The organism is Bradyrhizobium sp. 215_C5_N1_1, from assembly GCF_052075935.1.
Classification (GTDB): Bacteria; Pseudomonadota; Alphaproteobacteria; order Rhizobiales; family Xanthobacteraceae; genus Bradyrhizobium; species Bradyrhizobium barranii.
This window is the reverse complement of record NZ_CP197228.1, coordinates 7018998-7074141: the sequence shown is the minus strand read 5'-3', so window position 1 is coordinate 7074141 and position 55144 is coordinate 7018998. Positions and strand designations below refer to the sequence as shown.

The following is a 55144-nucleotide window of genomic DNA, read 5'->3' as shown; positions in this document are numbered from 1 at the left end:
TGAAGGGCTTTGTCGCAGACTGGGGCACGGACGGTCCTATCAAGATTGAGGTTCCTGATACACTGCCGGAAGCCGGAGCGGAACAGTGGAACCAGCGCAAATGCACCGCGTTGACCTCCCAATCGAGGAGGACTCCATGGCTGAGACATTCAATCCCGCGCCGCACGACAAGCACGCTGATGATCTTGGCAAGGCGCTGGCCGCCGATCGCCATACCAGGCTTGAAGCCGGGCTGGAGGACAGTTTCCCTGCGTCCGATCCGGTCAGCGCTGCGCAGCCGACACCGTCGAAGGCCGATGCGGACGCCGACAGTCCCTCGCTCTGGGACAAGGTTAAGTCGATCTTCAGCTAAGGCCGACGTTCAGCGAGCGCCGGGGCGCTCGGTTTCCGATAGGGTCGCTAACGCATTGTTAGCGATCCAGCGACGCTCCAGTCCGTAGGAGTACGGGAAAACCCGCATAACGCTGCGAATGTCCTCAAGCGTTTCAGGGTTCAATAACAGAAGCGGTGGAAGTTCCGGCGATCGGAGATTTCTGCCGCATGACCGTCGCCTCACAAAGAGCCGGATGGAGCCGCCTGCCGTTGCGCGCGGCGGCGTTCGTCGTGCTCACTTGTGCGACCATCCTCGGCGTCAGCGGCTGGCGTGAATGGGCCGCGCGCGATGCCGTGCTCAAGGGCGCCGAGACCGAGATGGCGAATGTTGCGCGCTCGCTGACGCAGCATGCGGAGGACAGCCTCGACCTGCTGGATTCCGGCGTCGTCGGCGTCGTCAGCCGGCTGGAGATGGACGGCGCCGAACCCGCCACGATCGCCAAGCTCAGGAACCTCTTGGAGGCGCGCAAGAAGGCGATCGCGCGCATTCACAGCCTCGCCATTATCGACGACCAGGGCAACTGGCTGACCTCGCCGGGCACGATCGGCTCGACGCTCAGCGACGACGCTTTCTTCCGTCATCACCAGCTGTCCTCGAAACGGGAGCCTCATGTCGGCCATCCGGTGCGGAGCCAGCTCGATGGCGAATGGGTCGTCACCCTGTCGCGCCGCTTCAACAAGCAGGACGGCAGCTTCGGCGGCGTCGTGCTTGCGACCATCAGCGCGAACTATCTCGCGCATTTCTACGAGCAGTTCGAGCTCGGCCGCAACAGCTCCGTGGCGCTCGTGCATGGCGACGGCATGATCATCGCGCGCAATCCAAGCAACGACAGGTTCGTCGGCCGCAGCGTCGCCGACACCCCGCTATTCCGCGACGCGAGCCTGCAGCAGCCGGGCGGCGCATACCATTTCAGGTCGCCGCTGGACGGCGCCGAGCGCGTCAGCTTCTTCAAGCGCTCTGGCCGTTATCCGCTCGTCCTGCTTGCCATGGTCGACAAGGCCGAGCTGCTGGCGCCCTGGCGAGCCGCGGCGATCTCTCGCATGCTCTACGTGCTCGCGCTGGTCGTGCTGATCGCGGTCATCGGCGCGGTGCTGGTGCGGCAGTTGCAGCGGGGCCAGCGCATGGCCGCGGCCCTGGTCGAGAAAGAGGCGCATTTCCGCCTGCTCGCGGAAGGCTCCAGCGACATGGTGACCCGCATCGGGCTCGACGAGCGGCTGCGCTATGTCTCGCCCTCGTCGGTTCGCGTCGTCGGCTGGCGGCCCAATCAGCTGATCGGAACGCCGGCGCTCGCCGGCATCCATGCGGATGATCGGCCGCAGGTCCAGGCGCTCGTCGATGCCATGAAGCGTGGCGAAAAGGACGAGGCGCGCGTCACCTATCGCAACGCGCACCGGCAAAACTCGGAAGTCTGGCTCGAATCGACCATGCGGGTGACGCGCAAGGAAAACGGCAGCGTCGACGGGGTGGTCGCGATCTCGCGCGACATCACCGAGCAGAAGAAGCTGGAGACCAGGCTCGAGACGCTCGCGATCGAGGACAGCCTCACCGGGCTCGCCAACCGCCGCCGCTTCGACGAACGGTTGAAGGAGGAATGGGCGCGCGCCTATCGCGACCGCTCCAGCCTCGCTTTGCTGATGATCGACGTCGATCACTTCAAGGCCTACAACGACGAATACGGCCACCCCGCAGGCGATGCCTGTCTGCGCGTGGTGGCGAAGGTCATCGCGGCCGAGATGCAGCGCGCCGGAGATCTGGCTGCGCGCTACGGCGGTGAGGAATTCGCCATGCTGCTGCCGAACACCGATGCCGCCGGCTGCGCGCGGATCGGCGAGCGGATCCGCCGGGCGATCCGCGAGGCGGGCCTCGTCCACAGCACCAATCACGCGTCGGGCTGCGTCACCGCTTCGCTCGGCGGCGCGGCCTGCCGGCCCGCGCTGGAACGCACCGCCGGCGTGGGCTCGCTCGTCGAGGCAGCCGATCAGGCGCTCTATGCGGCGAAGCAGGGTGGGCGCGACCGCCTGATGATGTCGGTCGAGGTGGCGAGCCTGCTGCCGAAAGCGTCAGGGCTGTAGCTCATCATCCTCAATAATGCGGCGGGGGCTCGTTGGCGGGGCCCGGCGCATTCGTCTCGGCTTCCTGAAGTCGCTCGCCGAGCTCTGCGATCTTCCGCGTCAGCGCGTCGATCTGCTTCCACTGCGCGGTGATCGTCTGGTTGAGTGTCTCGATCGTATCGTCCTGATAGGCGATGCGCGTCTCCAGCGTGTCGATGCGTTCGCCCAGCGTCTTGATGTCACTCGTCACGGTCGTGCCCCAATTCCTGTTCGCGTAGGCCCCGTTCGCGCAAGCCATGACCGAGTGCGACGCGCTCGTCGAATACAAAACATTCGCCGCGCCAGCGGCTCTGCGCCTCCGGCACCTCTTCGAGATATTTGAGGATACCGCCCTTGAGGTGATAGACCTCGGCAAAGCCGCGCGCGAGCAGATGCGCGCTCGCCTTCTCGCAGCGGATGCCGCCGGTGCAGAACATCGCGATCCTGCGGTGCTTTGCCGGATCGAGCTGCTCGGCGGCAAAATCCTTGAACTGGCCAAAGCTCTTGATCTCGGGATCGACCGCACCCTCGAACGTGCCCATCGCCACCTCGAAGGCATTGCGGGTGTCGAGCACCAGCGTGTCGGGTGCTGCGATCAGCGCGTTCCATTCGGCGGCCTCGACGTACGTGCCGACCTGGCGCGTTGGATCGGCGGCCTCGTCGCCGAGCGTGACGATCTCCTTCTTCAGCCGCACCTTGAGCCGGCCGAACGGCATCGCCTCGGCGGTCGAGAATTTCAGCTCGAGATTGTTCAGCCGGCCGCCGAACAGGGCGCCGTGCGCGAGCTCGTGGACGAAGGCGTCGATCGCCTCGGGCGCACCCGCAATCGTGCCGTTGATACCTTCCTGGGCGAGCAGCACGCTGCCCTTGAGCGCGAGGCCCGCGCAGAACGCGCGCAACGGCTCGCGTAGCTCGCGGTAATCGGGCAGGGCGGCGAATTGGTAAAAGGCGGCGACCTTGTGGATCATGGCGGCTCGTTTAGCAGGCGGCCGCCGCCCAGAAAACCCGCATGGCCCCGGACGGCAAAAGGTCTATACGCCCAGCGGATGGCAGCTATTTCGCTGGTATGCCAGCATTGCCCCGGCGGGCTGGAATGTGTCATGTAGGCCCGGTTTTTCCGAGACGGCGCGCCCTCCGCGTCGACCGCCCAAGAGAGCCCCCCAAGAGAGCCCTGAGAGAGCAAAACTTCGATGAGAAACTTCCATTTCCCCGGCAGGTCCACGGTCCACGCCACCAACGCGATGGTCGCGACCTCGCATCCGCAGGCCTCCCTGGCCGCGATCGAGGTGCTGCGCGAGGGCGGTACGGCGGTGGACGCGGCGGTGGCGGGTTCGGCGCTGCTCGGCGTGATCGAGCCGCAATCGACCGGCATCGGCGGCGACTGCTTTGCGCTGATCCAGCCGCGCGGCGAGGGCAAGATCATCGCCTATAACGGCTCCGGCCGGGCCCCGAAGGCGGCGAACGCCGACTGGTATCTCGAGCGCAAGATCAATTCCGTGCCGCTGACCTCGGCGCATGCGGTCTCGATCCCCGGCGTGATCGACGCCTTCGCGACCGTGCTGCGCGATCACGGCAAGTTCGGCTTCGACCGCCTGCTCCAGCCCGCGATCAAGGCGGCGGAAGAGGGTTACGTCGTCGCCCCGCGCATCGCCTTCGACTGGAAGAACCAGTTCGAGAAGCTGAAGGGTGGCACCAACACGGTGCGTTACCTGTTGCCGGGTGGCAAGCCGCCGGTCGCCGGCGACATCATCCGCCAGGCCGAACTCGGCAAGACGCTGCGCGCGATCGCCAAGGACGGCCGCGACGCCTTCTACAAGGGCGCGATCGCGGAGGATATGGTCGAGACCCTGCGCGGGATCGGCGGCCTGCACACGCTCGACGATTTCGCCGCCCACACCACCGAGACGACGACGCCGATCGGCACCAACTACAAGGGTTACGACGTCTGGCAGTGCCCGCCGAACGGCCCGGGCGTCACCGCGCTCTTGATGCTCAACATCCTGTCGCGGTTCGACCTGACCAAGTACGCGCCGCTCAGCATCGAGCGCTTCCATCTCGAAGCCGAAGCCGCGCGCATCGCCTACATGAACCGCGAGATGCATGTCGCCGACCCTGAGCATATGAAGATCGACGTCGCCGAAATGCTCGCGAAGGGCTTTGCCGACGAGTACATCAGCAAGATCCGCATGGACGGCATGCTCGACCTGCCGAACGTCGCGCCGCCGATGAATCCCTCGACCATCTACATCACGGTCGTGGACAAGAACCGCAACGTCTGCTCGTTCATCAATTCGATCGCGCATTCCTTCGGCTCGGCGATCGTCTCGAACAAGACCGGCGTGCTGTTCCAGAACCGCGCCGGTGGGTTCCGCATCCAGCCCGGCCATCCCAATTGCATCGCCGGCGGCAAGCGTCCGCTTCACACGATCATGCCGAGCCTGCTCACCAAGGGCGGCCGCTCCGTGATGCCGTTCGCGGTGATGGGCGGACAATATCAGCCGGTCGGCCAGACTCACGTGGTGACCAACATCCTCGACTATGGCTGCGACGTGCAGGAGGCGATCGACATGCCGCGCGGTCTGCACTACGAGGGCCAGTACCAGCTGGAGGACAGCGTGCCTGCCGATATCGTCGAAGGCCTGAAGAAGCTCGGCCACAAGACCACCAGCGTGGTCGGCCCGCTCGGCGGCGCGCAGGCGATCTGGATCGACTGGGACAAGGGCACGCTCACCGGCGGTTCCGATCCGCGCAAGGACGGCTGCGCACTGGGCTATTAAGGGCCGAGGGCTGGAAACGATTGCTTCGTTGCGCTAGACACCTTCCGCCTCAAACGGAAGGTCTCTTATGCAGCGTTTCCAGCGCGCACTCTTCGCCATCATGTCGGCACTTGCGATCACCGTGATCGGCAGCGTGTCGACATTCGTTTCCACCACGGCCTCGGCCCAGACCGCAGGAAAACCCATGACCACAGCTTCAGGCTTGCAGACCATTGATAACGTTGTCGGCACCGGTGCCTCGCCGAAACCCGGCCAGATCTGCGTGATGCATTACACCGGCTGGCTCTACGAGAACGGCCAGAAGGGCAAGAAATTCGACTCGTCGGTCGACCGCAACGAGCCGTTCGAGTTTCCGATCGGCAAGGGCCGTGTCATCGCCGGCTGGGACGAGGGCGTTGCCACGATGAAGGTCGGCGGCAAGCGCACGCTGATCATCCCGCCGCAGCTCGGCTATGGCGCGCGCGGCGCCGGCGGCGTGATCCCGCCGAACGCGACTTTGATGTTCGACGTGGAATTGCTCGCGGTGAAGTGAACCTACGTCGTCATGCCCGGGCTTGTCCCGGGCATCCACGTTCTTTCCTTCGTGCAGCCAAGACGTGGATGGCCGGGACAAGCCCGGCCATGACGGATAGAGATCAGCGCAAAACAAAAAGACCGGCCTCGCGGCCGGTCTCTTCGCTTTCAGATTGACGCGCGTCACTCCGCCGCGCGCTTTGCCGCAGCCGCGGCGCGATCGATTGCTTCCTTCGCGGCGTCCTTGGCGTCGCCCATGGCCTGCTGGCCCTTGCCCTTCACTTCCTGGACCACGCCTTCGCCCTTCAGGCGATCGGAACCGGTGGCTTCACCGATGCCCTGCTTGGCCTTGCCGATGGCCTCGTTGGCGGTGCCCTTGATCTTGTCGCTCGTGCTACCCATGAAACTCTCCTTCCAGTTGGCTCGCGAAAACAACGCCTGCCGACTACGAGAGTTCCGATTTTGGGTATGGCTTGATAGGCCCGCTTTGGTTAGCTTGCCGCGCACGGAACCAACAGAAAGCAAGTCCCATGACCGGCCATGACCACACGCATTCCCACCATGACCACGATCATGACGATCGCTGGAAACATGACGGTGTGCGCGTCATTCCCGGCAATCAGCTCGATACCAATGTGCCGTCGACGGCCGGCATGGACCGCGCGGCCGCGATCAATTTCGCGCGCGTCGGCGCGCAGAAATTGTGGGCGGGCACGGTCAGCATCAAGCCGGACGCCAAGACCGGTGCGCATCACCACGGCCATCTCGAAAGCGTCATCTACGTGGTGAAGGGCAAGGCGCGGATGCGCTGGGGCGAGAGCCTGCAATTCACCGCGGAGGCCGGCCCCGGCGATTTCATTTTCGTCCCGCCTTACGTGCCGCATCAGGAGATCAACGCCAGCCGGGACGAGGTGCTGGAATGCGTGCTGGTGCGCAGCGACGGCGAGGCGGTCGCGATCAACCTCGACATCGAGCCGGTCGAGAAGCCCGAGACCGTGCTGTGGATCGACCCCGTGCACCGGGATCCCAACGAGAAGAAGTAAGGGCCTGAAAGCCTGCTGGTTCTGTGCGACAGAACCACGCAGGCACGGCCTTCAAAAAATATTCGGAAGCCGTGTCGGATGGCCGTCGGGCCATCCGTCCTTGGGCAGAACCCCGCCCAAGGAGCCTCCGATGCCCAAAATGATCTTCGTCAATCTGCCGGTGACCGACCTCAAGCGCGCGACGGCCTTTTACGAGGCGGTCGGTGCGGTCAGGAACCCGCAATTCAGCGACGAGACGGCGAGCTGCATGGTCTTCTCCGAGACCATCTTCGCCATGCTCCTGACCCACGACAAATTCCGCAAGTTCACGCCGAAGCCGATCGCGGATGCCAAGACCTCCAACCAGGTGCTGCTCTGCCTCTCGGCCGACAGCCGCGTCGAGGTCGATGACGTCGTCGGCAAGGCCGAGGCCGCGGGCGGTGTGGCCGATCCCAGCCCGAAGGACGAATACAGCTTCATGTACGGCCGCAGCTTCGAGGATCCGGATGGTCATATGTGGGGCGTGAACTGGATGGACATGGCGGCCTTCGCCGCGCAGTCCGACATGGCGAACGCCTGACCGAAGCCAACGAATATCGACCATCCCAAGAGGAGCATTCACGATGTCCAAGCTCGTGCCCTGCATGTGGTTCAACGGCGATGCCGAGGAAGCCGCGAAGTTCTACGTGTCGCTCGTTCCGAACTCGGAAATCACGCACGTCCAGCGCAACGTTTCGGACGGCCCGTCCGGCAAGACAGGCTCGGTGCTCGTCGTCGAGTTCACGGTGGCCGGGCAGCCCCTGGTCGCGCTCAACGGCGGCATGAAGGTGGAATATACCCACGCAATCTCGCTGATGATCCATTGCGACGATCAAGCTCAGGTCGACAGCGTCTGGAGCGCGTTCCTTGCTCATGGCGGCAAGGAGCAGCAGTGCGGCTGGATCAGCGATCGCTGGGGCGTATCCTGGCAGGTGGTGCCGAAGGTGATGTTCGAATTCCTGTCGAGCCCAGACAAGGCTGCGGCTGCGCGCGCGATGCAAGCCATGATGAAGATGGTCAAGCTCGATGTGGAAGTGCTGCGTCGCGCGTTCGAGGGCAAGTCGGCAGCGTGACGTCAACACAGGTGCTGTAGGGTGGGCAAAGGCGCAAAGCGCCGTGCCCACCATTCATCGACGATTGAGAGAGTTGGTGGGCACGCTCCGCTTTGCCCACCCTACGAAACCTTGCCTAGAGGCCTCAGTAATTAATCCGCAGCCCCACGCCGCCATGGATGGTGTTCCCCACCGGCTGCGGGCCCAGCGTGCCGTTGGCGAACAGGTCGACGATCCAGCCCTTCTGCACGCGGAAGCCGAGGCGGCCGCCATATTCGAACCAGCCCTGGTTGCCCATGGTCGGCACCACCAGGCCGTCGCCGGTCACGGTGGCGACGATGCCGCCATGGCTGGCGAAGGACTGCACCCAGCCGCCATTGATGTTGGTCTCGATGTTGCTGCCGAAGAGGTGCGTCCACTGGCCGCCGATCTTGACCAGGCTGGTGCGGTCGGTGCCGGTCGCAATGGAGGCGTCGAACGGATTGAACGCCACGGCGCTGTCCGAATAGCCGGAGACGCGCTGCCAGAGCTGCCAGACTTCGATCGAGGCCGCGAATTCGTCGCGCGGGGACACGCGGCTCATCCAGCCGGCACGGCCATAGACGGCGTAATTCGACGCGTTGGTCGAGCCCGTGACGCTCACCGGCCCGAGGCTGGTGTTGTAGTTGCGGGTGTAGCGCGCCTTCTCCCACGGCGTCAGGATGGTGCCGACGTCGAAGAACGGGCGCGACGAGCCCCAGTCGGTGAAGTCATAGCGCAGAGCGAACGCTCCGATCGGCGCGCTGGTGATATTGTAGCCGCCCTCGCTGTATTGCGTGTAGGCGATGCCGGCGAGCAGAGACAGGTTGTTGGTCAGCTCCTTGCGGCCGTGAATGCCGGCCGAGAACGAGCCGGCGGAGCCGAATGCGCTGATGCAGTCGCTGCAATTGACCTGCTCGTTGACGCCGAGCAGCACCGTGCCGAGCACCCGGTTGGTGATCATCTGGTTGAAGCGCTGGTTGGCGAGGCCGCCGATCGAATTGCCGCTGGAGTCCGCGCCGGTCGGGCCCGAAGGTGGAGGCGGTGGATACGGGCTCGGCGAGGACGACGGATAGGGGCTCGGCGAAGGCGAGGGGGTCGGTGTGGGTGTCGGCGACGGCGACGGCGACGGTGAATAGGTCGGTGACGGTGAGGGCGTCGGCCCACCGCATCCGGACTCGCAAGTCGCCTGCGCTGCCGCCGGTCGCGCATTGAACGCGAAGAACGCAAACGCAGCGGTTGCGGTCAGCGCGGCGGCGAGGACGAGGCGTCTGACGTCGAGTTTCGCCATCATCACCGCCCGCACAGCATGCCGTCGTCGTGGACGGCAGGCGTGATGGTCGGCGAGGCGTCCGCATACTGGTTGACCGAGCACAGCCCGGCGCTTGCGGCGCAATTGGCGGCAAAGGTCCAGGGCGGCGTGTTGGTCTTGGTGATGCTGACCTTGCCGCCGGCCGAGGTGATGATTGCAGTGTCGCCGGGCTGGGTGAGCTGCACGCACTGGGAGTTCGTCGTGCAGACGCTGGCGGCTCCGTCCTGGAGCACGACGACGGAGCGGCCGCGCTGGGAGAGGATGTCGAGCGTGGTGCCGCGCACGCCGATGGTCGCGAGCGGGGTGGTGATCTTGTAAGCGGTCTTCTCCGAATGGCCGGTGACGAAACGGAATGCGCCTGTGGTCATGCGGATCGCGACGTCGCGATAGCTGTGCTCGTCGTTGAAGACGGTGCGGTCGAGCTTCAGCGTGGCGCTCGGGCCAAGCGAGAGGTTGGTGCTGTCGGCCATGACGAAGCGCGCGGCGCTGTCGGCGCCGGTGCGCACGGTCTCGTCGCGCAGCATGCTGTCGCCGACACTGATCGGCGTCGTGGTCGTGGCCACGCGCACCACGTCGTTCTGGATCACGACGGCTTCGCCGACGCGCGTCTGCGCCTGCGCGCAGTGCGCCGCGCACAACGCGGCCGACAACAGAGTGGGGAAAAGCCAGAAACGCAAATTCATTTCGCAACCGATCGATATGTCCCTGATCGTACCGGATCGTGCGCGCTTCTGATGTGGCGAAATTATCACAAGCGGTGCTGGACGTGCGTTATGCTTAGTGACAGTTGCGGCAGAATGCGTTCAATGAAAAGTGCCGTCTTTGTTTTTCTCCGCGGTGAAGCAGATTTGCCACGCAAAATAGCCCCACAGCAGCCGTTCGAATTGCCCGCGGTTCCGAAGGTGTCGCAGAGCGCAGTGATCGCTGTCGCGATTTTCCTGGTCGCGCATCTCGCGCTGCTGATCGGCCTGACGGCGCCGGAGAAGTTCGTCTTCGACGAGGTGCATTACGTGCCGGCGGCACGGCAGATGCTGGCACGCACGATGTCGCAACCGATGCTCAATCCGATGCATCCGCCGCTGGCCAAGGAGCTGATCGCGGCATCGATCGCCGCCTTCGGCGACAATGCGCTGGGCTGGCGCTATCCGTCGACCTTGTTCGGCGCGCTGGCGATCGTCGCGATCTATCTGTGCGGGCTCGCGCTGTTCTCCGCGCAAGGGCCCGCGATCGCCGCCGCGGCGATCGCGGGCTTCAACCAGATGCTTTACGTGCAGGCGCGCATCGCCATGCTCGACATTTACGCGCTCGGGTTCGGCCTGCTCGCGATTGCCGCCTTCATGCACGGCTTTCGAAGAGAGCGCCCGCATGCGTTGTTCGCGCTCGCGGGCGCCTTGTTTGGCCTCGCGGCGGCTTGCAAATGGAGCGGCCTGTTTCCGCTCGGCATCTGCATCGTGATGGTTGCGGTGATCCGGCTGATGCAGGGCTGGCGCACGCTGTTCGCCGGCGCGACGCCGAGCGACTGGTATCGGCCCGATCTCTGGCCCGATCTTCGCGTGCAGCATGTCGCGCTCTGTTTTGCCGTGCTGCCGGCGCTGACATATCTTGCCGCTTTCGTGCCGCTCTACGGAGCGTCGCTGCCGGATCTGATCGAGGCGCAGCGCCGGATATTCGCCGACAACACTACGACCGCGATCGCCGGCCATACCTATATGAGCGCGTGGCCATCCTGGCCGCTGCTCGCGCGCCCGGTGTGGTTCCTGTTCGACAAGACCTCGGAGAACAATGTCTCCGCGATCGTCTTCCTCGGCAATCCGCTGGTCGCGTGGCCGGCGCTGCTCGCGCTCGCCGTCGTGCTGCGCGACTTTATCGTCGCGCGGCGCTGGGACGCGTTCCTGATCGCGGCGTTCTATTTCGGCTCGTGGCTCGCCTGGGCTTTGCTGCCGCGCACGCTCGGCTTCCTCTACTATTATCTGCCGGCCGCAACGGTGGCGTCGCTTGCGCTGGTCTATGTGCTGCGACGAGAGGGGCTGCCGCGCTGGCTGCTGTGGGCCTATGTCGGGGTCGCGGCGATCGGCTTTGCGGTGATGCTGCCGATCTCGGCGGCCTTCATCGGCACGTCCATGCAGACGTTCAACCGGTTGATGCTGTTCCAGAGCTGGATATGAAAGCGCCGCCTGTCACGATCGTGGCAGGCGGCGTGTTTCACGCGGCGATGACTTGAATTTCACTTGGACAATTTTACTTGGACGCCGTCGTCTTGGCTTCCATGTTCACGACCTGGACGCGGCGGTTGATCGGGTCGGCGCCGTTGGCGGTGTCCTTCAGCTTGGTCTTGCCATAGCCGACGGTGACGAGATCTGTGCCGTTGAGACCATAGTTCTGCACCAGGTACTTCTTGATGGTGTCGGCGCGCCGTTCGGAGAGCCCTTGATTGTACTCCTCGCCGCCGATCGCATCGGTGTGGCCGGCGACCACGAAGGTCGAGCCCTTCAGCGACGGATCGGACAGCGCCTTGCCGAGCGCCTGCACCGACGGCACCGACGTCTTGGCGATGTCGGCCGAGTTGTAGTCGAACTGGATCTCCAGATCGATCTTCGGCTTGGTCGCGGCGAGCTCGGCGATCTGCTCGCGCTCGCCCGTCGAGAGCGACCGGGTCGAGCGGTTGCGCACCGTGTTCAGGAACGTCGATTCCTTGGCCTGCACCGCCGGATCGGCCTGCGGACCGACGGACAGGCCGCGGGTCGCCGGCTTGGGCTTCAGCGCATCCAGAATCTGGTTGGCGGAGACGTTATCGCCGGCGAAAGCCAGGCCCGCCGTCATCGACAGCGCGGCCGTGAGGGTAATCGCCTTCAGTCCAAAAAACTTATCAAAACGGGTCATTGTCGAATCCTCGCTGTTACGCCTGATGGCGATTTGATGTTGCGAGCGTAGGGAAGGTTCAACAGCCTCGATGTGATGCGGGTCACATTCCAGACGACCGAAATGACCCGTGCATCCTCGCGCCGGCGCCGATCGGAATCCATGGCATGTCGGGCCAGCGGCGGTGCCCTGCCACCGGGAAGAAGCGCCGTCTCATTCGGCATCGACAGCTGAACCGGCTGGACTCGCAGCCCGCGCAGGTACAATCTTTTGGCCATTGTTCGTCACCAGCCGTATTGCCCGCTGCGTCAGCAGCCCAAAAAGCGACCGTCGCAGCGACTCTCAGCTCGGTTCGAGCAGCAGAAATCCCCGAGTGATCCAGATCACAGTGCGTCGTTGTGAATTGGATCAGATTGCTCTCATCGGATCGGCTCAGGTCGAACCGAGAGCAGCGAGGAAGTTTGGATCAGGGGAGAATGATCATGCGCTTCTTGATCGCAGCAATTTCAATCGCAGTATTTCTCGTCAGCGGCAACGCGGCCTTCGCGGACAAGCGCGTCGCCTTCGTGGTCGGCAACGCCGCCTACAAGAACGTCCCGCAGCTTCCCAACCCCGCGATCGACTCCAAGGCGATGGCCAGGGTGCTGCGCAATGTCGGCTTCGACGTCGTCGAGGGCGCCAACCTCACCCGCGATGCCATGACCGCGAAGCTGCTGGAGTTCGGCAAGAAGAGCGAAGGCGCCGACGTCGCGGTGTTCTTCTATGCCGGCCACGGGATTGCCGTGAACGGCGTCAACTACCTGTTGCCGGTCGACGCCGACCTGAAATCCGAGATGGACGTCAAGCTGGGCGCGGCGATCAATGTCGACCTCACGCTCGATCAGACCATGTCGGACGCGAAGGTGAAGCTCGTGTTCCTGGACGCCTGCCGCGACAATCCGTTCGCGGCAAAGATCCGCTCGGCCAAGGCCACCCGCTCCGTCAACGTCCAGACCGGTCTTGCCGAGATGAAGTCGGGCGAGGGCACGCTGATTGCCTTTGCCACCGGCCCCGGCCAGACCGCGCTCGACGGCGAGGCCGGCACCAACAGCCCGTTCACCCGCGCGCTCGTCGCCAACATTGCCCAGCCCGGGATCGAGATCCAGCAGGCGATGACCAAGGTCCGTGCCCAGGTCAGTGACGAGACCAGCAAGGGGCAATTGCCCTGGGGGCACACCAACCTCACGGGCAACGTCTATCTCAATCCGGTTGGTGTGCCGGCCGCGGCCACGACCGATCCGTCGAACGCACCGGTGTCGGCCGCGAGCAAGCAAGGCTCCGACGTCGAGCTCGAGTTCTGGCGCTCGATCAGGGACTCCAACAAGGTCGAGGAACTCAACGCCTATCTCACCAGCTATCCCAACGGCACGTTCAAATCGATCGCACTCGCCCGCATCGCGGCGTTGCAGGATGGTCCATCCATCACCACCCGCAATCTCTCGGCCGGGATCGATCCCGCGACCTTTACGGAAGAAGCCAACCAGGTGTCTGAAGACCAGATCGGTCTGGACAAGAACCAGCGCCGCGACGTGCAGCGCCGCCTCACCGGGCTCGGCTTCGACGTCAAGGCGACGGGCAAGTTCGACGATGAGACCCGTTCCGTGATGAGGCGGTGGCAGGCTGCCCGTGGCTATCCTGCGACTGGTTATCTCAACAAGCTCCAGCACAAGGCCCTGCTGTCGGAGATTGTCTCGACCCGCGCGGCCTCCTCCGAGCAGGCAGACGACGAGCCCGCGCGTCGCCGGTCCTCCGGCGGTGGCGGCCGGCGCCATTACGGCGGTGGCGGTGCCGGTCCGCCAGGCGGCCCCGGCGGTCTGTTCGGCGGTATGATGGGCGGGTTGTTCGGCCGCCGCTGAGCCGGCAGGCAAGCAACAGGCGGCCCGGTTCGGGCCGCCAATTTGTTCCGGAAACCCTTGCTCACCGATCGTCGCAAAGCCGTCGCGTGATGGCCCGCGTGCGAACAAGAATTCGGCCAGTTGGGCGCCTAGCAGGACTCCGCGTCCAACAACCGCCGAGGAAGGGAGCCGAGTTCAGTCCAGTGCCCAGGCCGAGTGATTACCAGTTCTATCGTGGCGGGCCGCAGGATCGGACAGTCTTTCTGAGCTCAATGCCCATCTATGTCGGTGCGGCGATGATCGCGGTGGCGATCCTGCTGTCCACGCTGATCACCGGGCTGAGCAGCCGTTATGTCGGCCTCGACGGTCCGAACGACGAGAACATGTGGCTGGTCGACCGCCTCACCGGCAGCGTCTATCGCTGCCAGGCGGAGGGGCGTGGCAAAGCGTCCTGCGAGCCCGATGTCGCCACAGGCAGCGTCGGTGACCGGCCCAAGGTGCAAAAGAACGGCAATTGAGGCCTTGCACCCTCGCAGCGCAGCCATGGCCAACACCGATATCAGCAACGGCAAGATGAAGAGCGCTTGCACGCATTACATGAAGGCGCAGAAGGCCATGTCGATGAAGTGAGGCGCGCACGGTTCGGCCGCGCTGTCAGCAGTTGGCAGCGCGGCTTTTTCTTGAGAAAGCTTCTTTGGCGTCTCTCTTTTTCCTGGCGCGAATCCGGCTACATTGCCTCCTGCAATGTCACGCGCGCCCAAACCCTTTCCGATCCCCACGACACAGGCCCGGCAGATCTGGCTGCATGCCCAGCGGCTGGACGAGCGCGCGCCGTTCGGGGAGGGGGCGCGCGCGGTGGCGGATGCGATCGACCATCTCGGTTATGTGCAGATCGACACCATCAACGTCATCGAGCGCAGCCACCACCACATCCTGTTCAGCCGCATTCCGTCCTACCGGCGTGCCGATCTGCGCCAGGCCCAGAGCGTCGACAGGAGCGTGTTCGAATACTGGACCCATGCGCTGTCCTACGTGCCAGCGAACGATTTTCGCTTCTTCCTGCCGGCGATGCGCGAGCACCGGCGCGAGGGGCACAAATGGTACGCCTCGGTCAAGCCGGCCGATACGCGCAAGGTGATGCGGCTCCTGCGCGCCGGTCCGCTGACGATCCGCGACATCGAGGACGACGTGCTCACCGAGAAGGAGCATCTCTGGCAGAGCCGAAAACCCTCGAAGCGGGCTTTGCAGCTCGCCTTCTACACCGGCGTCGCGACCGTCAGCGCGCGCCAGGGTATGCTCAAGACCTACGAGCTGATGACGCGGCACTTCGGCTGGGACAAGCTGCCGAGGCCGGCGTCAGCGAGAGACATCACGGCCTATCTGCTCGACCGCGCGCTGCGGTCGCAGGGCGTGGTCAGCCTGGATTCGATCTGCCACCTCGATGCGCCGAGCAAGAAGGCGATCGCTCAGCTGGTCGCCTCGCGCGTGCGCCGCGGCGAGCTCGTGCCCGTTGCGATCGAGGGCGCCGGCAAGCAGGAGCATTGGGCCGCGCCCGCGGCGCTGGAGCCGGGTGAGGGCGCCGCGCCCGATCTCGTTCACATCCTCTCGCCGTTCGATCCCCTGATCATCCAGCGCAAGCGCACCAATCTGTTCTTCGGCTACAACCATCTGTTCGAAGCCTATGTGCCGAAGGCCAAGCGCAAGCTTGGCTATTTCGCGTTGCCCGTGCTGGTGGGCGACGAGATCGTCGCGGCGCTTGACCTCAAGACCGATAGGCAGGTGAAGAAGCTGTTGATGCAGAAATGGACCTGGGTCGGGCAGGGGAAGAAGACGGCGGGGCGCAAGGAGCTGAAGCGCGTGATCGAGGAGGAGCTCGATCGCTTTGAGCGGTTTCAATTGGCGGAGTGAAGCGCGCTCGCCACGGCTTCGGTCTCGTAGGGTGGGCAAAGCGACTTGTCCGCCGTAGCTCGAAGAGCGAAGGCGGAAGCGTGCCCACCATCGTGGTCCGCGAAGGAGAATGGTGGGCACGGCGCTAACGCGCCTTTGCCCACCCTACAAGACCATCGACCCAAACGCCAAACGCAATCCCCACCCCATACGCCACCAGATTCCACAGCGAGAAGATCCGTCCTAACAGCAGCGCGCCCGCGGTGGTGAGCCGAAACGCATCGAGCCAGGGCGCATGCACCAGCCGGGAGAACTCGACGACGATCGCGATCGCCACGGCGATGGCTGCAAGTCGGCTCCGTGACATCCCCGGCAGCAACACCCCGACCAGCAGAAACACCATCGTCGCCCATAGCAGCGAGCCGCCATACTTCACCACGAAGGCGGGAAGCCCGAGCGGAAAGCCGTACCAACGCAACGACAGCCCGCAGGCGATGACCGCAAGAGCAAGGCCGGCGCGGATCAGTGATGTCTGTAGCGGCGCAACAGGTTTATCCGGTTGCGCCCCGTGCATTGCTCGCTCCATTGACTCTTTGCCCGCGATGCTCAAAACCGCAACCAGCCCATAAGAGCAACAACCCCGGGGGGAAAGCCATGAGCCAGACCACGACCTATGCCGGTTCCGCCGGCTCAGCCAAGTCGGAAATCGAGACCTCGACGATCCGCGCCATCTCCTGGCGCCTGATTCCGTTCCTGGTGCTGGCCTACTTCTTCTCCTATCTCGACCGCGTCAATCTCGGCTTCGCCGCGCTGACCATGAACGCGGAGCTGAAGTTCACGCCGCTGATCTTCTCCTGGGGCGCGGGCATCTTCTTCATCGGCTATTTCATTTTCGAGGTGCCGAGCAATCTGGCGCTGGAGAAGTTCGGCGCGAGCCGCTGGATCGCCCGCATCATGGTGACCTGGGGCATCATCTCGGCGCTGATGGCGCTGGTCAGCGGGGTGACGAGCTTCTACGTGCTGCGCTTCCTGCTCGGCGTCGCCGAGGCCGGCTTCTTCCCCGGCATCATCCTCTATCTCACCTATTGGTACCCGGCCGAGTATCGCGCCCGCTTCCTCGCGGCCTTCGCCATCGCTGTCCCGGTCTCCACCGTGATCGGTGCGCCGGTCTCGGGCCTGCTGCTCGGGCTCGACGGTGCGATGGGGTTGAAGGGCTGGCAGTGGTTGTTCATCATCGAAGGCATCCCCTCGGTGTTGCTGGGCATCGTCACCTGGTTCTATCTCACCGACAGGCCGGAGAAGGCGGACTGGCTCTCGGCCGATCAGAAGGCCTGGCTCAAGTCCAGGCTCGATTCGGAAATCGCGGCCAAGCAGACGGTGAAGCATCTGTCGCTCGGCGAGGCGCTGTCGTCGCCGAAGGTGATCATGCTGAGCCTCGTCTATTTCGGCTTCGTCGGCGCGCTCTATGGCATGCAGTTCTGGCTGCCGCAGATCGTCAAGGCGTTCGGCCTCACCAACGCCCAGACCGGCTTTGTCACCGCGATCCCGTATCTGTTCGGCACCATCGCCATGATCCTGTGGGCGCGGCATTCCGATGCGACGCGCGAGCGCGTGATGCATGTCGGCGCGCCGCTGCTGCTCACCGCCGTCGCGCTTGCCGTCTCCTCCTATCTCACCGATCCCACCATGACGATGGTGGTGCTCACTGTGGCGGCGATCGGCGTGTTCTGCTGCTTCGGCGTGTTCTGGACCCTGCCGACCGCCTGGCTCTCCGGCACGGCGGCGGCCGGCGCCATCGCGCTGATCAACTCGATCGGCAATCTCGCCGGCTTCGGCGGGCCGTACCTGATCGGCTGGGTCAAGGAAGCCACCGGCCAGACCTCGACCGGCTTGCTGGTGCTGGCGGTCCTGCCCCTGATCGCCGGCATTTTGGTTTTTGTCGGTGGCCACGAGAGCAAGCACGAGTTCGCCGGGCAGGGGCGGTAGAGCAGCACTCACCGCTGCGTAGCCCGGATGGAGCGAAGCGAAATCCGGGGCGCTCCGAGCTACAGCCTGCAGGCCCCGGATTGCGCTCCGCTCCATCCGGGCTACGGGCTCTCGTAGGGTGGGCAAAGGCGCGATTCGCGCCGTGCCCACCATTTTCCTGATTCCGGCAGGCATCGTGGGCACGCTCCGCTTTGCCCACCCTACGATCGCACCCTCCCGGCAACCGCCATCCAAATCCTTACCACCCCTTAACGATCACGCTTTCCTGATGACTGACGATTATTGACTTTTATCAGTGATTAGTCGACATTCCTCTCATTGCAGTCGCGGGAGTGTCCTCCGATGTTCGTTCGGTCAGTTTTGTCCAGCTATTCCAAGCTCTTGGCGGGTGTGTCGCTGGCCCTCATGGCCGCTGCGCTGGCCGGGTGCAATGACACCGTCGCTGAAAAGGCCGAGCCGCCGCGGCCGGTTCTGGTGGCAACAGCTCATTATGATGCCGAAACGCCCGAGCGCAGCTTCGTCGGCACCGTCAGGCCCCGGATCGAGAGCGATCTCGGTTTCCGGGTTGCCGGCAAGGTTGCCAAGCGCTTGGTCGAGGTCGGCCAGACCGTCGAAATCGGCCAGCCGCTCGCGACCCTCGATGAGGTCGATCTGAAGCTCCAGGCCGAGCAGTCCGTCGCCGAGCAGACCGCCGCGACCGGCGTGCTGGCCCAGGCCGCCGCTGCCGAGCAGCGCGCCAAGGATCTGAAGGCCAAGGGTTGGACTACGGATGCGGCGATGGATTCGAGCCGCGCCGCCGCCGACGAGGCCCGCGCGCGTCTGGACCGGGCCGTGCGCTCAGTCGAGCTGACCAAGAATTCTCTTTCCTACGCGACGCTCAACGCCGACGCCCGTGGCGTCGTCACCGCAACGCTGATCGAGCCCGGCCAGGTGGTTGCCGCAGGCCAGACTTCGATCCGTGTCGCCCGCTTTGCCGAGAAGGAAGCGGTCGTCGCGATCCCTGAGACGCTGGTCGGACGTGCCAAGTCGGGCGCCGCCAGCGTCACTCTTTGGTCGGAGCCGGACAAGAAATATGCGGCCAAGCTGCGCGAGATCGCGCCGACGGCCGATCCGTCGACGCGCACCTATCTTGCAAAGTTCTCGCTGCCCGAGGCCGACGACAAGGTTTCGCTCGGCATGACCGCGACGCTGACGCTGTCGGATGCCGCGACCGAGCGCGTCGCGCGGCTGCCGCTGTCGGCGCTGTTCAACGAAGGCGGCAAGCCCTCCTTCTATGTCGTCGACGACAATGGCGCCGTCACGCTCAAGCCGGTCGTGGTGAAGTCCTACGAGAGCAACGACGTCATCATCACCAGCGGTGTCGAAGAGGGCGCCAAGATCGTGGCGCTCGGCGTGCAGAAGCTCGATCCGAGCCAGCGGGTGCGGATCGTCTCGTCGCTGTCTTTCTAGAGTTTACGAGTCACGTCGTGTGAGGTGAGTTTCGGCCCAAGCGCAAATGCCGGGGCTGAAGCGGCGAAGCGATCCAGAACCTGCCCAGCCCCCTGGATTGCTTCGCTGCCTCGCGACGACGGTTTGAACAGAGTGGCTGTGGTTTTTTTGCAATTGGACCATCTTTGGAGAGTGCGATGAAGCGCTTCAACCTTTCGGCCTGGGCCGTCAGCCATCCGACGCTGGTCCTGTTCCTGATGATCATACTCGGCGTCGCCGGCTTCTTCTCCTATCAGAAGCTCGGGCGAGCCGAGGATCCGTTCTTCACGGTGAAGGTGGTCAACGTCTCCGTGATCTGGCCGGGCGCGACCGCGCAGGAGATGCAGACGCAGGTCGCCGATCCCATCGAGAAGAAGATCCAGGAGCTGCCTTACTTCGAGAAGGTGCAGACCTATTCCAAGCCGGCCTTCACCGCGCTCCAGGTGACCTTCCGCGATTCCACGCCGCCGAAGGACGTGCCGTATCTGTTTTATCTGCTGCGCAAGAAGCTCGCCGACGTGCAGGGCCAGTTGCCGTCGGGCATTCTGGGACCCGTCGTCAACGACGAGTTCTCCGACGTCGATTCCATCCTCTACATGATGACCGGCGACGGCGCCGACTATGCCCAGCTCAAGAAGGTCTCGGAAGGCTTCCGCCAGCGCCTGTTGAAGGTGCCGGGTGTGACCAAGGTCGACGTCTACGGCAACCAGGACGAGCGCATCTTCGTCGAATTCTCGCACGCCAAGCTCGCCACTCTCGGCATCACGCCGCAGGCGCTGTTCGATTCGCTCGCCAAGCAGAACAACGTGACTCCGGCCGGCACGGTCGAGACCTCGTCGCAGCGCGTGCCGCTGCGCGTCACCGGCGCGCTCGATGGCGCCAAGGCCGTCGCCGAGACGCCGGTCGAGAGCAACGGCCGCGTGTTCCGTTTAGGCGATATCGCCACCGTCACCCACGGCTATGTCGACCCGCCGAGCTTCATCGTGCGCCAGGAAGGCAAGGCCGCGATCGGCATCGGTGTCGTCACCGCCAAGGGCGCCAACATCCTCGATCTCGGCAAGGAGGTCGAGAAGGCCACCGCCGAGTTCATGAAGGCGGTGCCGCAGGGCATCGACGTCAAGCTCATCGCCGACCAGCCCAAGGTGGTCGAGCACGCCGTCGGCGAGTTCGTGCACTCCTTCATGGAAGCCCTCGTCATCGTGCTGTTCGTCTCGTTCCTGGCACTCGGCTGGCGCACCGGCATCGTGGTCGCGCTGTCGGTGCCGCTGGTGCTCGGTATCGTCTTCGTCGTCATGAACATGATGTCGCTCGATCTGCACCGCATCACGCTCGGTGCGCTGATCATCGCGCTCGGCCTGCTGGTGGATGACGCCATCATCGCGGTCGAGATGATGGTGGTGAAGATGGAGCAGGGCTGGGACCGTTTTCGCGCGGCCTCCTTTGCCTGGGAATCCACTGCGTTTCCGATGCTCACGGGAACGCTGGTCACGGCCGCTGGCTTCCTCCCCATCGGCTTTGCCAATTCCGCGGTCGGCGAATATGCCGGCAGCATCTTCTGGATCGTGGCGATCGCGCTGGTCGCCTCCTGGTTCGTGGCGGTGATCTTCACGCCTTATATCGGCGTCATGCTGCTGCCCAACATCAAGGTGCACCACAATCACGATCCGCACGCGGTCTACGAGACCCGCATGTACCGCGGCCTGCGCGCCATCGTGCAATGGTGCGTCAACCACCGCATCACCGTGGTGGCCGCGACCGTCGGCGTCTTCATCGCCTCGATCGTCGGCTTCGGCCATGTCCAGCAGCAGTTCTTCCCGCTGTCGGAGCGGCCCGAGCTGTTCCTCCAGCTTCGCCTGCCCGAGGGCACCGCTTTCAACGTCACCGAGAAGGCGGTGAAGAAGGCCGAGACGCTGCTCAAGGACGACAAGGACATCGAGACCTATACGTCCTATGTCGGCCAGGGCTCGCCGCGCTTCTGGCTCGGCCTCAATCCGCAGCTTCCCAACGAGGCGTTTGCCGAGATCGTCATCGTCGCCAAGGGCGTCGAGGCGCGCGAGCGCATCAAGGCCAAGATCGAGAACGCGGCTGCGGAGGGCATGCTGACAGAGGCGCGCGTGCGCGTCGACCGCTTCAACTTCGGTCCGCCGGTCGGATTCCCCGTCCAGTTCCGCGTGATCGGCCCCGACGCCAACAAGGTGCGCGAGATCGCCTATCAGGTCCGCGACGTCATGCGGCAGAACAAGAGCGTCAAGGACGTCCAGCTCGACTGGAACGAGCAGTCGCCCTACCTCAAGCTCGTCGTCGACCAGGATCGTGCCCGCGCCATGGGCCTGACGCCGCAGGACGTCTCGCAGGCGCTGTCGATGCTGATCTCGGGTGCGCAGGTTACCACCATTCGCGACGGCATCGAGAAGGTGGCCGTGGTCGCTCGTGCGGTCCCGTCCGAACGACTCGATCTCGGCGGCGTCGGCGATCTGACCATCACCTCGAAGAACGGCGTCGCCGTGCCGCTCCAGCAGATCGCCAAGATCGAGTATGCCCATGAGGAGCCGATCATGTGGCGGCGTAACCGCGACATGGCGATCACCGTGCGCTCCGACGTCGTCGACGGCGTGCAGGCGCCCGACGTCACCAGCCAGATCACGCCGAAGCTGAAGGCGATCAAGGACAATCTCGAGCCGGCCTACCGTATCGAACCGGGTGGGGCGTTCGAGGAATCCGCCAAGGGCAACGCCTCGATCTTCATCCTCTTCCCGCTGATGGTCATGGTGATGCTGACGCTGCTGATGTTCCAGCTTCAGAGCTTCTCGCGCCTGATCCTGGTGTTCCTCACCGCGCCGCTCGGCATCGTCGGTGCCTCGTTCGGCCTCAACGTCGCCAATGCCCCGTTCGGCTTTGTGGCGCTGCTCGGCCTGATCGCACTCGCCGGCATGATCATGCGCAACACGGTCATCCTGGTCGACCAGATCGAGACCGACGTTTCCCACGGCCTGACCCGCCGCGAGGCGATCGTGGAGGCAACCGTCCGCCGCGCCCGGCCGGTGGTGCTGACGGCGCTCGCCGCGATCCTGGCCATGATCCCGCTGTCGCGCTCGGCCTTCTGGGGCCCGATGGCGATCACGATCATGGGAGGCCTGTTCGTCGCGACCTTCCTGACGCTGCTGTACCTGCCGGGCCTCTACGCCCTGTGGTTCAGGAAGAGCCTGGACGAGGCGGGCACCCCCGAGCAGCCTGCCGCGCCGCAGCATGGGAGCGATGACCAGCACGCAATTCCGCTTGCTGAAGCGGCTGAATAAATGAGAAGACTGCTGATGGACGAGTCCTGACACATGACACTGGTTGCGGAACATATCGAAGGCGACACCCGGGATCGTATCCTCGAGGTGGCCGAGCGGCTGTTTCGCCAGATCGGGTACCAGAAGACCACGGTCGGGGACATCGCCAAGGAGCTCAGGATGAGCCCCGCCAATGTCTATCGCTTCTTCGAATCGAAGAAGGCGATCCACCAGTCGGTGGCGCGGGCCTTGATGGGCGAGGTCGAGATCGAAGCGCAGCGGATCGTGGCGAGGCCTGGTCCGGTGCTCCCGCGCTTCCGCGAGCTGCTCACCACCATCCACCGCATGAACACCGAGCGCTATGTCGGTGATAACAAGCTGCATGAGATGGTCGAGATCGCGATGCAGGAGGACTGGGACGTCTGCGTCGCCCATATGGAGTGCATTGCCGGCGTCATCGGCCAGGTGATCGCGCAAGGTACCGCGTCCGGCGAGTTCGAGGCGCCGGACCTGCAACTGGCCTCGATGTGCGCCTGCACCGCGATGATGCGCTTCTTCCACCCCCAGATGATCGCCCAGTGCGCTACCAAGCCGGGCCCGACCATCGACCAGATGATCGATTTCGTCATCGCCGGTCTGTCGCCGCGCCACTGACGGGCGCTGGAATTTCCCCTATAAGCAGGCCGACGTAGCCTGGATCAGGGGAAGACCTCGCCGTGACCGACAAAGACCTCTATTTCTACGAGCCCTCCAAGGGCCACGGCCTCAAGCACGATCCCTTCAACGCCATCATCGCGCCGCGGCCGATCGGCTGGATCTCCTCCCGCGACACCAAGGGCCACGTCAACCTCGCGCCCTACAGCTTCTTCAACGCCTTTTGCTACGTGCCGCCGATCATCGGGTTTTCCTCCACCAACTGGAAGGACACGGTGTCGAACATGGAGCAGACCGGCGAGTTCGTCTGGAATCTGACGACCATGGATCTCGCCAAGCACATGAACGCGACCGCCGCGCATGTCGGCCCCGAGGTCGACGAGTTCAAGCTCGCAGGGCTGACCGCCGTCCCCGGCAAGCTCGTCAACGTGCCGCGCGTGGCCGAGAGCCCGGTTGCCTTCGAGTGCAAGGTGTCCGACATCGTCCGCCTCAAGGGCGCCGATGGCAAGGAGGCCGATGCCTGGCTGACGCTGGGCGAGGTCGTCGCCGTCCATATCGACAAGGCCATGATCAAGGACGGCGTCTACCAGACCGCCGCCGCCCGCCCCATCGTCCGCGCCGGCCGTCGCGGCGACTACTTCGAGATCAAGCCGGAAAACATGTTCGAGATGGTGCGGCCGGACTGATCTGATCCGGGTTAAGCCACTCTCTCCGCATCGTCATTCCGGGGCGCGCCGTTAGGCGCGAGCCCGGAATCCATACTCCCGATGGTGGTTATGGATTCCGGGCTCGACGCTTGCGCGTCGCCCCGGAATGACGACAGGGCATTCAGCCCGATTCCCCTCCCCGGAACTGCCCCCACGCCCCGGCCGTTATGGCCCCCGGGGCGGCCGCCCGGCCGCGTCAATTCGCGTCTTTTTGCTCGCGAAGTGTTCACTTACCCCGGCCACTTTCCGCTAAAATGCCGATAACCGCGCCGATGCATGAGGTCAGCCATGAGCTTCCGCCGCGACACCATCACAAAGCCGATCTTCTCCTGGGCGCGCGGCGTGCTGCCAGCGATGTCCGACACCGAGCGCGAGGCGCTGGAGGCCGGTGACGTCTGGTGGGATGCCGATCTCTTCACCGGCAACCCGGATTGGTCGAAGCTGCTGGAGGTGCCTCAGGCGACGCTCACCCCCGAGGAGCAGGCCTTCCTCAACGGCCCGGTCGACGCGCTCTGCGCCATGCTCGACGAGTGGAAGATCTTCTGGGAATGGCGCGACCTGCCGCAGGAGGTCTGGCATTTCGTCAAGCGCGAAAAATTCTTCGGCATGATCATTCCGAAGGAGTTTGGCGGCCTCGGCTTCTCGCCGTATGCGCATTCGGAAGTGGTGCGCAAGATCTCGACCCGCTCGATTGCGGCGGCCGTCACCGTGATGGTGCCGAACTCGCTCGGGCCCGGCGAGCTTCTGATGCGCTTCGGCACGAAAGAGCAGCAGGAGCGCTGGTTGCCGCGCCTCGCCGACGGCCGCGACATTCCGTGCTTCGGCCTGACTAGCCCCGAAGCCGGCTCCGACGCCGCCTCGATGGTCGACACCGGCATCATCTGCAAGGGCGATTTCGAGGGCCGCGAGGTCATTGGCCTAAGGCTCAACTGGCACAAGCGCTACATCACGCTCGGCCCGGTCGCGACGCTGCTCGGGCTCGCCTTCAAGGCCTACGATCCTGATCATCTCGTGGGCAGCCAGGAAGAGCTTGGCATCACTGTCGCGCTGATCCCGACCAATCTGCCCGGCGTCAAGATCGGCCATCGTCATCTGCCGTCGATGCAAGTGTTCCAGAATGGCCCGAACTGGGGCCGCGACGTCTTCATCCCGCTCGACTACGTCATCGGCGGCAAGGAGAGACTCGGGCAGGGCTGGAAGATGCTGATGACGGCGCTTGCCGCCGGCCGCGGCATCTCGCTGCCGTCGCTATCGGCGGCCGGTGCCGCCTATGCCGCCCGCACCACCGGCGCGTATGCCCGCATCCGCGAGCAGTTCGGCATCTCCATCTCCAAATTCGAGGGCGTCGAGGAGCCGCTCGCGCGCATCGTCGCCACCGCCTACCAGCTCGACGCGGCACGCCGGCTGACCTGCGCGGCGCTGAATGCCGGCATCCATCCCGCCGTCATCTCCGGCATCATGAAGCTGCACGCGACCGAGCGGATGCGCACCGCGGTCGACGACGCCATGGACATCCATGGCGGCAAGGCCGTGATCGACGGTCCGCAAAACTATCTCGGCAATCTGCACCGCGCCGTGCCTGTTGGTATCACGGTCGAGGGCGCCAACATCCTGACCCGCAACCTTATCGTGTTCGGGCAGGGCGCGATCCGCGCGCATCCCTATCTGCTCGACGAGATGAACGCGCTTGCGGACACGAATCGCGAGCGCGGGCTCGCCGCGTTCGACAAAGCGTTCTGGAAACATGTCAGCCATAGCTTCCAGACGCTGTTGCGTGCGTTCGGCCGCAGCTGGAGCTTCGGCGCCTTCGCGCTTGCGCCGGATGCGGGCGATGCAACGCCATTCTACCGCCAGCTCGCGCGCTACTCTGCGGCCTTTGCGCTCTGCGCCGACATGGCGCTGCTCACGCTCGGCGGCGCGCTCAAGCGCAAGGAGATGCTGTCGGCGAGGTTCGGCGACATCCTCTCCGAGCTCTATCTGCTCTCCGCCGCGCTGAAACGCTGGCAGGACGAGGGCCGGCAGAAGGAGGATTTTGCTGCGCTGGAATGGTGCATGGCGACCGGCTTCAAGACCATCGAGAACCGGCTTGCCGAGATCCTCGCCAATCTGCCCAACCGTTTTGTCGCTGTTATCCTCAAGCTCGTGGTCCAGCCCTTCGGCGCGCGGGTGCTCGGCCCGTCTGACCGTGTCGTGCACCAATGCGCAAGTCTCGTGCTGGAGCCATCGGCCGCGCGCGAGCGTCTCACGCCGGATCTCGCCCATGTCGACGACGACGGCGGCTTTGCCCGGCTGGAGCGCGCGTTCAAGCTCGTTGCGGGCACCGATGCGATCGCCAAGCGCATGCGGGCCGCGCACATCCGCGACTGGAAGGATGGCGTCGCCAAGGGCGTGATCACGCAGGCCGAAGGCGAGCAGCTTGCGGCCGCTCATGAAGCCGTCACAAAAGTGATCGAGGTCGATGATTTTGCGCCCGAAGCGCTGTCGCCGATTTACAAGAAAACCGGAGATGTGCATCAGTTCTTCCAGGAACTCGGTGAACAGAGGGCGGCGAGCTGATGGCACGACCGGTTTTCATCGTCGACGGCAGCCGGACGCCGTTTCTCAAAGCGCGTTCGGGGCCGGGGCCGTTCACGCCGGTTGATCTCGCCGTGCAATGCGGCCGGCCGCTGCTGGCGCGTCAGCCGTTTTCACCCGATGATTTCGACCAGGTCATCCTCGGCTGCGTCAACGTGATCGCGGACGAGATGAACCCGGCCCGCGTCGCCGCGCTCCGGCTCGGCATGGGCGAGGACATGGTCGCCTTCACCGTGCAGATCAATTGCGGCTCCGGCATGCAGTCGATCGACACGGCCTACCGCTACATCCGCGAGGGTCATGCCGACATGGTCCTCGCCGGCGGCACCGAGGCGCTGAGCCACGCGCCGCTGGTCTGGCCGAACTCCGGTGTGCGCTGGTTCGCCGGCCTTGCCACCGCCAAGGGCGTGGCCGCGAAGCTCGCTGCCGCCTTCAAGCTGCGGCCGCGCTATCTCAAGCCGATCATCGGCCTCGAGCGCGGGCTCACCGATCCCATCACCGACTTGAACATGGGCCAGACCGCCGAGGTCGTCGGCCATCTCTTCGGCATCACGCGGGCACAGTCCGACGCCTATGCCGCCGAGAGTCATCGCCGGCTCGCGCATGCGCAGGCCGAAGGTTTTCTCAAGGGCGAGGTCGAGACAGCGTTCTCCCGCGACGGAAAATTCTTCGACCATGACGACGGCGTGCGGCCGGACTCGACGGCCGAGACGCTCGCAAAGCTGCGGCCGGTGTTCGAGCGCCCGTGGGGCCAGGTCACCGCCGGCAATTCGTCGCAGATCACCGACGGCGCCTCCTGGGTGATCCTCGCCTCCGACGCGGCGGTCGCAAAGCACAGACTGACGCCGAAGGCTGTCATCGTCGACAGCCACTGGGCCGCGCTCGATCCCAGCATCATGGGACTGGGACCCGTGATGTCCGCGACGCCGCTGCTTCAACGCAATGACCTCACCGTCAAGGACGTCGAGACCTGGGAGCTGAACGAGGCCTTCGCGACGCAGGTGCTCGGCTGTCTCGCCGCCTGGAACGACGACAAATTCTGTCGCGAGATCCTGGGCCTCGACGGCGCGGCCGGCGAGATCGACCGTGACAGGCTCAACGTCGATGGCGGCGCCATCTCGCTCGGCCATCCCGTCGGCACCTCCGGCAACCGCATCGTGCTGCATCTCGTCAACGCGATGAAGCGGCTCGGCACGCGCCGCGGCGTCGCGACCGAATGTATCGGCGGCGGGCTCGGCGGCGCCATGCTGATCGAGGCGGTGTGACCATGGATTCCAGGATCATGACCGCGCTCGGCGACCGCGTGCTGGAGCTTGGGCCCAGGCCCGCGACCGACAGCCCCTACAAGCACTTCAAGCTGACGCGCGATGCCGACGGCGTCGCCTGGCTGCTGTTCAACCGCGCAGATGCCAGCGCCAACACGCTGTCCGCGGACGTGATGGAGGAGTTCGATGCCGTGCTCGCGGCGATCGAGACCGAGCGTCCCGCGGGCCTCGTGATCCGCTCGGCAAAGCCGTCCGGCTTCATTGCCGGCGCCGACGTCAACGAATTCCGCGGTGCCAGCGATCCCGAGATGGTCGAGACACGCATCCGCGCGGCGCATGCCGTGGTCGATCACCTGGAAGCCTTGAGGTTGCCGACGGTCGCGGTCATCCATGGCTTCTGTCTCGGCGGCGGGCTGGAGGTCGCGCTGGCCTGCCAGTCGCGCATTGCGATCGACGGCGCGCGCTTCGGCTTCCCGGAGGTGATGCTCGGCCTGCATCCCGGCCTCGGGGGCACCGCGCGCTTCACCGCGCTGGTGAATCCGACGCAGTCGATGGCGCTGATGCTGACCGGCCGCACCATCGATGCGCGCCGCGCCAGATCGCTCGGCCTCGTCGATACCGTGACGCAGGAGCGGCACGTCCGCAACGCGGTGAAGGATGCACTGTTCGGCCGTCTGAAGCGGGCGCGTCCGGACCTTCTGACTCACGCGGCCAATTTCGGTCCCGTGCGCGGGCTGCTGGCCAGGCGCATGCGCTCGGAGGCGGCGAAGGCCGCGCCCCGCGAGCATTATCCGGCGCCTTACGCGCTGATCGATCTCTGGGAGACCCATGGCGGCAGCAAGGCCGCGATGCTGAAGGCCGAGCAAGCCTCGTTCGCCAGGCTGATGGTGACGCCGACCGCGCAGAATTTGATCCGCGTGTTCTTCCTGCGTGAGCAGATGAAGAAGACGGCCGGCGGCGGCAATTCGGTCAAACATGTTCACGTCATCGGCGCCGGCGCCATGGGCGGTGATATCGCGGCCTGGTGTGCGGGGCAGGGGCTGCGCGTCTCGCTCGCGGACATGAAGGCGGAGCCGGTCGCCGGCGCGTTGAAGCGCGCCGCTGAGCTTTACGGCAAGATCATCCGCAAGCCGACCGAGGTGCGCGACGCGCTGGATCGTCTGATCCCCGACATGGACGGCGAGGGTGTCCGCAACGCCGATCTCATCATCGAGGCGGTGCCGGAAAAGCTCGAGCTGAAGCAGAAGGTCTATGCGGGCCTCGAGCCGAAGATGAAGCCGGGCGCGATCCTTGCGACCAACACGTCGAGCATTCCGCTCCAGGATCTGCGCACCACGCTGGCGCGGCCCGATCGTCTCGTCGGCCTGCACTTCTTCAACCCGGTGTCGCGGCTGCAGCTGGTCGAAGTCGTCAGCCATGACGGCAACGACGCGCAGGTGCTGAAGGAGGCGCTCGCCTTCGTCGGCGCGATCGACCGTCTGCCGCTCTCCGTGAAGAGCTCGCCCGGGTTCCTCGTCAACCGTGCGCTGACGCCCTACATGCTGGAGGCGATGGTGATGCTGGATGAGAGGATCGACCAGCGCCTGATCGACGCGGCGGCCGAGCAGTTCGGCATGCCGATGGGGCCGATCGAGCTCGCCGACCAGGTCGGGCTCGACATCTGCCTCGACGTCGGCGACATGCTACGGACCAAGTTCGGCGATCTGCTCCCGCCGACGCCGGCCTGGCTGCGCGAGAAGGTCGCCAAGGGCGAGCTTGGCCGCAAGACGGGCAAGGGTTTTTACACCTGGAAGGACGGCAAGGCGGAGAAGGCGCCGTTGTCCGAGACCGGCCCGCGCGTCACCGACCAGATGATCGACCGCCTGGTGCTGCCGATGTCCAATGTCTGCGTCGCGGCACTCCGCGAAGGTATCGTCGACGATGCCGATGCGGTCGACGGCGCCATGATCTTCGGCACCGGATATGCACCGTTCCGCGGCGGTCCGCTGAACTACGCGCGCATGCGCGGCGTGGAAAATGTCGTATCCACCCTGCGCGCGCTGGCCGAGCGATTCGGCGGGCGCTTTGCGCCCGATCCGGGCTGGGACAATTTTAGGTGAGACCGACATGACCGAAACGTCCGACACCGAGCCGCGCGGCGATCTCTGCATTCGCACGCTGGCAATGCCCGCCGACACCAACGCCAACGGCGACATCTTCGGCGGTTGGCTGCTCAGCCAGATGGATGTCGGCGGCGGCGTGTTCGCATCAAAGCTCGCGCGGTCGCGTACGGTCACCGTGGCGATCGAGGCGATGAATTTTCGCAAAGCGGTCTATGTCGGCGATCTCGTTTCGGTCTACGCCAATCTCGTCCGCGTGGGCCGCACCTCGATGACCGTGCATCTCGAAGCCTGGGCGCTGCGGCGCAGGGAGCTCCAGCCGATCCTCGTCACCGACGGTCATTTCACCTACGTCTCGATCGATGATGACGGCCGTCCGCAAGCGATCCAGCGCAACGATCCGCCGATCGCGACGTAATCGCGCGCGACGCTCTGCCCTATCTCACGCAAACTTGCGGCACGCCAAACGCGGCGCGACTGAGTCACCGCGTCGCGGCTTCGCCAAGAACAAGTCATAAAACGGATGAGGTCCCGGCGTACTCAATTGCGTGTCGATTCGGGGTGGAAACGGCCTCAAATGCTCAGGAACCTTTGGGCAGGATTGCCGTTATTTGCCCGCACTGAGGAATCTACGGACCATGCCGGACAGCTACATTATTGAAGTCGACTCGCAAACCGCAGGTATCGTCGTTCGTTCTCAGGGAGGCTATTGTTTCTTCGCCTCGTCGCACCGCTTCAATCGCCTTGAAGGCCAGCTCTTCCGCAACGCACGCGAAGCCGAGCGTGCCGCGCGCAAGCTGGTTAACGGCGATGTGAAGGAAGCGGCGTAGGCGCCTTCCGCTGGTGATTTCTGACGCGCAAAGCGTGGTCGGAATTTTTTGCAGCCCTTGATGCCGCTGCCTTTTCCTTCTCCCTTCATGTCCGCCGAAGCCTTGGCGAAGGCGGATGTGGGAGAAAGTGGCGCGAAGCGCCGGATGAGGGGTTGTTTCCGCGAATTCAATCGTGAGAGGGTCGCCCGCGAGGGCAACCCCTCATCCGTCTCGCCGCTGTCGCCATAGCCGATGCAAAGCATCGGCGTTCTCAAGAACGGCGGCCGAAGGCCGCCTATGCCACCCTCTCCCACAGGGGGAGGGGGTAAGAGCGTCGATCACAACTTCGTCGCGGAGCGTGACAACAGCTTCCAATCGTCGCCCTGCTTCAGCCAGTTCATCAGGATATGAAGGCTGTTTGCCACTTTCTGTCCGCCGGTCATCATCTCGGCCAGCCAATGGAAGCGCACGATCGCGACGGGGCCGACGATCTTGATGGTCGGGTCCTTGTACGTAATCGACAGGAACTCCGTCTTGCCGTCGGTGGCGTTGGCGATAAAGGCCGCCTTATCCTCGAGGAAGCCGCTGGAATGGCTGTAGCTCAGATCGTCCGCGCACAGCGCGCGGAGGGCCTTCGGATCGGCCGCGATCTGGGCGAGGCGAAATGCCTCGACGTTTCTTGCCACCGCCTCGTGGTCCGTCGTGGCAGCATGGTCGCGATTCAGTGTCATCATATCCTCCGTCCTTGATCTTGCGCCCACTGTTGCAGCCGCACTTGATTGTGTCGAGCGCCAGGTCGCAATCGTCGTCGCAATACGCTGCATTGCGCCAGGCGGCGCGATTTCTGACGCGCAAAGCGTGGTCGGAATTTTTTGCAGCCCTTGATACCGCTGCCTTTTCCTTCTCCCCTCATGTCCGCCGAAGCCTTGGCGAAGGCGGATGTGGGAGAAGGTGCATAGGCCGCCTTCGGCGGCCTATGCTAAGAGAACGCCGAAGCAAAGCTTCGGCTATAGCGTCGGATGAGGGGAGCCTGAATCTGCGAATTCAATTGTGAGAGGTCTGCTCGCGGAGGGACTCACCCGTCTCGCCGCTACGCCGCGAGCCACCCTCTCCCACAGGGGGAGAGGGAAAGAATCGCAATCACAACTTCGTCGCAGCCCGCGACAGCAGCTTCCAATCGTCGCCCTGCTTCTGCCAGTTCATCAGGATGTGAAGATTGGTCGACACTTTTTTCCCATCGGCCGCCATCTCCTGTTCCCCCATCCAGTGGAAGCGCACGATCGCGGCGGGGCCGACGACCTTGATGGTCGGGTCCTTGTACTCGATCGACAGGAATTTTGATTTGCCGTCGGTGGCGTTGGTGACGAAGGTCGCCTTGTCCTCGACCTTGCCGTTGGAATGGCTGTAGCTCACCTCGTCGGCGCAGAGCGCGCCGAGCGCCTTGGGATCGGCCGCGATCTGGGCAAGGCGGAAGGCCTCGACCTTTTTCGCCACGGCTTCCTCATCCGCCGCGGCCGCCAACGCCGGTGCTGTGAGAGCAAGCGCGGAGACGGCAAGGGTTGAGACGGCAAGAGTCGAGAGAGCCAGATCGCGTCGGTTGATCGTCATCGTTTCCTCCTTTTTGGTCTTGCGCGGAGTGTTGCAGTCGCGCGCGACTTTGTCGAGTGTCGCGTGGCGGTCATGTCGATGCGTCATTGCGCGATCAGGGCTGCATTGATACGTGTTTCGCATTGATGCATCGTGCATTCGGGAAAGTACGGAAATGATCGAGGCCAAAGGGCAGGCGCGGGGGCAAGTGACGGGCAGGGCGCTGCTGTTCGACATCGACGGCACGCTGGCCAACACCGACCCGCTGCACCTCAAGGCGTTCAACCAGGTGCTTGGGCCGCTGGGCCATGTGTTCGATCACGCGCGCTTTTCGAGGGAGCTGCAAGGCTTCGCCAATGCGTCGATCGGCGAGCGCTTTCTGCCCGACGAAACCGTGGAACGGCGCGCCGTGATCCTCGGAGAGAAGGAGGTCGTCTTCCGCACACTTGTCGCCGGACAGATCGAGCCGCTTCCGGGTCTGATGGCGCTGCTCGACCGCGCGGATGCCGCCGGCATTCCCATGGTCGCCGTGACCAACGCGCCGCGTCTGAATGCCGAGCTGTTGCTCTCCGGTCTCGGCATCACGCACCGCTTCAGGGCGCTTGTGATCGGCGACGAGCTGCCGCACGGCAAGCCGCACCCGCTGCCCTATCAGGAGGGGCTGCGTTTCGTCGGCGGCAGCGCGACGGCTTCGATCGCGTTCGAGGATTCCCGCTCCGGCGTGCAGTCGGCGACGGCCGCCGGCATTCCGACCATCGGCATCCGGACGAGCCTCAGCCATGCCGACCTTGTTGGCGCCGGCGCGGTTGCCTCCGCCAGCGCGTTCGACGATCCGGAACTGCTCGCGCGTCTCGCCGCCGCGATGGCATGGTGAGAGGCTTTGTCCGTTAACCGTGATCGCTGAGCGCATTGACCGAACGTGCGAACCGCCGCACCATGCGCTTTCCTGATTTGAGGCCATCGCCGTGACCGGATTGACCCGTCGCCAAGCCGAAATCCTCAACATCGCGCGCGCCTCGGGGCGCGTCATGGTCGAGGAGCTCGCGCGCCGGTTCGAGGTCTCGGCGCAGACGATCCGCAAGGATCTCAACGATCTCTGCGAGCGCCGCTCGCTGACCCGTATCCACGGCGGCGCCATCATCGCCTCCGGCGTCGAAAACCTCGCCTACGAGGCGAGGCGGTTCGTCGCCGCCGACGAAAAGAAGGCGATCGGTGCCGCGGCCGCCTCGCTGATCCCGAACGGCTGCTCGCTCTTCATCAATATCGGCACCACGACCGAGGAGGTGGCGAGCGCGTTGACCTCGCACGAGGACCTCCTCGTCATCACCAACAATCTCAACGTCGCGATGCTGCTCTATCGCCATCCCCGCATCGAGGTGGTGGTCGCCGGCGGCACGGTGCGGCGCGCCGACGGTGCCGTGGTCGGCTCGACCGCGACGCAGCTCATCGGCCAGTTCAAGGTCGACTACGCCATCATCGGGGCGTCCGCGATCGACGAGGAGGGCGCGCTGCTCGACTTCGACTATCGCGAGGTGCAGGTGGCGCAAGCCATCATCGCCAATGCCCGCAGCGTCATGCTGGTTGCCGACTCCACCAAGCTGCGCCGCAGCGCGCCGGTGCGCATCGCCCATATCACCCAGATCCAGACCTTCGTGACTGACCAGGAACTGCCCGAGCGCCTCGCCACCATCTGCCACAGCAAGGGCATCGAGGTGATGGCGGCAATGCCGAAGGATGCGGCGGATATCGATGATGCGCAGGCCGAAGCGCAGGATGCCGCGCCCGAAGCCGCGCCGGTGGTCCGGCTGAGATAGCGGCTTAGGCGTCGCTCCATGGGTCGAGCAGCGGAACGCCGAAGGCCGCAAAATCTTTCACATTGCGTGTGACGAGCGTGAGATCGTTGGCGAGCGCGGTGGCCGCAAAGAAGCCGTCCATCACGGACAACGCAACGCCATTGCGACGGCTCTGCGCCATCAGGTCGCCCCAGCGCTCGGCGACCACGTGGTCGATCGGCAGGATGCGCTGCGCGAACCGAGCCGGCAGGTCGTGGGCGAGCCAAGCGGCCAGCGCGGCGCGCCGACGGCCATCATCCAGCAGGGCGATACCGCGGCGAAGCTCGGCGATCGAGGCAGCGCTGATGAACGCGCGATCCTCATCGACCGTATCGAGCCATGCCAAGACTTTCGCGGAAGGCGCCGGCCGCTGAACCTCCGACAGCACGTTGGTGTCGAGGAGCAGGTTCACGGCATCTCGTCGCGCGGTTCGTCCTGCACCCGTTCAAGTTCGAGGTCGGCACCGCGCAGCGGCGAAGCTAGCAGGAATTCAGCTAGCGTGCCTTTGCGTGCCGTCTTTCGCGCCCATTCATCCGCGGAAACGACCACCGCATTGGGCCTGCCGTGTCGGGTGATGATCTGGGGGCCAGTTTGGGCGCGATCGACCACCTCGGACAGGCGTGCCTTGGCATTGGCGAGCGTCCACGTGTCAGTCGGGGGCGAATCGGGGGCGGTGCTGCGGTCTGTCATGCCGAATATAACTAATGTGACTATTATGACTATATTGGCTCTACGTGACTATTCAAGATCGTATTGCGGTTTCGATTGGCGTCCGAACTGCCCATTTCCACGGCTGATTGCCCACCAGAAAGTTCCTCTTTCACTTCCTTTCGCCTCTCTTTCATCTTGCTTTCGCTTTTCGGTGTGATCTAATCAAAAACGAAAGTAGTCGCTCGAAGGAACGAGCGGTCGCCGGGGGATGCGTCTATTGGAGCGTATTTTCGACCTCGCCATTATCGGAGGCGGTGTTAACGGCTGCGGCATCGCGCGCGACGCGGTGGGCCGGGGCAACACGGTTTTCCTGTGCGAAATGAACGATCTGGCGAGCGGGACCTCGTCCTGGTCGACCAAGCTGGTGCATGGCGGCCTGCGCTATCTCGAATATTACGAGTTTCGCCTGGTCCGCGAGGCGCTGATCGAGCGCGAGATCCTTTGGGGCATCGCGCCCCATATCATCCGTCCCCTGCGTTTCGTTTTGCCGCATCACGCCGGCCTGCGTCCGGCCTGGCTGCTGCGCCTCGGCCTCTTCCTCTATGACCATATCGGCGGCCGTCATCTATTGCCGGCGACGCGTTCGGTCGATCTCAGGCGAGACGAGGTTGGCCGTCCGCTGATCCCGAACCGCTACAGCCGCGCGTTCGAATATTCCGACTGCTTCGTCGACGACGCCCGTCTCGTCGTGCTCAACGCGCGCGATGCCGCGGACAAGGGCGCCGAGATCCGCACCCGCACCCGCGCGACGGATATCAAGCAGTCCGGCGGCATCTGGACCGTCAGCATGGTCAACACGCTGACCGGCGAGCGTTCGCAGGTCCAGGCCCGCGCGGTGGTCAATGCCGGCGGCCCCTGGGTCGAGGATGTGCTCGGCCGCGGCGCCGGCGTGAACGCGAAAGCCAAGGTGCGCCTGGTGCAGGGCTCGCACATCGTGGTCAAAAAGCTCTACGACCACGACCGCGCCTACATGTTCCAGAACGCGGACGGCCGCATCATCTTCGTGATTCCGTACCAGGACGATTTCACGCTGATCGGCACCACCGATCGCGATTATGACGGCGATCCCGCCAAGGTGAAGGCGACGCCCGAAGAGATCGAGTACCTTTGCGCCGCCGCGAGCGAGTATCTTGCCAAGCCGGTGACTTCAGCTGACGTGGTCTGGACCTATTCCGGCGTGCGACCGCTTTATGACGACGGCGCCAGCGAAGCCAAGGCCGCGACGCGCGATTACGTGTTCGAGCTCGACACACCCGGCGGCGTGCCGCTGCTCTCGATCTATGGCGGCAAGATTACGACCTACCGCCGGCTCGCCGAAGAGGCGCTGGAACGGCTCGCACCCTATCTTCGCAGTGCGAAAGCGCGCGAAGGCTGGACCGGCAAATGGCCGCTGCCCGGCGGCGACATGGGCGTGTCCGACGTCGACGGCCTGATCGCCGAACTCCAGCGCGGCTATCCCTTCCTCAGCCATGAGCATGCGCGGCGCCTCGCGCGCGCCTATGGTACCCGCGCCATCAAGCTGCTTGGCGATGCCAAGTCGGCCGCCGATCTCGGCCAGGCCTTCGGCGCGACACTGACCGAACGCGAGGTCCGCTACCTCATGGCCAATGAATGGGCGGTCACGGCGGAAGACATCGTCTGGCGCCGCTCCAAACTTGGCCTGCGACTATCTGCCGACGAGGTTGCCGCATTGAACGACTGGATTGCAACCCACGCTGTGCCGCAAAGTCCCCTGCTGGAAGCGGGAGGACGCCCATGACCGTGACGCTCGATCATGTGACCCGGACCGTCGAGGGGATACCGCACATCCGCGACGTCTCGCTGACGCTCGAGAGCGGCACGCTCAACGTGCTGCTGGGGCCGACGCTGTCAGGCAAGACCTCGATCATGCGGCTGCTCGCCGGCCTCGACAAGCCGACGACGGGCAAGGTGCTGGTCAACGGCAAGGACGTCACCGGCGTCGACGTGCGCAAGCGTTCGGTCGCGATGGTCTATCAGCAGTTCATCAACTACCCCTCGCTCACGGTCTACGAGAACATCGCTTCACCCTTGCGCGTGCAGGGCAAGCCGCGCGAAGAGATCGAGAAGCGCGTGGCGGAAGCCGCGCGGCTGCTCCGGCTCGAGCCGTTCCTGAAACGCACGCCGCTCCAGCTCTCCGGCGGCCAGCAGCAGCGCACCGCGATGGCGCGCGCGCTGGTGAAGGGCGCCGATCTCGTGCTGCTCGACGAACCGCTCGCCAATCTCGACTACAAGCTGCGCGAGGAGCTTCGTACCGAGCTGCCGCGCATCTTCGAGGCGTCCGGCGCGATCTTCGTCTATGCCACGACCGAGCCGACCGAAGCGCTGCTGCTTGGCGGCAACACGGTCTGCATGTGGGAGGGGCAGGCGCTCCAGATCGGCGAGACGCCGAACGTCTACCGCCGTCCGCAGACGCTGCGTGTCGCCCAGGTGTTCTCCGATCCGCCGCTCAACCTCGTCGGCATCGAGAAGAAGAACGGCTCTGTGCAATATGCGGGCGGCATCGCCGCGCCGGCCTCCGGTCTCTATTCATCGCTCGCCGACGGCGCCTATCGCGTCGGCTTCCGCGCCCATCAGCTCGCCCTCGCCAACGGCGAGACCGACCGCCACGCCTTCCATGCCACGGTGACGGTGACCGAGATCACCGGTTCGGAGAGTTTCGTGCACCTGACCCGCGACGGATCGAACTGGGTGGCAGTGCTGCACGGCGTGCACGAGTTCGAGCCTGGCCAGACCATCGATGCCGTGCTCGATCCCAATGATGTCTTCGTCTTCGACGCGGCCGACCGTCTGGTCGCCGCGCCGAGCTCGTAAGGGGGAGATGCGACATGGCCCGCATTGACCTCGTCGATCTCGCCCACTCTTACGGCGGCAATGATGCGCCGCAGGAAAGCTTTGCGCTGAAGCCGGTGACCATGACCTGGCGGCAGGGCGGTGCTTACGCGCTGCTCGGCCCGTCCGGCTGCGGCAAGACCACGCTGCTCAACGTCATCTCCGGCATCATCACGCCGTCGCGGGGGAAAATCCTGTTCGACGGCCAGGACATCACACCGCTGTCAACCCAGAAGCGCAACATCGCCCAGGTGTTCCAGTTTCCGGTGATCTACGACACCATGACGGTGGGGCAGAACCTGGCGTTTCCGCTGAAGAACCGCGGCGTGCCAAAGGCCGAGATCGACAAGCGCGTCGCCGAGATCGGCCGCCTGCTCGACCTTGAGCCCTATCTCAATCGCAAGGCGACGCGCCTCACGGCGGATGCCAAGCAAAAGATCTCGCTCGGCCGCGGCCTGGTCCGCTCCGACGTCGCCGCCGTGCTGTTCGACGAGCCGCTGACCGTGATCGATCCCGAGCTGAAATGGCAGCTCCGTTCCAAGCTGAAGGCGCTGCATCGCGAGCTCGACCTGACGATGATCTACGTCACCCACGACCAGACCGAGGCGTTGACCTTCGCCGACACCGTCGTCGTCATGCATGACGGCCGCGTGGTGCAGAGCGGCACGCCCGCCGAGCTGTTCGACAAGCCGGCGCACACGTTCGTGGGCTATTTCATCGGCTCGCCCGGCATGAACATCCTGCCGGCCGAGGTGAAGGGTCGCGAGGCGCGCATCGGCGGCAATGTCATCGCGCTCAACCGCAGCTATGACAACCTGCCTGCCGGCGCCAAGATCGAGATCGGCGTGCGTCCGGAGTTCGTCGATGCCGTCGCGCCCGCACCCGGATTGCTCAGTGCGAAGATCGACCGCATCGACGACCTCGGCCGCATCCGCTTCGCACGCGTCCGCATCGGCGAGGCCAAGATCGCGGCGCGCGCGCCGGCGGGCTTCACCAGCGCGGACGGTACCGCCGGGCTGAAATTCGATCCGGCGCACGTCCACGTCTATGCCGACAGCCTTCTGGTGGAGGGAGCCGCCTGATGGACAAGACCGTCAACCAAAAAGCCTGGTTCCTGGTGCTGCCGGTGTTCCTGGTCGTGGCCTTCTCGGCGGTGCTGCCGCTGATGACGGTCGTGAACTATTCGATGCAGGACACCTTCGGCAACAACCAGTTCTTCTGGAACGGCGTCGGCTGGTTCAAGGAGCTGCTCGATCCCTCGACCGATCTCGGCGGCCGATTCCTCGCCTCGCTCGGTCGCAATCTGTTCTTCTCGATGGTGATCCTCGCGATCGAGGTGCCGCTCGGCATTGTCGTCGCGCTGTCGATGCCGCGTCAGGGCTGGACGGTGGCGGCCTGCCTCGTCATCCTCGCGCTGCCGCTGCTGATTCCGTGGAACGTGGTCGGCACGATCTGGCAGATCTTCGGCCGGCCCGACATCGGTCTGATGGGCTATGTGCTCAATGCGATCGGCATCGACTACAACTACGTCTCCAACGCCGTCGATGCCTGGGTTACCGTCATCGTGATGGACGTCTGGCACTGGACCAGCCTGGTCGCGCTGCTGTGCTACGCCGGCCTGAAGTCGATCCCCGAGGCCTATTACCAGGCAGCTCAGATCGACGGCGCCTCGCGCTGGGCCGTGTTCAAGGCGATCCAGCTGCCGAAGATGAACCGCGTGCTCCTGATTGCCGTGCTGCTGCGCTTCATGGACTCGTTCATGATCTACACCGAGCCGTTCGTGGTGACGGGTGGCGGACCCGGCAACTCGACGACCTTCGTGTCGATCGAACTCGTCAAGATTGCGCTCGGCCAGTTCGACCTCGGCAAGGCCGCGGCGCTCTCGCTGGTCTATAATCTGATCATCCTGATCGTCTGCTGGATCTTCTATACCGTCATGACCAATGCCGGCGCCGAACGCAAAGTCCAGGCCGAGACCGAGCCGGCGACGGAGCCCAAGCCTTCGGCCGTGCTCAAGCCCGTGACTGCACTCAAGCCAAAGGAAGGAGTGGCCTGATGCACTCAATTCCCGGCCGCCGCGTCATCATGGCGCTGTTTCTGATCTTCCTGTTGTTGCCGATCTACTGGCTCGTCAACATGAGCTTCAAGACCAACGCAGAAATCGTCTCGACGATGACGCTGTGGCCGCATTCCCCGACGCTGCAGCATTACAAGCGCATCTTCACCGACGAGAGCTGGTACTCCGGCTACATCAACTCGCTCAAATACGTTGTCCTCAACACCATCATCTCGATCTCGGTGGCGCTGCCCGCGGCCTACGCGTTCTCGCGCTACCGCTTCCTCGGCGACAAGCACCTGTTCTTTTGGCTGCTGTCGAACCGCATGGCCCCGGCGGCCGTCTATGCGCTGCCGTTCTTCAACCTCTATTCGGCGATCGGCCTGTTCGATACGCCGTGGGCGGTCGCGCTCGCGCATTGCATCTTCAACGTTCCGCTGGCGGTGTGGATCCTCGAAGGCTTCGTCTCCGGCGTGCCGCGCGAGATCGACGAGACCGCCTTCCTCGACGGCTATTCTTTTCCGCGCTTCTTCATCAGGATCCTGGTGCCGCTGATCGCGAGCGGCATCGGCGTCGCCGCCTTCTTCTGCTTCATGTTTTCCTGGGTCGAGCTCCTGCTCGCGCGGACGCTGACCTCGGTGCAGGCAAAACCGATCGCGGCGATCATGACGCGTACGGTGTCGGCTGCGGGCATGGACTGGGGCCTGCTGGCCGCGGCCGGCGTGCTTACCATCATCCCGGGCGCCCTCGTGATCTGGTTCGTCCGCAATTACATCGCGAGCGGTTTCGCGCTCGGTCGGGTCTAGGGAGGCATCGATGGAATCTATTGCATGGATGGCCTGGACGCTGCCGACCGCGATCTTCTTCGTGGCGCTCGCCTGCACCCTCGCGGTCATGACGTACCTCGCCGCGGTCAATCCGGAAGCCGAGCGCGTCGGCGTGCTCAGCATTCCGACGACGCGGGGCGACCGCCTCTTCATCTCCCTGATCACGGCGGCCGTCATCCACCTTCTGTGGATTGCCTTCGCCGGCACCGATACACTCGCCACCCTGCCGATCGGCGAGGAAGGTTTTGAGATTTCGAGCCTCTGGCTCGCAAGTGGAATTTCGCTGGCCACGGCCGTGCTCATTTTTCGCACGGTCTGAAGCTCGCGAAGGGACGGCCAGATCCGGGGGCAACCCGGGCCTGTATAAAATTTTGTCGCTGCAACGGAGGAACAACATGCGACAGTTTAGGAGAAGGAAAGGTCCATTGACCAAGAATAGCTTTCTGACCATGTCCAGCGCCGCCGCCATCGTTGCGGTGTCGTTCGCCGTCTCGGCGCCGGTCCGCGCCGCCGACGACGCCGCGATCCAGAAGTGGATTGCGGAATTCCAGCCCTCGACGCTGTCGAAGGACGAGCAGAAGAAGGAGCTGGAGTGGTTCGCCAAGGCCGCCGAGCCCTTCAAGGGCATGGAGATCAACGTCGTCTCCGAGACCATCGCGACCCACGAATACGAGTCGCAGACGCTGGCAAAGGCGTTCTCCGAGCTCACCGGCATCAAGCTCAAGCACGACATCATCCAGGAAGGTGACGTCGTCGAGAAGCTGCAGACCCAGATGCAGTCCGGCAAGAACGTCTATGACGGCTGGATCAACGATTCCGATCTGATCGGCACGCACTTCCGCTACGGCCAGACCATCGCACTGTCGGACTACATGACCGGCGAGGGCAAGGACGTCACCGATCCCCAGCTCGACGTCAACGACTTCATCGGCAAGTCGTTCGGCACCGCGCCGGACGGCAAGCTCTATCAGCTGCCCGACCAGCAGTTCGCGAACCTCTATTGGTTCCGCTACGACTGGTTCACCAACCCGGACTACAAAGCCAAGTTCAAGGCCAAGTATGGCTACGAGCTCGGCGTGCCCGTGAACTGGTCCGCTTATGAAGACATCGCCGAGTTCTTCACGAACGACATCAAGGAGATCAACGGCGTCAAGGTCTACGGCCATATGGACTATGGCAAGAAGGACCCGTCGCTCGGATGGCGTTTCACCGACGCCTGGCTGTCGATGGCCGGCAACGGTGACAAGGGCATTCCGAACGGTCTGCCGGTCGACGAATGGGGCATCCGCATGGAAGGCTGCCGTCCGGTCGGCTCCTCGGTCGATCGCGGTGGCGACACCAACGGTCCGGCCGCGGTCTACTCGATCACGAAGTATCTGGAGTGGATGAAGAAGTATGCCCCGCCGCAGGCTCAGGGCATGACCTTCTCCGAATCCGGTCCCGTGCCGGCGCAGGGCAACATCGCCCAGCAGATGTTCTGGTACACCGCCTTCACCGCCGACATGGTGAAGCCCGGCATCGCCGTGATGAACGCGGACGGTACGCCGAAGTGGCGTATGGCTCCGTCGCCGCACGGCTCGTACTGGAAGGAAGGCATGAAGCTCGGCTACCAGGACGCCGGCTCGCTCACGCTGTTGAAGTCGACCCCGGCTGACCGCCGCAAGGCGGCCTGGCTCTATCTCCAGTTCATCGTCTCCAAGACGGTGTCGCTGAAGAAGAGCCATGTCGGTCTCACCTTCATTCGTGAATCCGACATCTGGGACAAGTCGTTCACCGAGCGTGCGCCGAAGCTCGGCGGCCTGATCGAGTTCTACCGCTCGCCCGCGCGCGTGCAGTGGACCCCGACCGGCAACAACGTGCCTGACTATCCGAAGCTCGCGCAGCTCTGGTGGCAGAACATCGGCGATGCGTCGTCCGGTGCGAAGACGCCGCAAGCTGCGATGGATGCACTCGCGGCCGCTCAGGACTCCGTCATGGAGCGCCTCGAGAAGTCCGGCGTGCAGGGCGCCTGCGGTCCGAAGCTGCACAAGAAGGAGACCGCCGAGTTCTGGTACGCCAAGGCCCAGAAGGACGGCACCATCGCGCCGCAGCGCAAGCTCGCCAACGAGAAGCCGAAGGGTGAGACGGTCGACTACGACACGCTGATCAAGTCGTGGCCGGCATCCCCGCCCAAGCGCGCGGAAGCGAAGTAAGCGGCACGTAGCGTCATCAAACACGAAAGGCCGGGAGCGATCCCGGCCTTTTTTCTGGCGGATGTCGAGAATGGCGATTGTGCCGACTACACACTCGCTGTCATCGCCCGACTTGATCGGGCGATCCAGTATTCCAGAAACGGTCGTGATTGAACCGAAGAGCCGCGGCGTACTGGATGCCCCGCCTTCGCGGGGCATGACAGCGTCATGTGTGGAGAGGAAATTACTCCGCCGGCTCGGTCGCGAGCGTCGGATAATCCGTGTAGCCCTTCGCGCCGCCGCCGTAGAACGTGTTCTTGTCCCAATCGTTCAGCGCCGCGCCCGTCTTCAGCCGCTCGACGAGGTCGGGGTTGGAGATGAACGGCTTGCCGAAGGCGATGAGATCGGCAGCGTTCGCGTCCAGCACCTTGGTGGCGAGGTCGAAGTCGTAGCCGTTGTTGGCGATGTAGGCGCCGGTGAAGCGCTTGCGCAGGCCCGCATAGTCGAACGGGGCGATGTCGCGTGGGCCGCCGGTGGCGCCTTCGACCACGTGCAGATAGACGAGCTTGAGTGCGTTGAGGCCGTCGACGATGTGATCGAACAAGGCCTGCGGATTGGAGTCGGAGAGGTCGTTGGCCGGCGTCACCGGCGAGATGCGGATGCCGGTGCGGTCGGCGCCGGCCTCGGCGGCAACGGCCTTGGAGACCTCGAGCATCAGCCGCACGCGGTTTTCGATGGAGCCGCCGTAAGCATCGGTGCGCTTGTTGGCGCCGTCCCTCGCGAACTGGTCGAGCAGATAGCCGTTGGCGCCGTGGATCTCGACGCCGTCGAAACCGGCCTCGATCGCATTCTTCGTGGCGCGCTTGAAGTCGTCGATGATACCGGGAATTTCAGACAGCTCGAGCGCGCGGGGCTCGGAGACGTCGGCGAAGGTGCCGTTGACGAAGGTCTTGCCCTTGGCGCGGATCGCGCTCGGCGCCACCGGGGCTGCGCCATTGGCCTGGAGATCGACATGCGAGATGCGGCCGACATGCCAGAGCTGGATGAAGATCTTGCCGCCGCGCTCATGCACGCGGTCGGTGACCTTGCGCCAGCCGGCGACCTGGTCCTTGCTGTAGATACCGGGCGTGTCCTGGTAGCCCTGGCCCTGCTGTGAGATCTGGCTCGCTTCGGTGACCAGGAGACCCGCGGAGGCGCGCTGGCCGTAATAATCGGCGGCAAGCGGGCTCGGCACGAACGTGCCGGGCGCGGCACGGTTGCGCGTCAGCGGCGCCATCACGAGGCGGTTGGCCAGCGTGATCGGGCCGAGCTTGTAGGTCTCTAGCAATTTGGTCGGACGGCTCATGGGAATGCTTCCAGGCGGTGACAGATCACGAACACTTGTGCATCGCGACATCAGGCGCAAGGGAGGAGCCATACGGAAAGTGCAGGCGAGCTACGCGGCCTGGTCCGCGTAGCATGATTCATGTGCAATCCCGGCCATGACAGCGGATTTGCGCTGCCACGGCCCGCGATCTCTCAGTTCGCGCCGAGGAAATCGCGCTTGCCGATCTCGACGCCGTTGTGACGCATGATGCCGTGAGCGGTGGTGGCGTGGAAATAGAAGTTCGGCAGCGAGACCCCGCTGAAGAACTGCTGGCCCTTGAGCGTCATGGTCCGGTCCGGGCCCGCCGGGAAGGTCACGTCCTTGGTGTCGGCGCCTTCGAACTGCTCCGGCTTGTACGATTTCACGTAGTCGATCGTCTTGGCGAGCCGCTGCTTCAGCTCCTCAAACGTCTTTTCCGTGTCGGGCATCGAAGGCACCTCGCTATGGGTCAGCCTGGCGCAGCCCTTGGCGGCGAAATCGCTGGCGAGCTGGATCTGCTTCGACAGCGGCAGCATGTCCGGGAAGAGGCGCGAGCCGAGCAGGACGCCCGGGTCGATCTTTTTGGCCGCGCAATGCGCCTCGGCTTTCGTGAGCAGACCGGTCAGGCTGTTCAGCATTTGCAAGTACGCGGGGACGACGGCGTCGTGAAAGGACATGTGATGCTCGCTTGTGAATGGGAGATCTCAGGAGAAACCTGAGCCACTCACATGGGAGCATCACGGAAAATTACAATCGCGAGAGCGGCTTGTGCGGTGCGAAAATTCTACCGGATCATCCCCGCCGGCTGCGCCTGGGCCGTACCGCCGCGCATCCGCGCGAGCAGCTCGGCGGTCGGCCAGGAATCGGCGGGCAGGCCGTATTTGATCTGCATCGCCTTCACGGCGGCACGGCTCTGCTGGCCCAGCACGCCGTCGACCTTGCCGACGTTGAAGCCGGCCTGGACCAGGAGCTGCTGCAATTGCTTGAGCTCGTTGAACGGCAGTTGCGCGACCGGTTGGGCCGGCTTGCGCATCGGAGCCGCGCCCGCGATGCGCGTGGCGAGATAACCCGCGGTGGTCGAATAGATCAGCGAATTATTCCACTCGGTGTAGGCCGCGAAATTCGCATACGCCATGAAGGCAGGTCCGTTGCGCCCCATCGGCAGCAGCACGGACGAAGCGAGATTGTCGTTCGGCAGCGGACGGCCGTCGGGATAGGTGACCCCCAACTGCGCCCATTTCGAGCGCGGCTGCTGCACCGTGAGGTCGGTCTGATCCCAGGGCAGGTTTTGCGGCACCTTGATCTCTTCGAGCCACGGCTCGCCGCGCCGCCACTTCAATCCGTTGGCGATGTAGTTCGCGGTCGAGCCGATCACGTCGTCCTCGCTGCGCAAGAGATCGCGCCGTCCGTCGCCGTCATAGTCGACGGCGTAGTTGACGTAATGCACGGGCAGGAATTGCGTCTGCCCGAGCTCGCCGGCCCAGGAGCCGACCATCTCGTCGGGTGTGAGATCACCACGGTCGATGATCTTCAGCGCGGCGATGGTCTCGTTCACGAACATCTCCGAGCGCCGGCAGTCATAGGCCAGCGACACCAGCGATTTCAGCGTCGGCAGATTGCCCATGTTGACGCCGAAATCGCTCTCGAGGCCCCAGAACGCAGCGATCACCGCCGGCGGCACGCCGTATTCCTTTTCGGCGCGCGCGAACGCAGCCGCGTGGCTCTTGATGTGCTGCTGGCCGTTCTGCATGCGATAGGGCGCGGCCATGCGGCCGGCAAATTCGGTGAAGAGCTGGCCGAACACGCGCTGGCCGCGGTCGCGATTGACGATGCCCTGGTCGTAGACGAGGTAGGGCGAGGCTTCCGATATCGTCCGCTGCGACACGCCGGCGGTAACGGCCTGCTTTTTCACGTCGGCCAGGAAGCGATCGAAGCTCGCGCCATTGTGGCACGAAGCCGCGCGCGGCGACGGGGTTGCGGCTTTGGGCGCGATGGGCTTGGCGGGTGGTGGCGCGAACTGGGCGGAGGCGGGGAGGGCGAAGGCGAGCAGAGCGGCGGCCGCGATCGCAAATCGGGTCTGGAGCATGAGCTTTCCGGCGGGGAGAAGGGCGCGTGTGGAATCTTGCTAAAGCTTAAGTGAATTGAGCGCCTCAAACCATCCCTTCGTCATGGCCGGGCTTGTCCCAGCCATCCACGCCTTTCGGGGCTTGTGTAGAGGAAGAACGTGGATGCCCGGGCCTTCGCCGCGCCGAAGCGGCTTCGGCCGCGCAGGCGGGACAAGCCCGGGCATGACGGAAATGCAATGTTGGGCATAGCCGCGGCCCCGCGACGCACCTTGAAACCTTGCACCCGGGCCGGGGTCATCCCTACCTGAATGGCGCCGGCCAGAGGTTTGCCCGCGGCCGCCCTGGGAGACGGCCATGAACTATCTTCGTACCGCAATGCTGCTCGCCGGCCTCACCGCCCTGTTCATGGGCGTCGGCTATCTGATCGGCGGCGCCGCCGGCGCCATGATCGCGCTCGTCATTGCCGCCGCGACCAATCTCTTCACCTACTGGAACTCCGACCGCATGGTGCTCCGCATGTACGGCGCCCATGAGGTCGACCGCGCCAGCGCGCCGGAGCTGGTCGGGCTCGTCGCCGAGCTTGCGGGCCGCGCCTCGCTGCCGATGCCGCGTGTGTTCGTGATGGACGAGGCGCAGCCCAACGCGTTCGCGACCGGGCGCAACCCGCAGAATGCCGCGGTCGCCGTCACCACCGGCCTTGTGCATCAGCTCAGCCGCGAGGAACTTGCCGGCGTGATCGCGCACGAGCTCGCGCATATCAAGCATCACGACACGCTGCTGATGACTGTTACCGCGACCATTGCCGGCGCGATCTCGATGCTGGCGCAGTTCGGCATGTTCTTCGGCGGCCATCGCGACAACAACGGCCCCGGCATCGTCGGCTCGATCCTGATGATGATCCTCGCCCCGATCGGCGCCATGCTGGTGCAGATGGCGATCAGCCGCACCCGCGAATATGCCGCGGACAATCTCGGCGCGCGCATTGCGGGCCAGCCGATGTGGCTGGCGTCGGCGCTGCTGAAGATCGAAGGCGCCGCGCACCAGGTCCCGAACTACGATGCCGAGAGAAACCCCGCGACCGCGCACATGTTCATCATCAACCCGCTGTCGGGCCATGGTGTGGACAATCTGTTCGCCACCCATCCTTCGACGCAGAACCGTATCGCGGCGCTCCAGCAGCTCGCGGCCGAGCTCGGCGCGCAGGCATCTCCGTCGGTCGGCGCCAACGAAAACTATCCGCCGCGGAGCCCGTGGGGGCAGTCGTCCTCACGCGGCCCTTCACCCGGTCCTTCCCGTGGCCCTTGGGGCTGATGCGGAACCGGCCGGAATCGCGCCCGGCTTTGTGACCGGCTTTTGTGACCTGGCGCACACAGGATGGTCCCGGCCGGTGTTAACACCATGGCGAGACTGTTCCTTCGAAAGGGGATGCGTGGCCGGTCCTCTGCCTGCCACGGTCGAAGATGACCAAAGCTGCGGTACCATTGTTGATCGTCCTGGGCGTGCTCATTGGCCTGTCCACGCACACGGTCGTCAATTGCGGGGACGAGGACGAGCCCGACATCTGCTCGGCGGTGATCGGATTCTCGCCGCTGCGGGGATCGCTGATCGCGTTCGCCTATGAAGGGCGCGGACGGATCGCGTTGCGCCACGGCGACTGGCGGCGGGCGATCGCGGATTTCGACGAGGCCATCCACCTCAATCCCAACCGCGCCTCGCTGTATCGCGACCGGGCGCAGGCGCGCCGGCAGAACGGCGACCTGGAGCTTGCCATCGAGGATTACGACGAGGCGATCGCGCATGATCCCAGGCACGCCGCGCCCTATCACCAACGCGGTCTCGCGCTCGCCGCCACCGGCGATCTCGATCGCGCCATCCTGAGCTACAACACGGCGGTCCGTCTCGACCCGTCGGATGCGCAGGCCCGCCTCGACCGTGGCCTCGCATTCCTCGCCCGCGGCCAGGCCGACGACGCCCGCGCCGATTTCGAAGCTGCTCTCGCGCTGCCGGCCGGCAAGGACGGCCGCACTCGCGACGCGGCCCGCGCCAAGCTCGCCGAGCTCGCGAGCGCCGAGCCGAACCAGGCCCCCGCGCCGAGGCGGTGAGATATCTAGAGCCGCATTCGCCGCTGCAACCCTCTCCCCTTGCGGGAGAGGGTGGCTCGCCGCGATAGCGGCGAGACGGGTGAGGGGTATCTCTCCACGATTGATCCTCTCGCAGACGAGTACGCGGCTAGAACCCCTCATCCGGCGCCATAGCCGAAGCTTCGCTTCGGCGTTCTTAAGAACGGCGGCCGAAGGCCGCCTATGCCACCTTCTCCCACAAGGGGAGAAGGAAGAAAGTGCGCGCTTACTTCGCCTTCTTGGCTTTGGCCTTCTTCGCCTTTTTCACCGGCTTCTCCTTCGTCTTCTTCTCCACCTTCGCCGGGATCGGCGTGCTGGCGACGAGGCGCATCGAGCGGGCGTAGCTGTCGGCGACGTTGTCGGCGGACATCTGGAGGCGCTTGGCGGCGGCGGTGGCCTGCTCCATCGTGGCCTTGGCCATCATCTTGAAGCGGTCGCCGGTCTCCTTGCCCTTGGCCTTGGCCGCAAGGCCGTTGAAGCGATCCCGGCGCTCCTTGGCGCGGGTCAAAAGGCCCGTATGCAGCTGTCTGGCCAGTTGCCGGATCACGACATCCAGGTCGGCGTCCGCCATGTTGTTCTATCCTCTTAAAACGGTATCGATGCGGGCGGGACTATGCAGATCGGGCCCCGCCTTGGCAATTCCCGGCGGCGCGTCATCCGCAGCTTCCGGTTACCAAACCAAAAAAGCCGCGCATTTTTGCGCGGCTTTCTGGGGTGGCTTGGCGCAGACGCCTTATTTCAGCGAGGCAACCGGACCGCTCGCCGGTGCTGGATCGGGGTCGAAGCCGAACACGCCGACCAGATATTTGTAATAGTCCGGCATCTTCTCCTTGAGCGCCTCGCGCGACTTCGGGTCGTGGAATTCACTTTTGCCGGCCAGGAAGATGCTGGCTGTCACGGCAAAGAATTCCATGGGATTCTTCATCGCATAGGATTCCTTGGGTAACATATCCTTGGACTTGGCAAGGGCGTAATAGCCGATCACGCCCTTGTTGGCGTAGCCGTCCGGCAGCAGCCGCGCGTGATAGGCGTGCAGCAGCTCGTGCAGCAGCACGGCTTCCTTCTCGTAGCGCATCATGTCCGGCCGCAGCATGATCACGCCGAGGCCCGAATCGACCGCGAGGTCGACGGCGTTCGGATTGGTCCAGCGCTGCTTGTCGGGGTCCCAGACCGTCAGCGTCCGGGGTGCGGTGCGCTGGATGTCCGGCGTGACCCGGCCGTAGCATGCGGTCGCGGCGCCTTCGTCGAGGCAGGCCAGCTCGCTCGCGACGATCGGAACGGTATGGAAGAAGCGCAGCACGCGCGGCGACAGGCCGGAAGCTTCGACGACGTCGATCTGCTGCTTCAGATTGTCGGTGAGCTTGTCGACGTCCTTGCGCTCGGAATTCTCCGTCAGGTCGAACATGTAGCCGCGGTAGCTCTGGAAGCCCGGCGGCAGCGCCTGCGCTGCCCCGGCCGACGCGTCGAGCGATCCGGCATGGGATGGATTGGCGAAGAGCGCGCCCACAACGGTCGCGGTCAGCAGCAGCGCAACGCGCATGATGAACCCCCTGATGTCACTTCACCCGGCAGAATAGGCCGCCGCCGTTTGCGAAAAGTGAGTGGGGCGAGACTAAGGCACCGATGTTGAGGCGTGCTTAACCGTTGGTTGCAGATCGCGGGAATGGATTAGTGCCGGGTTAACCAAGCGTGGATTGGTCGCGCGCTTCGGCGTAGGATCGAAGCCGGGCACATGCCCGACAGCAATAGCCGGAGGAGGATGCCATGTATGCCGCCATCCGTCAGGCCAAGGCGAAAAGCGGGAGCGCCGAAGAGCTGGCGCGCCGCATCAAGGACGGCGCCGTTCCGATCATCAGCGACGTCGACGGTTTCCGTGCCTATTACGTCGTCTATGCCGGCGACGACACGGTCACCGCGATCTCCATCTTCGACAAGTTCGAGCAGGCGGAGGAGGCGAACCGGCGCGCGATCGCCTGGATCGAGAAGGATCTGGGGCCGCTGCTTGCAGGGCATGCGAGCGCCGCAGCCGGGCCGGTGATCGTGCATACGCTGGCGTAGGTGTTAGGCGGGTCAGTCGGGCCACATCTTCCGCTGTCATCGCCCGCGAAGGCGGGCGATCCAGTACTCCGTGACAGCAGTGATGGAGCCGATGGGCCGCGGCGTACTGGATGCCCCGCCTTCGCGGGGCATGACACCGGAGCCCCCTCACAGCTCCCGTGCATTCGAGAACGCGAAACTCGACACCCGCCTTGTCGTCTCATCCAAAATCAGCGTGCGCGTGATCGGCGGCTCGGCGCGCTGGGCGCAGTTTTCGCGTTCGCAGAGGCGGCAGTTGACGCCGATCGGCGTGCCCTCCGTTTTCTCCAAATCCAGGCCGGAGGCGTAGACGAGGCGGGCGGCGTGACGGATCTCGCAGCCGAGGCCGATGGCGAAGCGCGGCTGCGGCAGCGGATGCGGCGCGACGGGGCGTCGCACCATCTGCGCGATCGAGAAATAGCGCGTGCCGTCGGAGAGCTCGATCACCTGCTTCAACAGGCGATCCGGCGTGTCGAAAGTCGAGTGCACGTTCCACAACGGACAGGTGCCGCCGAATTTCGAGAACGGGAACGTGCCGGAGGAGAAGCGTTTCGACACGTTGCCGGCATTGTCGACGCGCAGCAGGAAGAACGGAATGCCGCGCGCGTTCGGCCGTTGCAGCGTGGTGAGGCGATGGCAGACCTGCTCGAAGCCGGAATTGAAGCGCTGCGCCAGCACGTGGATGTCGTAGTTCAAGGCCTCCGCCGCGGCGAGGAAGGCCGGGTATGGCATCATCACGGCCGCCGCAAAATAGTTGGCGAGCGTGATGCGGAACAGGCGGCGTGGCGCGTCGTCGAGCGGGCCGGCGCGGCCGATGATGGTCTCCAGGGCTTGCGCGCATTCGCCCAGGCCGAGCTGGAAGGCGAGCTGGAACGCGCGGCCGGGCGGATCGACCAGCTCGGAGATCAGGAGCTGGCGGCGATGGCGGTCGAAACGCCTGAGCGTCTCGCGCATCACGTCGACCGGCATGATGCGGGTCTGGATCGAATGCTTTTCGCGCAGGCGTGCGGCGAGCGCGGCATAGAGCCCTTCGGCCGGCACGTTCAGTTCGTCGCGAAGCGTCTCCGCGGCCTGTTCCAGCTCCGGAAAATAATTGCGGTTGGCCTCGATCAGCTCGCGCACGCGCTCGACGGGATTGGCCTCATAGCGCGTGCCGACGTCGCGGTCGGCCATGTGCGCCGCGGCCAAGGTCTCGCCCTGGCGGGCCTCGGCATAGGCGGCATAGAGCCGTTGCAGCGCATGGGTGACGCCGGGACAGAGTTCGGCAAGGTCGCGCAGTTCCTGCTTGGGAACGTCGATCTGGCGGAACAGCGGATCGGAGAAGATCTCGTTCAGCTCGGCGAAGAAGCGGTCCTCGTCGGCGGTCGCGAGGTCGCGCAGGTCGAGGTCATAGGTCTCGGCCAGCCGCAGCAGGATCTGCGCCGTCACCGGGCGCTGGTTGCGCTCGATCAGGTTGACATAGCTCGGCGAGATCCCGAGCCCCTCGGCGATCTGGGTCTGCGACAGCCCCAATTGCTGCCGGATCCGCCGGAAGCGCGGGCCGACGAACAGCTTTTTCCCCGAGACGGCGGGCATTTTCAGATCTCCCAAGGGTACGAGAAGCGCATCAAGGACAGGCTTATTGACCTATATTCTTTACAAGATTTACAAAATAACATCTATTACATGTTCTGATGTTACATGACATCACCATTCGAATACAAGGCCCCTGTACGAACTTCGCTTTCTGGCGTTTAGCTCATGACACGCATTTCGCAATGCACTGTCAAAAATGTCGATGACAAGTTGAGTTGTCATCAGCGAAAGGATCGAGCAGATGAATTACCAGCCCCGTGGCATCAACGCCCTGCAGAGCCCGGCCTCGTATCAGAGCGAGATCGAGGCAGCCCAGGCGCTCCTCAAGACCCAGCCGACCTGGAACGGGGTGTCCGCCGAGGCCGTCGCGCGCATGCGCCTGCAGAACCGCTTCAAGACCGGTCTGGACATCGCCCGCTACACCGCGGCGCTGATGCGGACCGACATGGCGGCCTATGACAACGATCCGACCAAGTACACGCAGTCACTGGGCTGCTGGCACGGTTTCATCGCCCAGCAGAAGCTGATCTCGGTCAAGAAGCACTTCGGCGGCAAGACCGATCGCACCTATCTGTACCTGTCCGGCTGGATGATCGCGGCGCTGCGCTCCGAATTCGGCCCGCTGCCCGACCAGTCGATGCACGAGAAGACCTCGGTGCCCGCGCTGATCGAAGAGCTCTATACCTTCCTGCGCCAGGCCGACTCGCGTGAGCTGAACGACATCTTCCGCAGCCTCGATAAGGCGCGCAAGGAAGGCGACAAGACCAGGGAGAAGGAGCTGATCGAGAAGATCGACAACTTCCAGACCCATGTCGTGCCCGTCATCGCCGACATCGACGCGGGCTTCGGCAACGCGGAGGCGACCTATCTGCTCGCCAAGAAGATGATCGAAGCGGGCGCCTGCGCGCTCCAGATCGAGAACCAGGTCTCGGACGAGAAGCAGTGCGGTCACCAGGACGGCAAGGTCACCGTGCCGCACGAGGTGTTCCTGGCGAAGATCCGCGCCTGCCGCCACGCCTTCCTCGAGCTCGGCATCGAAGACGGTGTCGTCGTGACCCGTACCGACTCGCTCGGCGCCGGCCTGACGCAGCAGATTGCCGTCAGCCACAAGCCCGGCGACCTCGGCGATCAGTACAACAGCTTCCTCGATTGCGAGGAAATCACGCCGGAGAACGCCCGCAACGGTGATGTCATCATCAACCGCAACGGCAAGATGATGCGTCCGAAGCGGCTGCCTTCCAATCTCTACCAGTTCCGTCCCGGTACTGGCGAAGACCGCTGCGTGCTCGACAGCATCACCTCGCTGCAGAACGGCGCCGACCTGCTCTGGATCGAGACCGAGAAGCCGCATATCGAGCAAATCGCCAAGATGGTCGATCGGATCCGCAAGGTGGTTCCGAACGCGAAGCTGGCCTACAACAACTCGCCGTCGTTCAACTGGACGCTCAACTTCCGTTGGCAGGTCTACGACGCGATGAAGGAAGCCGGCCAGGACGTCAGCAAGTACAACCGTGCCGAGCTGATGAAGCCGGAATACGACGACACGCCGCTGGCGAAGGAAGCCGACGAGCGCATCCGCACCTTCCAGGCCGACTCAGCCAAGCGTGCCGGCATCTTCCATCACCTGATCACGTTGCCGACCTACCACACGGCGGCGCTCTCGACCGACAATCTGGCGAAGGAATATTTCGGCGACCAGGGCATGCTCGGCTACGTGAAGAACGTGCAGCGCGCCGAGATCCGCCAGGGTATCGCCTGCGCCAAGCATCAGAACATGGCCGGCTCCGACATCGGCGACGACCACAAGGAATACTTCGCCGGCGAGGCTGCCCTGAAGGCGGGCGGCGCCCACAACACGATGAACCAGTTCGGCTAACGCACCACGCTATCCAAGAGGAGACTGACAATGACCAAAGGCAGCAATTTCTGGGTGATCGGCGGCGAGTTCGGTTCGATGAACTTCCACAAGCTCGTGGAAGGCTCCGCCCAGGTGCAGGGTCCGTTCAAGACCCGCAAGGAAGCCGAGGATGCCTGGCGCTCGGTCTCGGAAGAGAACCGCCACAAGGCCGGCGTCCGCTTCTCGATCGTGGAAGAGCCGTCGCGGGTCTCGGCCTGACGGCTGCCTGACTAATTAAGAAGACGTCCAAGGACGGAGGGTCCCATCCGGCGCAAGCCGGGTGGGATCGTCTGTTTTTGGTACAGGTCAATCGGCTGTGGGCGCCGTAAGTCTCTGGAATTGTGAGCCCTTTGCGGACCGTTTGGTTGCTGATAGGTTAATGGCGGAAAGTCGAGGACGAGGCCGACAATGTCAGAGCCTGAGACCAGCGGGACCCATCCCAGCCAGCCGCGCCCGGTGCGGCTGCGCGACGCGCTGCTGCGCGCACGGATCGAGGCCGCCGACCGGACCGGTGTGGTCGTCGATTTGCGCGACGCGGAGGTGGCGCGGCTGGAGATCCTCAACGACGCGCTCGATCCCCTGTTCGCGCAGGTGCCTGACCAGATCGACCTGTTCGATCGCGGCATCAGCCAGGGCGATACGCCCAGACTCTGGATCGATGTCGTCGCACACATCATGATGGGGCGCGACAAGCGGATGTACCGCTTCGTCCAGGACACCCGCTTCGGCCGTATCGTGCTCGCCGAATCGCACGACACCGCAGCGATCGTCGAAGCCGTGACGGACTACGTCGCCCGCCGCATGATCGAGCGCGAGCACGCCATGGTGGTGCCATCAGAGCCGAAGCCCGCGGCCGCCGAGCCGCCGCGCCGCTCGCGCCTCTGGCCGTTCGTGTTCGGATTCATTTTCGGCGCGGCCGCCTTGTTCGGCCTCGCCGTGCTGGCGGCCCTGCGGAGCTGGTGAGACGCTCGCCGTCGTCATTGCGAGCGCAGCGAAGCAATCCAGGAATCTTTCCGCGGAGAAGCTCTGGATTTCTTCGCTCGCAATGACGGCGAACTAGATCAACCTTGCCTGCTTGATCTGCCGGATCTGAAATCCGGATCCGAGGCCCCGCACGGTCTGCTCGCAGCGCCAGCCGGAATTGTCTTTCTCGATCGTGAACAGGTTATACGCTGCCGCCGGGTAACGCCCGTGGGCGAGCGCGGAGGCCGACGGCACGCCGACCGCGGGGATGTTGCCGTTGGGGCCTTCGAACCACATGGTCGAATGAATGTGGTCGTGCCCGTGCAGGATCAGCTCGACGCCGTGACGCTTGATCAGTGCCAGCAGCGCGGCCGCATCGGTCATCCGTTTCTGGCGCGCGCCGGACTTCAGGGGAT

At 64.5% G+C, this 55144-nt stretch carries 56 protein-coding genes (2 of these 56 only partly in view); 36 read left to right on the top strand and 20 right to left on the bottom strand.

Annotated features, from left to right (window positions below):
* Positions 1 to 28, bottom strand: partial view of a uroporphyrinogen decarboxylase gene (gene hemE, locus AB7G19_RS33900; RefSeq protein ID WP_085399116.1) — the start only. Its footprint begins 1007 nt before the window's first position; the window shows 28 of its 1035 coding nt (coding positions 1-28); the start codon lies at positions 26 to 28; its stop codon lies beyond the left edge, outside the window.
* A 108-nt stretch (positions 29 to 136) separates the two neighbouring features.
* Between hemE and AB7G19_RS33895 the strand changes: the two genes are divergently transcribed.
* Positions 137 to 352: a hypothetical protein gene (locus AB7G19_RS33895; protein ID WP_071917675.1), complete on the top strand. Its 216-nt coding sequence runs from the start codon at positions 137 to 139 to the stop codon at positions 350 to 352.
* A gap of 188 nt (positions 353 to 540) precedes the next feature.
* Positions 541 to 2445 carry a diguanylate cyclase domain-containing protein gene (locus AB7G19_RS33890; protein WP_085399129.1) on the top strand — a complete coding sequence of 635 codons (1905 nt, stop codon included), beginning with the start codon at positions 541 to 543 and terminating at the stop codon, positions 2443 to 2445.
* 10 nt (positions 2446 to 2455) lie between these two features.
* On the opposite strand, the gene AB7G19_RS33885 is transcribed toward AB7G19_RS33890, so the two are convergent.
* Both AB7G19_RS33885 and trhO read right to left on the bottom strand, forming a co-directional pair.
* Entirely contained in the window at positions 2456 to 2674 is a 219-nt protein-coding gene (locus AB7G19_RS33885) for a SlyX family protein (RefSeq protein ID WP_063985210.1), read from the bottom strand.
* On the bottom strand, positions 2664 to 3431 hold the full coding sequence (gene trhO, locus AB7G19_RS33880) for an oxygen-dependent tRNA uridine(34) hydroxylase TrhO (protein WP_085399115.1): 768 nt from the start codon (positions 3429 to 3431) through the stop codon (positions 2664 to 2666). The genes AB7G19_RS33885 and trhO overlap by 11 nt, the downstream gene beginning before the upstream one ends.
* 222 nt (positions 3432 to 3653) lie before the next feature.
* On the opposite strand from trhO, the gene ggt reads away from it, so the two are divergent.
* Positions 3654 to 5240, top strand: a complete 1587-nt coding sequence (gene ggt / locus AB7G19_RS33875; protein WP_441268740.1) for a gamma-glutamyltransferase — start codon at positions 3654 to 3656, stop codon at positions 5238 to 5240.
* A 33-nt stretch (positions 5241 to 5273) separates the two neighbouring features.
* Here the strand turns inward: ggt and AB7G19_RS33870 are convergent, their stop codons facing one another.
* Complete coding sequence (locus AB7G19_RS33870) at positions 5274 to 5426, bottom strand: hypothetical protein (RefSeq protein WP_245343969.1); 153 nt, start codon at positions 5424 to 5426, stop codon at positions 5274 to 5276.
* Between AB7G19_RS33870 and AB7G19_RS33865 the strand changes: the two genes are divergently transcribed.
* Positions 5362 to 5772 (top strand): FKBP-type peptidyl-prolyl cis-trans isomerase, encoded by a 411-nt coding sequence (locus AB7G19_RS33865; RefSeq protein WP_245343968.1) that lies wholly within the window; start codon positions 5362 to 5364, stop codon positions 5770 to 5772. The genes AB7G19_RS33870 and AB7G19_RS33865 overlap by 65 nt on opposite strands.
* A 164-nt stretch (positions 5773 to 5936) precedes the next feature.
* Here the strand turns inward: AB7G19_RS33865 and AB7G19_RS33860 are convergent, their stop codons facing one another.
* Positions 5937 to 6155, bottom strand: coding sequence for a CsbD family protein (locus tag AB7G19_RS33860; RefSeq protein WP_028148583.1), 219 nt, complete (start codon positions 6153 to 6155; stop codon positions 5937 to 5939).
* A 128-nt stretch (positions 6156 to 6283) separates the two neighbouring features.
* Here AB7G19_RS33860 and AB7G19_RS33855 point away from each other — a divergent pair, with 128 nt between their 5' ends.
* The 3 genes from AB7G19_RS33855 (at position 6284) to AB7G19_RS33845 (ending at position 7887) form a co-directional block, all read left to right on the top strand.
* Positions 6284 to 6796, top strand: coding sequence for a cupin domain-containing protein (locus AB7G19_RS33855; RefSeq protein WP_028148584.1), 513 nt, complete (start codon positions 6284 to 6286; stop codon positions 6794 to 6796).
* Positions 6797 to 6926: 130 nt separating this feature from the next.
* Positions 6927 to 7355, top strand: coding sequence for a VOC family protein (locus AB7G19_RS33850; RefSeq protein WP_085399112.1), 429 nt, complete (start codon positions 6927 to 6929; stop codon positions 7353 to 7355).
* 43 nt (positions 7356 to 7398) lie between these two features.
* Entirely contained in the window at positions 7399 to 7887 is a 489-nt protein-coding gene (locus tag AB7G19_RS33845; RefSeq protein ID WP_071916231.1) for a VOC family protein, read from the top strand.
* Positions 7888 to 8011: 124 nt separating this feature from the next.
* On the opposite strand, the gene AB7G19_RS33840 is transcribed toward AB7G19_RS33845, so the two are convergent.
* Together AB7G19_RS33840 and AB7G19_RS33835 are read right to left on the bottom strand one after the other, a co-directional pair.
* The gene (locus tag AB7G19_RS33840) at positions 8012 to 9175 is read right to left on the bottom strand and encodes a hypothetical protein (RefSeq protein WP_354113359.1); all 1164 of its coding nucleotides are present in this window, start codon (positions 9173 to 9175) and stop codon (positions 8012 to 8014) included.
* 2 nt (positions 9176 to 9177) lie between these two features.
* A complete protein-coding gene (locus AB7G19_RS33835) occupies positions 9178 to 9879 on the bottom strand; it encodes a FecR family protein (protein ID WP_085399111.1) in 702 nt (233 codons plus the stop codon).
* Positions 9880 to 9930: 51 nt separating this feature from the next.
* Here AB7G19_RS33835 and AB7G19_RS33830 point away from each other — a divergent pair, with 51 nt between their 5' ends.
* The gene (locus AB7G19_RS33830; protein WP_441268739.1) at positions 9931 to 11361 is read left to right on the top strand and encodes a phospholipid carrier-dependent glycosyltransferase; all 1431 of its coding nucleotides are present in this window, start codon (positions 9931 to 9933) and stop codon (positions 11359 to 11361) included.
* A gap of 73 nt (positions 11362 to 11434) precedes the next feature.
* Here the strand turns inward: AB7G19_RS33830 and AB7G19_RS33825 are convergent, their stop codons facing one another.
* Positions 11435 to 12076, bottom strand: a complete 642-nt coding sequence (locus tag AB7G19_RS33825) for an OmpA family protein (protein ID WP_354078963.1) — start codon at positions 12074 to 12076, stop codon at positions 11435 to 11437.
* A 461-nt stretch (positions 12077 to 12537) separates the two neighbouring features.
* Between AB7G19_RS33825 and AB7G19_RS33820 the strand changes: the two genes are divergently transcribed.
* The 3 genes from AB7G19_RS33820 (at position 12538) to AB7G19_RS33810 (ending at position 15837) form a co-directional block, all read left to right on the top strand.
* A complete protein-coding gene (locus AB7G19_RS33820) occupies positions 12538 to 13950 on the top strand; it encodes a caspase family protein (RefSeq protein ID WP_085399127.1) in 1413 nt (470 codons plus the stop codon).
* 251 nt (positions 13951 to 14201) lie between these two features.
* The gene (locus AB7G19_RS33815; protein ID WP_085399108.1) at positions 14202 to 14447 is read left to right on the top strand and encodes a hypothetical protein; all 246 of its coding nucleotides are present in this window, start codon (positions 14202 to 14204) and stop codon (positions 14445 to 14447) included.
* Positions 14448 to 14673: 226 nt separating this feature from the next.
* Positions 14674 to 15837, top strand: coding sequence for a winged helix-turn-helix domain-containing protein (locus AB7G19_RS33810; RefSeq protein ID WP_085399107.1), 1164 nt, complete (start codon positions 14674 to 14676; stop codon positions 15835 to 15837).
* 124 nt (positions 15838 to 15961) lie between these two features.
* Here the strand turns inward: AB7G19_RS33810 and AB7G19_RS33805 are convergent, their stop codons facing one another.
* On the bottom strand, positions 15962 to 16390 hold the full coding sequence (locus tag AB7G19_RS33805) for a ribosomal maturation YjgA family protein (protein ID WP_085399106.1): 429 nt from the start codon (positions 16388 to 16390) through the stop codon (positions 15962 to 15964).
* 80 nt (positions 16391 to 16470) lie between these two features.
* On the opposite strand from AB7G19_RS33805, the gene AB7G19_RS33800 reads away from it, so the two are divergent.
* From AB7G19_RS33800 to AB7G19_RS33755, 10 genes are all read left to right on the top strand, one after another.
* Positions 16471 to 17802, top strand: a complete 1332-nt coding sequence (locus AB7G19_RS33800; protein WP_085399105.1) for an MFS transporter — start codon at positions 16471 to 16473, stop codon at positions 17800 to 17802.
* Positions 17803 to 18144: 342 nt separating this feature from the next.
* Positions 18145 to 19251 (top strand): efflux RND transporter periplasmic adaptor subunit, encoded by a 1107-nt coding sequence (locus tag AB7G19_RS33795; protein ID WP_028148596.1) that lies wholly within the window; start codon positions 18145 to 18147, stop codon positions 19249 to 19251.
* Positions 19252 to 19427: 176 nt separating this feature from the next.
* Positions 19428 to 22565, top strand: a complete 3138-nt coding sequence (locus tag AB7G19_RS33790; RefSeq protein WP_085399104.1) for an efflux RND transporter permease subunit — start codon at positions 19428 to 19430, stop codon at positions 22563 to 22565.
* 33 nt (positions 22566 to 22598) lie between these two features.
* Positions 22599 to 23198, top strand: coding sequence for a TetR/AcrR family transcriptional regulator (locus AB7G19_RS33785; RefSeq protein WP_063985197.1), 600 nt, complete (start codon positions 22599 to 22601; stop codon positions 23196 to 23198).
* 62 nt (positions 23199 to 23260) lie between these two features.
* Positions 23261 to 23884, top strand: a complete 624-nt coding sequence (locus AB7G19_RS33780) for a flavin reductase family protein (protein ID WP_028160319.1) — start codon at positions 23261 to 23263, stop codon at positions 23882 to 23884.
* Between the two features lie 309 nt (positions 23885 to 24193).
* A complete protein-coding gene (locus tag AB7G19_RS33775) occupies positions 24194 to 26461 on the top strand; it encodes an acyl-CoA dehydrogenase (protein ID WP_085398539.1) in 2268 nt (755 codons plus the stop codon).
* The gene (locus AB7G19_RS33770) at positions 26461 to 27744 is read left to right on the top strand and encodes an acetyl-CoA C-acetyltransferase (RefSeq protein ID WP_085398538.1); all 1284 of its coding nucleotides are present in this window, start codon (positions 26461 to 26463) and stop codon (positions 27742 to 27744) included. Before AB7G19_RS33775 ends, AB7G19_RS33770 begins: the two co-directional genes overlap by 1 nt.
* 2 nt (positions 27745 to 27746) lie before the next feature.
* Positions 27747 to 29843, top strand: a complete 2097-nt coding sequence (locus AB7G19_RS33765) for a 3-hydroxyacyl-CoA dehydrogenase NAD-binding domain-containing protein (RefSeq protein ID WP_085398537.1) — start codon at positions 27747 to 27749, stop codon at positions 29841 to 29843.
* A gap of 7 nt (positions 29844 to 29850) precedes the next feature.
* The gene (locus AB7G19_RS33760) at positions 29851 to 30261 is read left to right on the top strand and encodes an acyl-CoA thioesterase (protein WP_085398536.1); all 411 of its coding nucleotides are present in this window, start codon (positions 29851 to 29853) and stop codon (positions 30259 to 30261) included.
* 220 nt (positions 30262 to 30481) lie between these two features.
* Positions 30482 to 30673, top strand: coding sequence for a hypothetical protein (locus tag AB7G19_RS33755; protein WP_028134810.1), 192 nt, complete (start codon positions 30482 to 30484; stop codon positions 30671 to 30673).
* A gap of 317 nt (positions 30674 to 30990) precedes the next feature.
* Here AB7G19_RS33755 and AB7G19_RS33750 read toward each other — a convergent pair whose 3' ends face one another.
* The gene (locus AB7G19_RS33750; protein WP_094183814.1) at positions 30991 to 31386 is read right to left on the bottom strand and encodes a nuclear transport factor 2 family protein; all 396 of its coding nucleotides are present in this window, start codon (positions 31384 to 31386) and stop codon (positions 30991 to 30993) included.
* Positions 31387 to 31792: 406 nt separating this feature from the next.
* Positions 31793 to 32260, bottom strand: a complete 468-nt coding sequence (locus AB7G19_RS33745) for a nuclear transport factor 2 family protein (RefSeq protein ID WP_085398540.1) — start codon at positions 32258 to 32260, stop codon at positions 31793 to 31795.
* 154 nt (positions 32261 to 32414) lie between these two features.
* Between AB7G19_RS33745 and AB7G19_RS33740 the strand changes: the two genes are divergently transcribed.
* Both AB7G19_RS33740 and AB7G19_RS33735 read left to right on the top strand, forming a co-directional pair.
* Positions 32415 to 33113 carry an HAD family hydrolase gene (locus AB7G19_RS33740; protein ID WP_085398535.1) on the top strand — a complete coding sequence of 233 codons (699 nt, stop codon included), beginning with the start codon at positions 32415 to 32417 and terminating at the stop codon, positions 33111 to 33113.
* Between the two features lie 91 nt (positions 33114 to 33204).
* Positions 33205 to 34053 (top strand): DeoR/GlpR family DNA-binding transcription regulator, encoded by an 849-nt coding sequence (locus AB7G19_RS33735; protein WP_441268738.1) that lies wholly within the window; start codon positions 33205 to 33207, stop codon positions 34051 to 34053.
* Between the two features lie 4 nt (positions 34054 to 34057).
* Here AB7G19_RS33735 and AB7G19_RS33730 read toward each other — a convergent pair whose 3' ends face one another.
* Together AB7G19_RS33730 and AB7G19_RS33725 are read right to left on the bottom strand one after the other, a co-directional pair.
* On the bottom strand, positions 34058 to 34483 hold the full coding sequence (locus AB7G19_RS33730) for a type II toxin-antitoxin system VapC family toxin (RefSeq protein WP_085398534.1): 426 nt from the start codon (positions 34481 to 34483) through the stop codon (positions 34058 to 34060).
* A complete protein-coding gene (locus AB7G19_RS33725) occupies positions 34480 to 34761 on the bottom strand; it encodes a type II toxin-antitoxin system Phd/YefM family antitoxin (RefSeq protein WP_028148610.1) in 282 nt (93 codons plus the stop codon). Before AB7G19_RS33725 ends, AB7G19_RS33730 begins: the two co-directional genes overlap by 4 nt.
* Before the next feature lie 229 nt (positions 34762 to 34990).
* On the opposite strand from AB7G19_RS33725, the gene glpD reads away from it, so the two are divergent.
* From glpD to AB7G19_RS33690, 7 genes are all read left to right on the top strand, one after another.
* Entirely contained in the window at positions 34991 to 36541 is a 1551-nt protein-coding gene (gene glpD, locus AB7G19_RS33720) for a glycerol-3-phosphate dehydrogenase (RefSeq protein ID WP_085398533.1), read from the top strand.
* Positions 36538 to 37614, top strand: a complete 1077-nt coding sequence (locus tag AB7G19_RS33715; protein WP_085398532.1) for an ABC transporter ATP-binding protein — start codon at positions 36538 to 36540, stop codon at positions 37612 to 37614. The genes glpD and AB7G19_RS33715 overlap by 4 nt, the downstream gene beginning before the upstream one ends.
* A 14-nt stretch (positions 37615 to 37628) precedes the next feature.
* Entirely contained in the window at positions 37629 to 38714 is a 1086-nt protein-coding gene (locus AB7G19_RS33710; RefSeq protein WP_085398531.1) for an ABC transporter ATP-binding protein, read from the top strand.
* Complete coding sequence (locus AB7G19_RS33705; protein WP_085398530.1) at positions 38714 to 39688, top strand: carbohydrate ABC transporter permease; 975 nt, start codon at positions 38714 to 38716, stop codon at positions 39686 to 39688. The genes AB7G19_RS33710 and AB7G19_RS33705 overlap by 1 nt, the downstream gene beginning before the upstream one ends.
* A complete protein-coding gene (locus AB7G19_RS33700; protein ID WP_085398529.1) occupies positions 39688 to 40494 on the top strand; it encodes a carbohydrate ABC transporter permease in 807 nt (268 codons plus the stop codon). The genes AB7G19_RS33705 and AB7G19_RS33700 overlap by 1 nt, the downstream gene beginning before the upstream one ends.
* 10 nt (positions 40495 to 40504) lie before the next feature.
* A complete protein-coding gene (locus AB7G19_RS33695) occupies positions 40505 to 40834 on the top strand; it encodes a DUF2160 domain-containing protein (protein ID WP_085398528.1) in 330 nt (109 codons plus the stop codon).
* Between the two features lie 130 nt (positions 40835 to 40964).
* Positions 40965 to 42707: an ABC transporter substrate-binding protein gene (locus AB7G19_RS33690; RefSeq protein WP_247314660.1), complete on the top strand. Its 1743-nt coding sequence runs from the start codon at positions 40965 to 40967 to the stop codon at positions 42705 to 42707.
* Positions 42708 to 42930: 223 nt separating this feature from the next.
* On the opposite strand, the gene AB7G19_RS33685 is transcribed toward AB7G19_RS33690, so the two are convergent.
* The 3 genes from AB7G19_RS33685 to AB7G19_RS33675 all read right to left on the bottom strand — a co-directional run bounded on the left by AB7G19_RS33685 (position 42931) and on the right by AB7G19_RS33675 (position 46117).
* The gene (locus AB7G19_RS33685; protein WP_354080076.1) at positions 42931 to 44031 is read right to left on the bottom strand and encodes an alkene reductase; all 1101 of its coding nucleotides are present in this window, start codon (positions 44029 to 44031) and stop codon (positions 42931 to 42933) included.
* 173 nt (positions 44032 to 44204) lie between these two features.
* Positions 44205 to 44708, bottom strand: a complete 504-nt coding sequence (locus AB7G19_RS33680; protein ID WP_063985181.1) for a DUF1993 domain-containing protein — start codon at positions 44706 to 44708, stop codon at positions 44205 to 44207.
* A gap of 107 nt (positions 44709 to 44815) precedes the next feature.
* Positions 44816 to 46117, bottom strand: a complete 1302-nt coding sequence (locus AB7G19_RS33675; protein WP_085398223.1) for a lytic murein transglycosylase — start codon at positions 46115 to 46117, stop codon at positions 44816 to 44818.
* Positions 46118 to 46451: 334 nt separating this feature from the next.
* Between AB7G19_RS33675 and htpX the strand changes: the two genes are divergently transcribed.
* Positions 46452 to 47408, top strand: coding sequence for a zinc metalloprotease HtpX (htpX, locus tag AB7G19_RS33670; RefSeq protein WP_085398222.1), 957 nt, complete (start codon positions 46452 to 46454; stop codon positions 47406 to 47408).
* 149 nt (positions 47409 to 47557) lie between these two features.
* Positions 47558 to 48199, top strand: coding sequence for a tetratricopeptide repeat protein (locus AB7G19_RS33665; RefSeq protein ID WP_028158277.1), 642 nt, complete (start codon positions 47558 to 47560; stop codon positions 48197 to 48199).
* A 244-nt stretch (positions 48200 to 48443) separates the two neighbouring features.
* On the opposite strand, the gene AB7G19_RS33660 is transcribed toward AB7G19_RS33665, so the two are convergent.
* On the bottom strand, positions 48444 to 48788 hold the full coding sequence (locus AB7G19_RS33660; protein ID WP_085402493.1) for a hypothetical protein: 345 nt from the start codon (positions 48786 to 48788) through the stop codon (positions 48444 to 48446).
* Positions 48789 to 48950: 162 nt separating this feature from the next.
* Positions 48951 to 49757, bottom strand: coding sequence for a hypothetical protein (locus tag AB7G19_RS33655; RefSeq protein WP_085402494.1), 807 nt, complete (start codon positions 49755 to 49757; stop codon positions 48951 to 48953).
* 224 nt (positions 49758 to 49981) lie between these two features.
* On the opposite strand from AB7G19_RS33655, the gene AB7G19_RS33650 reads away from it, so the two are divergent.
* Positions 49982 to 50275 (top strand): antibiotic biosynthesis monooxygenase, encoded by a 294-nt coding sequence (locus tag AB7G19_RS33650; RefSeq protein WP_014497428.1) that lies wholly within the window; start codon positions 49982 to 49984, stop codon positions 50273 to 50275.
* Between the two features lie 147 nt (positions 50276 to 50422).
* On the opposite strand, the gene AB7G19_RS33645 is transcribed toward AB7G19_RS33650, so the two are convergent.
* Positions 50423 to 51868, bottom strand: a complete 1446-nt coding sequence (locus AB7G19_RS33645; RefSeq protein ID WP_071916200.1) for a helix-turn-helix domain-containing protein — start codon at positions 51866 to 51868, stop codon at positions 50423 to 50425.
* A gap of 241 nt (positions 51869 to 52109) precedes the next feature.
* Between AB7G19_RS33645 and AB7G19_RS33640 the strand changes: the two genes are divergently transcribed.
* The 3 genes from AB7G19_RS33640 to AB7G19_RS33630 all read left to right on the top strand — a co-directional run bounded on the left by AB7G19_RS33640 (position 52110) and on the right by AB7G19_RS33630 (position 54728).
* Positions 52110 to 53744, top strand: coding sequence for an isocitrate lyase (locus AB7G19_RS33640; protein ID WP_085402495.1), 1635 nt, complete (start codon positions 52110 to 52112; stop codon positions 53742 to 53744).
* 30 nt (positions 53745 to 53774) lie between these two features.
* Positions 53775 to 53984 (top strand): DUF4170 domain-containing protein, encoded by a 210-nt coding sequence (locus AB7G19_RS33635; RefSeq protein WP_008137787.1) that lies wholly within the window; start codon positions 53775 to 53777, stop codon positions 53982 to 53984.
* 189 nt (positions 53985 to 54173) lie between these two features.
* The gene (locus AB7G19_RS33630) at positions 54174 to 54728 is read left to right on the top strand and encodes a hypothetical protein (protein WP_085402496.1); all 555 of its coding nucleotides are present in this window, start codon (positions 54174 to 54176) and stop codon (positions 54726 to 54728) included.
* A gap of 93 nt (positions 54729 to 54821) precedes the next feature.
* On the opposite strand, the gene AB7G19_RS33625 is transcribed toward AB7G19_RS33630, so the two are convergent.
* Positions 54822 to 55144, bottom strand: partial view of a metallophosphoesterase family protein gene (locus AB7G19_RS33625; RefSeq protein WP_071916197.1) — the end only. Its footprint extends 559 nt past the window's final position; only the last 323 of its 882 coding nucleotides appear in the window; its start codon lies beyond the right edge, outside the window; the stop codon is at positions 54822 to 54824.

Coding starts and splice junctions, on each gene's coding strand:
- AB7G19_RS33895 (WP_071917675.1), top strand. CDS start 137: ATGGCTGAGACATTCAATCCCGCGCCGCACGACAAGCACGCTGATGAT.
- AB7G19_RS33890 (WP_085399129.1), top strand. CDS start 541: ATGACCGTCGCCTCACAAAGAGCCGGATGGAGCCGCCTGCCGTTGCGC.
- trhO (WP_085399115.1), bottom strand. CDS start 3,431: ATGATCCACAAGGTCGCCGCCTTTTACCAATTCGCCGCCCTGCCCGAT.
- ggt (WP_441268740.1), top strand. CDS start 3,654: ATGAGAAACTTCCATTTCCCCGGCAGGTCCACGGTCCACGCCACCAAC.
- AB7G19_RS33870 (WP_245343969.1), bottom strand. CDS start 5,426: ATGGGTTTTCCTGCGGTCTGGGCCGAGGCCGTGGTGGAAACGAATGTC.
- AB7G19_RS33860 (WP_028148583.1), bottom strand. CDS start 6,155: ATGGGTAGCACGAGCGACAAGATCAAGGGCACCGCCAACGAGGCCATC.
- AB7G19_RS33855 (WP_028148584.1), top strand. CDS start 6,284: ATGACCGGCCATGACCACACGCATTCCCACCATGACCACGATCATGAC.
- AB7G19_RS33850 (WP_085399112.1), top strand. CDS start 6,927: ATGCCCAAAATGATCTTCGTCAATCTGCCGGTGACCGACCTCAAGCGC.
- AB7G19_RS33845 (WP_071916231.1), top strand. CDS start 7,399: ATGTCCAAGCTCGTGCCCTGCATGTGGTTCAACGGCGATGCCGAGGAA.
- AB7G19_RS33840 (WP_354113359.1), bottom strand. CDS start 9,175: ATGGCGAAACTCGACGTCAGACGCCTCGTCCTCGCCGCCGCGCTGACC.
- AB7G19_RS33835 (WP_085399111.1), bottom strand. CDS start 9,879: ATGAATTTGCGTTTCTGGCTTTTCCCCACTCTGTTGTCGGCCGCGTTG.
- AB7G19_RS33830 (WP_441268739.1), top strand. CDS start 9,931: ATGTGGCGAAATTATCACAAGCGGTGCTGGACGTGCGTTATGCTTAGT.
- AB7G19_RS33825 (WP_354078963.1), bottom strand. CDS start 12,076: ATGACCCGTTTTGATAAGTTTTTTGGACTGAAGGCGATTACCCTCACG.
- AB7G19_RS33820 (WP_085399127.1), top strand. CDS start 12,538: ATGCGCTTCTTGATCGCAGCAATTTCAATCGCAGTATTTCTCGTCAGC.
- AB7G19_RS33815 (WP_085399108.1), top strand. CDS start 14,202: ATGCCCATCTATGTCGGTGCGGCGATGATCGCGGTGGCGATCCTGCTG.
- AB7G19_RS33810 (WP_085399107.1), top strand. CDS start 14,674: ATGTCACGCGCGCCCAAACCCTTTCCGATCCCCACGACACAGGCCCGG.
- AB7G19_RS33805 (WP_085399106.1), bottom strand. CDS start 16,390: ATGCACGGGGCGCAACCGGATAAACCTGTTGCGCCGCTACAGACATCA.
- AB7G19_RS33800 (WP_085399105.1), top strand. CDS start 16,471: ATGAGCCAGACCACGACCTATGCCGGTTCCGCCGGCTCAGCCAAGTCG.
- AB7G19_RS33795 (WP_028148596.1), top strand. CDS start 18,145: ATGTTCGTTCGGTCAGTTTTGTCCAGCTATTCCAAGCTCTTGGCGGGT.
- AB7G19_RS33790 (WP_085399104.1), top strand. CDS start 19,428: ATGAAGCGCTTCAACCTTTCGGCCTGGGCCGTCAGCCATCCGACGCTG.
- AB7G19_RS33785 (WP_063985197.1), top strand. CDS start 22,599: ATGACACTGGTTGCGGAACATATCGAAGGCGACACCCGGGATCGTATC.
- AB7G19_RS33775 (WP_085398539.1), top strand. CDS start 24,194: ATGAGCTTCCGCCGCGACACCATCACAAAGCCGATCTTCTCCTGGGCG.
- AB7G19_RS33770 (WP_085398538.1), top strand. CDS start 26,461: ATGGCACGACCGGTTTTCATCGTCGACGGCAGCCGGACGCCGTTTCTC.
- AB7G19_RS33765 (WP_085398537.1), top strand. CDS start 27,747: ATGGATTCCAGGATCATGACCGCGCTCGGCGACCGCGTGCTGGAGCTT.
- AB7G19_RS33760 (WP_085398536.1), top strand. CDS start 29,851: ATGACCGAAACGTCCGACACCGAGCCGCGCGGCGATCTCTGCATTCGC.
- AB7G19_RS33755 (WP_028134810.1), top strand. CDS start 30,482: ATGCCGGACAGCTACATTATTGAAGTCGACTCGCAAACCGCAGGTATC.
- AB7G19_RS33750 (WP_094183814.1), bottom strand. CDS start 31,386: ATGATGACACTGAATCGCGACCATGCTGCCACGACGGACCACGAGGCG.
- AB7G19_RS33745 (WP_085398540.1), bottom strand. CDS start 32,260: ATGACGATCAACCGACGCGATCTGGCTCTCTCGACTCTTGCCGTCTCA.
- AB7G19_RS33740 (WP_085398535.1), top strand. CDS start 32,415: ATGATCGAGGCCAAAGGGCAGGCGCGGGGGCAAGTGACGGGCAGGGCG.
- AB7G19_RS33725 (WP_028148610.1), bottom strand. CDS start 34,761: ATGACAGACCGCAGCACCGCCCCCGATTCGCCCCCGACTGACACGTGG.
- glpD (WP_085398533.1), top strand. CDS start 34,991: ATGCGTCTATTGGAGCGTATTTTCGACCTCGCCATTATCGGAGGCGGT.
- AB7G19_RS33715 (WP_085398532.1), top strand. CDS start 36,538: ATGACCGTGACGCTCGATCATGTGACCCGGACCGTCGAGGGGATACCG.
- AB7G19_RS33710 (WP_085398531.1), top strand. CDS start 37,629: ATGGCCCGCATTGACCTCGTCGATCTCGCCCACTCTTACGGCGGCAAT.
- AB7G19_RS33705 (WP_085398530.1), top strand. CDS start 38,714: ATGGACAAGACCGTCAACCAAAAAGCCTGGTTCCTGGTGCTGCCGGTG.
- AB7G19_RS33700 (WP_085398529.1), top strand. CDS start 39,688: ATGCACTCAATTCCCGGCCGCCGCGTCATCATGGCGCTGTTTCTGATC.
- AB7G19_RS33695 (WP_085398528.1), top strand. CDS start 40,505: ATGGAATCTATTGCATGGATGGCCTGGACGCTGCCGACCGCGATCTTC.
- AB7G19_RS33690 (WP_247314660.1), top strand. CDS start 40,965: ATGTCCAGCGCCGCCGCCATCGTTGCGGTGTCGTTCGCCGTCTCGGCG.
- AB7G19_RS33685 (WP_354080076.1), bottom strand. CDS start 44,031: ATGAGCCGTCCGACCAAATTGCTAGAGACCTACAAGCTCGGCCCGATC.
- AB7G19_RS33680 (WP_063985181.1), bottom strand. CDS start 44,708: ATGTCCTTTCACGACGCCGTCGTCCCCGCGTACTTGCAAATGCTGAAC.
- AB7G19_RS33675 (WP_085398223.1), bottom strand. CDS start 46,117: ATGCTCCAGACCCGATTTGCGATCGCGGCCGCCGCTCTGCTCGCCTTC.
- htpX (WP_085398222.1), top strand. CDS start 46,452: ATGAACTATCTTCGTACCGCAATGCTGCTCGCCGGCCTCACCGCCCTG.
- AB7G19_RS33665 (WP_028158277.1), top strand. CDS start 47,558: ATGACCAAAGCTGCGGTACCATTGTTGATCGTCCTGGGCGTGCTCATT.
- AB7G19_RS33660 (WP_085402493.1), bottom strand. CDS start 48,788: ATGGCGGACGCCGACCTGGATGTCGTGATCCGGCAACTGGCCAGACAG.
- AB7G19_RS33655 (WP_085402494.1), bottom strand. CDS start 49,757: ATGCGCGTTGCGCTGCTGCTGACCGCGACCGTTGTGGGCGCGCTCTTC.
- AB7G19_RS33650 (WP_014497428.1), top strand. CDS start 49,982: ATGTATGCCGCCATCCGTCAGGCCAAGGCGAAAAGCGGGAGCGCCGAA.
- AB7G19_RS33645 (WP_071916200.1), bottom strand. CDS start 51,868: ATGCCCGCCGTCTCGGGGAAAAAGCTGTTCGTCGGCCCGCGCTTCCGG.
- AB7G19_RS33640 (WP_085402495.1), top strand. CDS start 52,110: ATGAATTACCAGCCCCGTGGCATCAACGCCCTGCAGAGCCCGGCCTCG.
- AB7G19_RS33635 (WP_008137787.1), top strand. CDS start 53,775: ATGACCAAAGGCAGCAATTTCTGGGTGATCGGCGGCGAGTTCGGTTCG.
- AB7G19_RS33630 (WP_085402496.1), top strand. CDS start 54,174: ATGTCAGAGCCTGAGACCAGCGGGACCCATCCCAGCCAGCCGCGCCCG.